A 57,671-nucleotide genomic window follows, 5' to 3' on the forward strand; every position below is an offset into this window, starting at 1 on the left:
CTGCCTTCTTGGCAGGAGCGGCCTTCTTGGCTGGTGCTGCTGCCTTCTTGGCAGGAGCGGCCTTCTTGGCTGCTGGCTTTGCAGCTACAGCCTTCTTCGCGGGAGCTGCCTTCTTTGCAGCGGGTTTTTTCGCAGTTGCCATCATGTTCTCCTTGAGTCAATTTGCAAAGAGCACTTCGTGTCTACAGTGGACATGAAGCGATCCATGGAGATGGGGCGTACCCCATCTCCATGAACACGGGAACGCCCTGCACGGCAACGCGCTTGGGCGTTGTCCGTGCAGGGCGTGGTGTGGGGATCCATGGCGTGCGTGCACCTGCGAGGCTAGTCCCAGGACAAGGCGCCACCCGACTGGTACTCGATGACGCGCGTCTCGAAGAAGTTGCGCTCCTTCTTCAGGTCGATCATCTCGCTCATCCAGGGGAATGGATTTTCTTCGTTGGGGAACAGCGTCTCCAGGCCGATCTGGGTGGCGCGGCGGTTCGCGATGTAGCGCAGATAGCCCTTGAACATCGATGCGTTCATGCCCAGCACGCCACGTGGCATGGTGTCTTCGGCGTAGCGGTACTCGAGCTCCACGGCCTTCATGAACAAAGCCTTGATTTCGGCCTTGAACTCTGCGGTCCACAGGTGCGGGTTCTCCAGCTTGAGCTGGTTGATCAGGTCGATGCCGAAATTGCAGTGCATGGACTCGTCGCGCAGGATGTACTGGTACTGCTCGGCCGCGCCGGTCATCTTGTTCTGGCGGCCCAGCGCCAGGATCTGCGTGAAGCCCACGTAGAAGAACAGGCCTTCCATCAGGCAGGCGAAGACGATCAGCGACTTGAGCAGCGTCTGGTCGGTCTCGAAGGTGCCGGTGTGGAAGTTGGGGTCCATGATCGCCTCGATGAAGGGGATCAGGAACTGGTCCTTGTCGCGGATCGAGGGCACTTCCAGGTAGGCGTTGAAGATCTCGCCTTCATCGAGGCCCAGCGACTCCACGATGTACTGGTAGGCATGCGTGTGGATCGCTTCCTCGAAGGCCTGGCGCAGCAGGAACTGGCGGCACTCGGGCGCGGTGATGTGGCGGTAGGTGCCCAGCACGATGTTGTTGGCGGCCAGCGAGTCGGCGGTCACGAAGAAGCCGAGGTTGCGCTTGATGATGCGGCGCTCGTCATCGGTCAGGCCGTTGGGGTCCTTCCACAACGCGATGTCGCGCGTCATGTTCACTTCCTGTGGCATCCAGTGGTTGGCGCAGGTGGCGAGATACTTTTCCCAGGCCCACTTGTACTTGAACGGCACCAGTTGGTTGACGTCGGTCTGGCCGTTGATGATGCGCTTGTCGGCAGCGTTCACGCGGCGGTGCGCGGGTGCTGCGGCAGGGGCCGCTTGCGGTGCTGCGGATGCAGTCATCGACGCATGCACTTCCTGAAGAGAGGGGGTCTGGAAAGACAAAGGCGACTGTTCCGCCGGGTGGCTTTTGTTCAGTCCACCGTCCAGTTGATTTTGCGATGAGGGCTTGACTTCTTCGTCCCAGGACAACATAGATTTTCCAGTGTTCGGATTATGAAAGCAGTGCTGCAAAAAGGAAAGCACCGCAGCGTTGTGCAGCAACGTTTTGTTGCTTCACAGCACCGAAGCGGCGTGCATGGGTCCTCATGCGCGCCGCTTCATGGGGCCTTACTGGCAGGCCTCGCAGGTTGGATCATCGATCGCGCAGAACTTGATGTCGGTGGCAGGCAGTGCCGCAGCCTGTGCGGCAGCCGCCGCTGCGGCCACTTCCATCGCACTGGGCTTGGCAGGTGCTGCCTGTGCCGCGCCGGCATCGCTGCCCGACGACACGGAGTTGAGCTGGCGCGTGTTCACGGTGCTCATCTCCACGTGCGTGGCGCTCTGCGTGCGCAGGTAGTAGGTGGTCTTCAGGCCGCGCAGCCAGGCCAGCTTGTAGGTGTCGTCGAGCTTCTTGCCCGATGCGCCGGCCATGTAGATGTTCAGGCTCTGCGCCTGGTCGATCCACTTCTGGCGGCGCGATGCGGCTTCCACCAGCCACTGCGAGTCGACTTCGAAGGCGGTCGAGTACAGGGCCTTGATGTCCTGCGGCACGCGGTCGATGGGGTGCAGCGAACCCTTGAAGTGCTTGAGGTCCATGATCATCACGTCGTCCCACAGGCCCAGGCGCTTGAGGTCGCGCACCAGGCCGCCGTTGATCACGGTGAACTCGCCCGAGAGGTTGGACTTGACCGACAGGTTGCCGAACGAGGGCTCGATCGATGCGTCCACGCCGATGATGTTGGAGATGGTCGCGGTGGGGGCGATGGCGACGCAGTTGGAGTTGCGCATGCCGTCCTGGGCGATCTTCTTGCGCAGCGCATCCCAGTCCAGCGTGGCCGAGCGGTCCACCTCGACATAGCCGCCGCGTGCCGTGGCCAGCATGTCCAGCGTATCCAGGGGCAGGATGCCCTGGTCCCACAGCGAACCCTTGTAGCTCGTGTACTGGCCACGTTCCTTGGCCAGCTCGGTCGAGGCCCAGTAGGCGTAGTAGCAGATGGCTTCCATCGACTTGTCGGCGAACTCCACGGCCGCTTGCGAAGCGTAGGGAATGCGCAGTTCGTACAGGCTGTCCTGGAAAGCCATCAGGCCCAGGCCCACGGGGCGGTGGCGCAGGTTGGAGTCACGCGCCTTGTTGACCGCGTAGTAGTTGATGTCGATCACGTTGTCCAGCATGCGCATGGCAACGGTGATGGTCTTGCGCAGCTTGGCGTGGTCGATCTGGCCGTCCTTCAAGTGCTGCAGCAGGTTCACGGAACCCAGGTTGCAGACCGCGGTCTCGGTGTCGCTGGTGTTCAGCGTGATCTCGGTGCACAGATTGGATGAGTGCACCACGCCGGCGTGCTGCTGGGGCGAGCGCACATTGCAGGCATCCTTGAAGGTGATCCAGGGATGGCCGGTCTCGAACAGCATGGTCAGCATCTTGCGCCACATGTCGGTGGCCTGCACCGTCTTGGAGGGCTTGATCTCGCCGCGTGCAGCCCGTGCTTCATAGGCCACGTAAGCCTTCTCGAAGGCGGTGCCGAACAGGTCGTGCAGGTCGGGCACGTCGGAGGGCGAGAACAGGGTCCAGGTGCCCTTTTCCATCACGCGGCGCATGAACAGGTCGGGGATCCAGTTGGCCGTGTTCATGTCGTGCGTGCGGCGGCGGTCATCGCCGGTGTTCTTGCGCAGCTCCAGGAACTCCTCGATATCCAGGTGCCAGGTTTCCAGGTAGGTGCAGACAGCGCCCTTGCGCTTGCCGCCCTGGTTCACGGCCACGGCCGTGTCGTTGACCACCTTGAGGAAGGGCACCACGCCCTGCGATTCGCCGTTCGTGCCCTTGATGTGCGAGCCCAGAGCACGCACGCGGGTCCAGTCGTTGCCCAGGCCGCCGGCGAACTTGGACAGCAGCGCGTTTTCCTTGATGGAGTCGTAGATGCCTTCGAGGTGGTCGGGCACGGTGGTCAGGTAGCACGAGGACAGCTGCGAACGCAGCGTGCCGCTGTTGAACAGCGTGGGCGTGCTGGACATGAAGTCGAAGCTCGAGAGGATCTCGTAGAACTCGATGGCACGGGCTTCACGGTCGGCTTCGTTGAGCGACAGACCCATGGCCACGCGCATGAAGAAGCACTGGGGCAGCTCGATGCGGGTCTTGCGCACGTGCAGGAAGTAGCGGTCGTACAGGGTCTGCAGGCCCAGGTAGTCGAACTGCAGGTCGCGGTCGGCATTGAGGGCGGCGCCCAGGCGGGCCAGGTCGAACGTCAGCAGGCGCGGGTCCAGCAGCTCGTTGTCCACGCCCTTCTGAATGAACTGCGGGAAGTACTCCACGTAGCTCTGGCCCATTTCGGCCTGGGTGACCTCGCGGCCCAGCACTTCGCGCACGATGGTGTGCAGCAGCAGGCGTGCGGTGGCGTAGGTGTAGTCGGGGTCCTTTTCGATCAGCGTGCGGGCTGCCAGGATGGAGGCCTTGTAGACCTCGTCCATGGGGACGCCGTCGTACAGGTTGCGCATGGTCTCGGCCACGATGGGCTGGGCCGACACGTCGGCGCCCAGGTTCACGCAGGCCGACTCGATCAGGCCCCGCAGGCGCACCAGGTCCAGCACCACGCGCTTGTCGCCGTCCAGCACGTGCAGTGCCGGGGCGGGAGCGGCCTGGGCTTCCTGTTCGATATGGCGGGCACGCTCCTGGGTGCGGCTTTCGCGGTACAGCACGTAGGCGCGGGCCACTTCGTGGTGGCCACCGCGCATCAGCACCAGTTCCACCTGGTCCTGCACGTCTTCAATATGGAAGGTGCCGCCGCCAGGGCGCGAGCGCGCCAGGGCGCGGGCGACGTTCTGGGTCAGCGTGTCCACCACTTCGCGCACGCTGGCCGACGCGGCACCCTGGGTGCCGTGCACTGCCAGAAACGCCTTCATCATCGCCACGGCAATCTTCTGCGGCTCGAACGGGACCACGGCGCCATTGCGGCGGATGATCTGGTAGTGGGCGAACGTGGGGTTCGTGCCCTCCGGTGCAGAAGCCGCCTCGGGTGCATCCGTGGATGCGGGGCGGGTGGTGGACGAAGGCGTGTTCAAAGCAGCTTGCATGGATGTCCTCTTTTTGGGTGCTGTCTGGGATGTGCGGGCGGCTTTCGGTGCCGCCGGGGAGAGAAGCGATGCGCCAGCTTCTCGTCTGGCGCACACTATATATGGTGTGTCTGTCGCGTTCAATACGCTACCTGTAGTGTACCGCCGCTGGCGACCCCAAATTCCGAAACAGCATGTGTCACCAGGGATAAAGCGCCTGCACGGACCTGCTGCGAACCCGCCATGCGCGCGATGGATGCCTGAAAAAACCGTGCAACCGCGCGCCATGCGGCGGGGTTTTGCGCGGCAGGCCGCGTGCGCACTGGCGCCGTGGATTTGTGCATTCGCACAAAAAAATATTTGCGGGTGTGGCGTCCCGGCACCGCCCTTGGGGGGCAAGGCGCCATGCCCGGCGGATCAATCGCCGATGGCGCTCGCCGGCCGGGTTTCGGGAGGAAAGCGCTCCGCCGGCCAGGCCAGGGACTGCTGCACGGCGGCCCAGTCGAAACCCGCGCCGGGATCGTGCTTGCGCCCTGGGGCAATGTGCTCGTGGCCGGCCAGGTGGGCGATCGGATAGCGCAGCGCGATGTCGCGGCACAGCCGGGCCAGGGTGGCGTACTGGGCGGCCTCGAAGCGCTCGCCCTCAAGGCCTTCGAGCTCGATGCCGATGGAATCGTCGTTGCATTGCGCGCGGCCGCGGTAGGCTGAGGGCCCGGCATGCCAGGCGCGCTGGTCGCAGTCCACGAACTGCCAGAGCACCCCGGTGCGCTCGATGAAGAAGTGCGCGGACACCGTGAGGCCGCGGATGCCCTGGTAATAGGGGTGCGCATCCCAGTCGAGCGTGTTGGTGAACAGCTGGCGCACGGCCGGGCCCCCGTACTCGCCCGGAGGCAGGCTGATGGAGTGCACCACGATCAGGTCGATCTGTGCCGCTGGCGGGCGCGGGCCGTAGTTGGGCGAGGGGTGGCGCACGGCCGACCGGTGCCAGCCCTGCTCCCAGGCGGAGCCGCCGGCACCGGCTGCGTCAGCCAGCGTCGTCATGGGCGTCCTGGTCATTGGGTACGGCGATGTTCAGGCGCGCGATGCGGTAGCGGATCTGGCGCAGGCTGATGCCCAGGCGCGCCGCCGTGGCCGTGCGGTTGAACCCCGCCTCGCGCAGTGCGCGCACCAGGATGTCGCGCTCCTGCTGGTCCAGCCAAGCCTGCAGGTCGCTGGGCAGGGGCGTGCTGGCGCCCGGCATCGCCGGGCTGGCGGCCAAGCCGGCGGTGGGGAGGGCCGGGGCACCGTCGGCATCGCGCGCGTCCGGCGCGGCCAATGGTGCGAAGGCCGCGGCATCCGGCGGCAGCATGTGCTCAGCGCGGTCGGGGGCTGCGCTGCCCGCCGGGGGTGCCACGCCGTCCACGTGCAGCTCGTCCCCTTCGCTCAGCGCCACGGCGCGGTGCAGCAGGTTCTCGAGCTCGCGCACGTTGCCGGTCAGCGGGTGGGCGGCAATGGCCTGGATCGCGTGCTCGGTGAGGGCCGGCACGGGCATGCCCGAGTCCTGCGCGATGCGCGCGAGCAGGGCCCGGCACAGGGCCGGCAGGTCCTCGCGCCGCTCGCGCAGCGGCGGGATCACGACCTCGATCACATTCAGGCGGTAGTACAGGTCCTGGCGGAAGCGGCCGCTCTGCACGTCGGCCGCCAGGTCGCGGTGCGTGGCGCTCACGATGCGCACGTCCACCGTCTCCTCCTGCGTGGAGCCCAGGGCGCGCACGCTGCGCTCCTGGATGGCGCGCAGCAGCTTCGATTGCATGGCCAGCGGCAGGTCGCCGATCTCGTCGAGGAACAAGGTGCCCCCGCGCGCAGCCTGGAAGTAGCCGTCCCGGTCCTGGCTGGCGCCGGTGTAGGAGCCCTTGCGCGCGCCGAAGAACTCGGCCTCGAGCAGGTTCTCGGGAATGGCGCCGCAGTTCACGGCCACCCAGGGGCCATCGGCGCGCTGGCTGCTGGCGTGCAGTGCCTGGGCGACGAGCTCCTTGCCGGTGCCCGACTCGCCGTGGATCAGCACCGGCGCCATGCCGCGTGCGACCTTGGCCACGCGCTGCTTGACATTGCGCATGGCGGCCGACTCGCCGACCAGCCGGTCCAGCGCCGAGGACGAGGCCTGGGCATCGACCGTACCGCTACCGCCACCTGCGCGCCCGCCCGGGGTGCGCGAGGCGCGCGGCGCGGGCACGCCCCCCGTGCCCTGGATGGCCGAGGCCACGACCGAGCGGAACTGCTTCAAGTCCACTGGCTTGGTCAGGTAGTCGAAGGCGCCCGAGCGCAGGGCTTCCACGGCGTTCTCGGCCGAGCCATAGGCCGTCATGACCACGCAGCGCTCCTTGCGCTGCTGGTCGCGCAGGTCCTGCAGCAGCTCCATGCCGAAGCCGTCGGGCAGGCGCATGTCGGTGATCACGGCGTCGAAGCGGTGGGCCTTGAGCTGCTCGCGCGCCTCCTGCACGCTGGCGGCCGTTTCCACGCGGTAGCCTTCGCGCAGCAGCGTGAGTTCGTAGAGCGTGCGCAGATCGGGCTCGTCGTCCACGACAAGGATGGAAGCAGCAGGGGCGTTCATGGGGGCAGAAGAAAAAGGCTTTCAGACCACGATGGTGTCGAACAGGGAGGCCGGCTCGGAAGGGCGGGTAGTGCGCCGAAAGCCTACCGTAAATGCATTGCCGCCGGTTTCGCCACGCTGGGTCAGGCGCACGACCCGCTGGTAGCCGATCGAGGCGCCATGGCGCTGGCACAGCTCGCGGCAGATGTACAGGCCCAGGCCGCTGGAGCGGCTTTCGGACGAGAAGAAGGGCTCGAACAGGTGGCGTTCCACGGACTTGTCCATGGGCGCCCCATCGCTCCAGACCTGCAGGCTGATCTGGCCGGTGATGCTGGTGCGCGTGGTGATGCACAGCGAGTCCAGTTCGGGGCCCCGGTAGCGCAGGGCATTGTCAAGCAGGTTCACCAGCACGCGGCGCAGGTGCTCGGGGTCGAACTCCACATGCGCATCGCCCGCACCCAGGGCCACCAGCCCGCGGCGCTGTGCCGGGTCCTGGCCTTGCCAGTCGTTCCAGACCTGGGACACGGCTGCGTCCAGTTGCAGGGTGGAGGCGGGCGAATGGCTGATCTGGTGCTGCACGCGGGCGATGTCCAGCACCTCCTCGGCAATGCGTGCCAGGCGTTCCGCGTTCTGCTGCACCATGTGCGCCAGGCGCTTCTGGCCGGGGTCCGTGAGGTCCTCCTCCAGCAGCGCATTGGCCTGGACGATGGCCGCCAGGGGGTTCCTGATCTCGTGCGCCACGGCGGCCGACATGCGGCCCATCGCGGCCAGCTTCTCGGTGCGCAGACGCGCCTGCATCTCGCGCAGGTCGTGCAGGAACATCACGCACAACCGCTCGCTGCCGGCCTCGCGCGCCAGGGTGCGCGAGGAGGTCAGCCAGGTGCGCACATGCAGCCCGGTGGGGCTTTCGCCGGGGTGCAGCAGGTCCGCATCGGCGGTCTGGGGCATCTCCTGGCGGAAGGTGCGGCGCGCCAGCTTCACCAGGGGATCCCAGGCGGCGGCATGCGTTAGCGAAAAGGGCAGCGGCGGCAGCGGCGGCTGGCCAAGCAATTGCAGGGCCGCGGGGTTGGCCGTGCGCACGGTGTCGTTTTCGTCCACCACGAGCACGCCGTCCGTGAGGTTCTGGATCACCAGGGCACTCACCTGCGTCTGCACACGCGCCGTCATCTGGCTTTGCAGGGCCACTTCCTGCTCGCGCGCCAGGCGCGTGGCGAGCTGGTGCACCAGGTAGGAGACGATGAAGTAGCCCGTGCCCGTGAGGGCGCTTTGCAGGTAGCGCTGCGGGTCGTCGACCCCTGCGCGCGAGCCCAGCCAGGCCAGGCCCAGCAGCATCAGGGTCACGCCCGCCGTGGTGCCCAGCGCCAGCGTCAGGGTGCCCAGCACGGCCGCCATGAGGATCGGCAGGCCAAACAGCGGGGTGTAGTTCAGGGCGCCCGAGTGCAGCAGCTGCAGGGCGCAGACCACGGCCAGGTCGACGCCGATGGACGGCAGCCAGTGCATGCCCGTGCCCGGTGGTGGCGGCCGGTGGCGTGCCAGGATGCGCATCAGGATGGTGGCGACCAGGTAGGCCATGGTGACCGCCAGCGTGGCCGGGTCCAGCGTCTGGTTGACCGCCTGGCCCAGGGTCTGCAGCAGGACCAGGGCGATGGCGACCATCACCCGGGCGGTCAGGAAGCCCTTCCACAGGCGCAGGAAAGGCGCGTCCACCGTCACCAGCAGGTTGCTGGCCGGCGGCGGGCTATCGGCCATGGGCGTCGTCGGTTCAGGGCTTGCCAAGGCGCAGGTGCTCCAGGCTGCAGTAGGTGCTCTCCCCCTGGATCTGGGCCTCGGCACGCGGCACGTGCACGCCGCAGTGCGCGCAGGCCACCATGTCCTGGGGCAGCGCCGGGGGGCGGGCCTTGCCGGGCTGGGCTTCCTTGGGCGCGGCGCGGTTGCTGCGCCAGATGCCGATGGCCACCACCAGCACCACCAGCAGAACGAGGTACTTCATGCGCTGCGGCCCAGGATGACTTCGAGCACGAAGCGCGAGCCTACATAGGCCAGCAGCAGCAGGCCCGCGCCCGCATAGAGCACGCCCACCGCGGTGCGGCCGCGCCAGCCGAAGCGCGCGCGGCCCAGCAGCAGCGTGGCAAACGTGATCCAGGCCATCAGCGAGAAGATCGCCTTGTGGTCCCAGCGCCAGGCACGGCCATAGAGGGCGTCGCCGAACAGCCAGCCGGCCAGCAGCGTGGCGGTGAGCAGCACGAAGCCGGCCGTCACGAAGCGGAAGGTCAGGCGCTCCAGGGTGAGCAGCGGAATGCCGCTGTGCGGGTCTTCTGCCTGGCGGATGTGGCGCTCGGCGCGTGTCATCAGCCAGGCATGCACCACGGCGGCGCCGAACAATCCATAGCAGGCAATGCCCAGCGCCAGGTGCAGCGGCAGCCAGGCCGAGGCCGACACATGCAGCGGCTGGCCCGGAAACACCATCGCCAGCACGATGGCCAGGGCACCCAGCACCGCCAGGACCCAGCGCGCCTGCATCTGCGGAAACAGCTGCTTTTCCACCGCGTACACCGTGAGCACCAGCCAGGCCGTCATCGACAGGGCCGGCGCAAAGCCGAAGCGTGGCGCCTCGTTCCACAGCCCCAGCACCAGCGTGGCCCCGTGCAGCAACCATGCCAGCAGCAGGGCGTTGCGCATGCCGGCCGCCCCCAGGCGCGACGCCGCGGCAGCGGGCATGGCATAGGCGGCCGCTGCGGCAAGCGCGAGCAGCCAGCCCAGGGGAGAAGCACTGGGTAAAATCATGGGCACAGTTTAGTTGCCTTTCGCTTCACCGCCAGCGCCCTGGCGGGCCCACCCGTGCCAATCGCCCGTGGGCAACACCGGAACAATCCCTATGGCCTCCGCCCTTACCGACAAACTCACGCGCCTCGTCAAGGAGATGCGTGGCCAGGCCCGCATCACCGAATCCAACGTGCAGGACATGCTGCGCGAGGTGCGCATGGCCCTGCTCGAAGCCGACGTGGCCCTGCCCGTCGTGCGGGATTTCATTGCCCGCGTCAAGGAAAAGGCCCTGGGCCAGGAAGTGCTGGGCTCACTCAAGCCGGGCCAGACCCTGGTCTCCATCGTCAACCGCGAACTCGCCGCCACCATGGGCGAGGGCATTTCCGACATCAACCTGGCGGCCCAGCCACCGGCCGTGATCCTGATGGCCGGCCTGCAGGGCGCCGGCAAGACGACCACCACGGCCAAGCTGGCCAAGCACCTGATCGAAAAGCGCAAGAAGAAGGTGCTCACCGTCTCGGGCGACGTGTACCGCCCCGCCGCCATCGAGCAGCTCAAGACCGTGACGAAGCAGGCCGGTGCAGAGTGGTTCCCGAGCACGCCCGAGCAGAAGCCGCTCGAGATCGGCCTGGCCGCGCTCGACTACGCCAAGAAGCACTACTTCGACGTGCTGCTGGTCGACACGGCCGGCCGCCTGGCCATCGACGAAGTGCTGATGAAGGAAATCAAGGACCTGCACGCCGCGCTGAACCCGGTCGAGACCCTGTTCGTGGTCGATGCCATGCAGGGCCAGGACGCGATCAACACGGCCAGGGCCTTCAAGGAAGCGCTGCCGCTCACCGGCATCGTGCTGACCAAGCTCGACGGCGACTCGCGTGGCGGTGCCGCGCTGTCGGTGCGCCAGATCACGGGCGCGCCGATCAAGTTCGCTGGTGTCTCCGAAAAGCTCGACGGCCTGGAGGTCTTCGACGCCGAGCGCCATGCGGGCCGCATCCTGGGCATGGGCGACATCGTGGCCCTGGTGGAGCAGGTCACGGCCGGTGTGGACATCGAGGCCGCTCAGAAGCTGGCCGCCAAGGTCAAGAGCGGTGACGGCTTCGACCTCAACGACTTTTTGTCGCAGCTGCAGCAGATGAAGCAGATGGGCGGCCTGTCGAGCCTCATGGACAAGCTGCCGGCCCAGTTCACCGCCAAGGCCGGCGCCGTGGACATGGACAAGGCCGAGAAGGACATCAAGCGCAAGGAAGGCATCATCCAGAGCATGACGCCGCTGGAGCGCCGCAAGCCCGAGCTGATCAAGGCCACGCGCAAGAAGCGCATCGCGGGTGGTGCCGGCGTGCATGTCCAGGAGGTCAACCGCCTGCTCAAGGAGTTCGAGCAGATGCAGGACATGATGAAGAAGATGAAGGGCGGCGGCCTGATGAAGATGATGAAGAAGATGGGCGGGATGAAGGGCCTGGGCGGCGGCGGCATGCCCAAGATGCCGTTCTGACCCCGGTCTCCGGTCATCCACAGCCCTGATGAGCGCCGGCTCCTCAGGGCTTTTTCATGGGCGGTGGCGGCAGCGGCCAGGGCAGCCAGTGCCAGGGATGGTCGCGGTTGGCCACCCATTGCGCCACCTCTTCCTCGGTGAAGGCCACCCCCAGGCTGTCGGCGCGCGAATGGGCCACCCATTGATGGCGGCCGCGTGCGCAGGCGCTGCCGAAATCCTGCCAGCTGTGGAAGCAGTCGGCCGCGCGCTGCGCGTTGTGGTGCAGGATCTGCCACTGCGTGGCCTCGTCCAGCCAGCCCAGCAGGGCGGCGGTGCGCGTCGCGAAGGCCACGCGCGCGCAGGCCAGGGCCATCGCGTCGCGCGGGACATCGTCGGGGCGCAGGGCGTCCAGGCCCATGCGGAACCAGCGCTCGCGCAGCTGCGCGGGCAGGGCGGCGCGGACCTGGTCATCGGCCATGTCGCTGCGCAGGCCCAGCAGGTGCAGCAGGGCCGGGCGCAGGGACTGCTGCAGCGAATCGGCCAGGCGCGGCATGCGCGCATCGGCGAAGCCGCCCTGGATGCGCGCGAAGGCCATGGGATCGGCCAGGGCCAGGGTCCAGCTCCAGTGCGCGTCCAGCACATACTGGCGGCGCAGGCGCGGCCGCCCGTACCAGCGCAGGAACGGCCCCAGCACCCACAGCAGCAGCCGCCAGGCCAGCCAGCCCACGAGGCAGAAGCCCAGCGCGATGAGCAGCCAGGCGATCATGGCGGGAGCTCCGTGGCCTGCGTGCCGCCGGCATCCAGTGCCGCCGCCACCGAGGCCGCCAGCGGCAGGCCCTGCAGCAGCGCGGGGTCGCGCGCCGCCACCAGCCACTGCACCAGCGGCGAGGGGGCGGGCAGCTCGCGCACCAGTGCGGGCCGGGCCTGCACCAGGCGCAGCTGGTCCTGCTCGTGCACCACGTCGCGCACGGCGCACCAGCCCTGGGCCGTGCGCACGATGCCCATCTGCAGCGCGTCGGGGGGCGCGTCCTCGCAGGTGGTCAACTGGTTGAGCAAGGCCAGCACCTCGCCCTGGTAGCGCTCGATGGGCGGGCGGTTCTGCTTGCCCTTGATCTGGTCGATGGCCAGGCGGCCATCCTCGCGCACATGGGCGCTGATCGTGATGTGTGGCACGTGGTTGGCCGTGCGGTAGGAAAACAGGCGCATGCGCCCCTCCTCGCAGGCCTTGGCGTAGTGCTCGCCGTAGCCGCCGGCCAGGCTGCGCCGGCTCGCGAACTGGCCCAGGCAGTGGCGCATCATCTGGCTCTCGTAGGCCATCTCCGCGCGCAGGTGCTCGCTGTCCGGCCGGAACTCGATGAAATGGCCCTGCTCGCCCTGCCAGGCCAGCGCCACGGCCTCGCTCAGGTGTTCGCGCCAGCCGGCAGCGGCCTTGGCTTCGTAGGCCGCATGTTCCTCTGCCCACAGGGCCAGCGCCTGCGGGGCCGTCACGCGCTGCAGCTTGCCCTGCAGCGCCGTGCCTTCGCGCGACAGCAGGAACTCCACGAGCCGGGCCTCGAGCGCCAGGACCGCGTCGGCCTCGGGGTCGAGCCACCACAGCGGAATGTCCGGCAGCTGTGCATGGCGCGCAGAGGCGTCGCCCAGCCGGGCCAGCGCCCAGGGCGGCACGGGCGCCGGCTTGAGCAGCGCCTGTGCCTGCTCGCGCTGCGTGACGGCCTGCAGCACCGGTGCCGGGGCCTGCAGGTTGCCCACCAGGTGCCGATAGAAGTGGTTGGCCAGCCAGGCGCGCACCTCCTCGGGGTCGCCACGCTCCCGGCTGCGGCGCCCGATGGCGCTCTGGATGGCCGGCGCGTTGACCACGTCGCGCGCGCCGTAGGTGCCGCGTGCGGCGGCGCCAGGCGCCATTACCAGAGTTTCCACCAGGGCTTGCCGGCGCCCATGGCCTTCTTGCAGCTGGCGATGTCGTCGCGCGCGTAGCCGGCCTGCTCGGCGTCGCTCTCGTTGTTCGGGCGCACCATCCTGAGCGACTCCTGGTAAAGCGCCATGGCCTGTTCGTAGTGCTTGGTGTTCTCGTACACGTTGCCGGCAAGGCGCCGCACTCCGGGTAGCGTATTGGCTTGCACGCGCGGCATCACGCGTTCCAGCCGCGCCAGTGCGTCTGCCGGCTGCGACCACGCCAGGTTGCGCAGCATGACCAGCAGGGCGCCGAGGTAGTCGTCCTCGTTCGCGGCCTGGTCATCGCCGTCCAGGCCGTTCCACCATTCGTCCAGGCGCTGCAGCCAGATGTCGATCTCGTTGTCGCGGTCCAGTTCGTAGAGCGCGCGGCACACGCGCTTGAAGTAGTCCGTGGGATCGTGGCGCCCGTAGCCAAAGTCCAGCGCGTAGTGCCACAGCTGGTCGGCCGCCGCGATGAGCTCGGCCTTGCGCTCCGATGCCGAGTAGCAGGACACCAGGCCGTTGTGGTGCTCTGCAAAGGGGCTGGTGGCCAGGCCCTTGTGGTGCAGTTCGATGGCCTTGTCGTACTCCTTGAGGTTCCAGCGGTAGTAGATGGCCAGGTTGTTGCACAGCATGGAGTAGACATGCACGTCGCCATCGCGGAACCAGCCTTCGCCCGTGGCGAAGAAGGCCTCGAAATGCACCACGGCCGCCTCGTAGTAGCGCGCCTTGAGGGTGTCGATGTCCTGCTCGGGCCAGTCCTCGTCGCCGCTGGCGCCGCAGGCCTGCTGCAGGTTGAAGTCCAGCCACACGCCGATGTTGTAGCACCAGCCTGCGGCGGGCGAGGCCGCAAACGGCTGTTGCAGCGCCCTGGTGACGCCATGCACCTTGATCCGGCTGACCCACAGCGCCTGCAGCAGGTCGGGCGCGGCCATGGCGGGCTCGCGCACGGCCGTCTCCAGCAGCGGCAGGGCGCGCGCATGCTCACCGGCGGCGAACAGGCGCAGTCCGTCCAGGCAGGCGAGCGCCGGATGCTCTGGCGCGGCGCGGCGCACCTGCGCGAGGTGGTGATCGATGAAGGCGGCGGGGTCTTCCGGGTCTTCCACCCACCCGGCGTCGTTCATGGCGGCGCTGGCCAGTGCCAGGTGCCAGCCGGGGTGGGGCGTGGCGCCCCGGGCCAGGTGCGCCTTCATCTGCGCAAGCGCCACCGTGCAGGCATGCTGCGTCGAGCCGGGGCGCTGGCTGCTGGCGCTCTCGAAGGCCAGCTCTGCCGCGTCGTCCAGCCGGCCGGCTTCGATCAGCAGGTCCAGCACGAAGATGCTGAAGTCGTCCTGCGGGTCATTGGTCAGGCCGAAGCGGCCCTGCCTGGCCTTGACCAGGGCTTCGTCGAGTCGGCCCTGGCGCTGCAGGGCCCGGGCCTGCAGGCGGGCGCGGCGCACCGAGACATCGCGCTGCAGCGGTCGCGTGAGGTCGGCGGGCATGCGCGCCGGTATCTGCTGCACGATGGTCTCGATGCTGGTCGGGTCCAGGGCCACGAATTGCTCGCCCAGCTTCAGCCAGTCCTCGTGGTCCACGTCCTGCCCGAGGGCGGCGTTGCGCAGCTGGTCCATGGCCTGCTGCACCAACTGCCGCGCCTGCGCCGCGTTGCCCTCGGCGGCGGCCACTTCGGCCAGGCGCGTGGCTTTTACCGCCTCGTCCCAGGCGCGGTAGGCAGAGCGCCCGGGCTGCACCACCTGCAGTGCATAGCGGGCTTCGGCGCAGCGGCGCCAGACGCCATAGTCCTGGCTGCGCTCGGCCTGGCCTGCCAGGTGCTCCCAGGCCCGGTCGGACTGCTGGTCCAGCGGCGGCTGGGCCAGCAGGCGCGCCATGGCGTCGAGCGCCTGGCGCAGCAGCGCGGCTTGCTCGGGCAGGGCGCGCAAGGCCTGGGTGCGGGCGAAGCCAGCGTGCACCTGCGCGTCGTGGCGCTCGGAGGCAGGCAGCTCATTCACCAGGGCGGCGGCATGGGTGTCGATGGCCTGCAGGGCCTGCGCCGGCTGGCCGGCCTGCATCCACAGTTCATGCACGCGGTGCAGCACGTCCAGCGATCCGGGCTGCAGCGGCTGCAGGCCCAGCATGTCGGCCAGGGCCTGCATGCGCCGTGCATGGGCGGCTTCCTCACTCTCGCCCTGGCCGTCCGCTGCGCTGTCCTCTTCGCTGGCCTCGAACAAGGCCTCGGCTTCGTCCAGGTAGGCGTCCAGCAAGGGGCCGGACAGCGGGGTGGCGTGCAGGGTTGGAGCGGTGGCAGTCAGCATGGTGTGCAGCGAAAAGAGGAAGAAGGAGAAAGCCGGGCGGTGTACCCGGCGTGCGGGCGTGCGGGCGCTTATGGCGCCTGCAGCCAGTCCTTGAGCGGCTGGTCGGCCCAGGCCTTGGCTTCGTCGCCCACGAAGACCAGGGGCTTGGAGGCCGGCAGCTTGCGGCGCTTTTCCTGCGCGGCGATGGATTTCTGGGCTTCGCCCATCCAGTCGGTGACCGACAGCTTCTCGGCCCCGGCCTGGCCGAACAGGGCTTCGGCGAACGGTGTGTGGTTGCCCGTGTACTGGCACTTGAACGAGGTGCCGCGCGCATCGGTCGCGGTCAGCACCACGCGGTTCGGGGCCTTGAGCGGCTCGATGAAGGCACCGCTGTAGCAGGCGGACAGCACCACCAGCGTGGGCACCTTGGCCAGGGGGGTCAGGGCGTCGTTGAGGATCTTGGGCGTGATGGGTTGCTGGTTCTTGCCACCCGCGTTGACGCTGAGCAGGCCGGGGTTGGCATGGGTGGAGATGAACAGCAGCACGCGGTCACGCGGGCGCGCCACCTCGGCCGTCTTGGCCATCACCAGCGCGAAGTTCTCGGCCGTGGCCTGCGGCCAGTCGGCGCTCTGGTCCTTGGCCGGGTTGGCCAGCCGCAGCATCAGGGCATTGGGGTCGATCTCGCTGACCAGCTTTTCGGCCAGCTGCACGTCGTTGCGGAAGGCCTTGGACTGCGAGTGCATCGCAAAGCCGGCAAAGATGATGCGGCCTGGCGGCTCTGCCGGCGGTGCGGGTTCGGGGGCGGCCTGGGGCGCGGGGGGCGGGGTTTCGGCTACCTGCGCGGGGGGCGCGGCGCAGCCTGCGGCGGCGAGGGCCAGTGCCAGTGCACTGGCGTGGAAGAAGCGCCGCTTGGCGGCGCAGGGAGCGAGGAGCGATGGCATCGAGGGCAGGTCCACAGGAAAGCAACAACAATCGGCAGAACCCGCCACCTTGTGCGCGGTGGGTTCCGAGGCGTGCGTATCGTAAGGGAGTGCCGTGGCCTGTCCAGCGCCTGTTTGGGTGACTGGTCAAGCCGCTGGTTCCGTTGTCATTCACGGCCAGCCAGCATCAGGTGCTATCGAATGGGTAGCGGACAAGAAAAAAGCCGGTGCATGCACCGGCTTCGTGTTTGTGTGGCATTTGTCACACTTTGATCATGCCGCCCTGAGGGCCGGCCGTGCCAGGCGGCTGGCATGCAGCCAGGCGCGGCGCAGCACCGGTGGCGACCACGACTCTTCGGGGATCAGCAGCAGGCGCTGCGCACGCATCGCCTTGCCCAGCGCGATCTGGCTGGTCAGCACCGCCAGCGGAATGGCCAGCGCCAGCGGCAGGCCCACGGGCATGAGCCACAGCAGCGCGCTGCCGTCGACAAAGGCCACGCCCAGGGCCAGCAGGGCGATCACGGCGGTCATGGGCGCGAGCTGGCGCGTGGCCTGGCCCCAGGGCACGGCATTGGCTTCGCGCGGGGGCGACTTCCACTGCAGCTCCAGACCGGTAATGGCCAGCAGCACGAACAGCGAGTGGGCCAGCATGCGCACGGGCGCCTGCAGGATGGCCAGCACGCTCTCGACCACGGCGCTCTTGACCAGGCTCCAGCCGCCGCCGTACTGCGCCTGCTCGCGGCGCATGAAGACCGCGGTCACGCCCAGGATGCGCGGCAGGAACAGCATGGACACCGTCCAGCCCCACAGGCCCAGCAGCTCGGCCGGCAGGATGTGCCAGTTGGCCACCACCGGCGCGCCCGACAACCACAGGGCCGTGCCCAGCGTCAGGAAAGCCAGCCACAGCGGGGCCGAGAGGTAGGCCATGGCGCCGGTCACGAACATCGAGCGGTGCACCGCATGGATGCCGGGCTCGGCCATCAGGCGGGCGTTCTGCAGGTTGCCCTGGCACCAGCGGCGGTCGCGCTGCAGCTCGGCCAGCAGGTCCGGCGGCTGCTGCTCGTAGCTGCCGACCAGGTCGGATACCAGCCACACATGGTAGCCGGCGCGGCGCATCAGCGCGGCCTCGACGAAGTCGTGCGACATGATGCCGCCCGACATGCCGCCCTTGCCCGCGATGGGCGCCAGCGCGCAGTGCTGCATGAACGGCTCCATGCGGATGATGGCGTTGTGGCCCCAGTAGTGCGACTCGCCCAACTGCCAGTACTGCATGCCCAGGGTGAACAGGCGGCCGGTGACGCGCGAGGCGAACTGCTGTGCGCGCGCGTGCAGCGTGACATGGCCAATGGCCTGCGTGGCGGTCTGGACGATGCCGGCGCTGGGGTTGGCTTCCATCAGCTTGGCCATGGAGACGATGCAGTCGCCGCTCATCACGCTGTCGGCATCGAGCACCACCATGTAGCGGTAGTCCTTGCCCCAGCGGCGGCAGAAGTCGGCCACGTTGCCGGCCTTGCGGTGGCTGCGGCGCGTGCGCAGGCGGTAGTACACCTGCACCTGGGGCTGCTGGGCATGCTCGGCCAGCGCGCTGCGCAGGTCTTCCCAGGCAGCGCGCTCGGCCTTGGCAATCGCGGGGTCGTAGCTGTCAGACAACACGAACACGTCGAAGGTCGTGCCGTGGCCCGTGGCCGCCACCGACTCGCAGGTGGCGCGCAGGCCGGCGAACACGGTCGCCACGTCCTCGTTGCAGATCGGCATGATGATGGCCGTGCGCGCATCGGGCGAGAGCGTGTGCGATGCCACGCTTTTCGCCGACAGCGCGTGGCGGTCGCCGCGCAGCATGACCCAGAAGCCCATCATGCCGGTCATGAAGCCGGTGACCACCCAGGCCGAGAGCAGCGCGAACAGCGCCATCTGGCCATAGCCGAGCCAGGCGTTGTCGTAGTCGGGCTGGACGCCGGCGAATAGGGTTGTGGCCAGCGTGGTGCTCAGCGCCGTGAGCAACGCGAAGGTCCAGCGGCGGCGCTGGGCAGCACCCTGCCATGCCTCGTGTTGCAGGCCGGCCGGGGTGGCCGGTGCGGCGCTGCCGGGGCGGCCGGTCAGGCGCAGCAGCAAGGCGGTGCCGATGCTGTTCCAGAAACCGCGCCAGGGCAGGGGCACCATGGAGCCGCGGTTGAGCGGCGGCGCGGTCATGGAGTTGGGGTGGCGCTCCTCGCGCAGCGTGCTGCGCTGCGTGCGATGGGCACCACGGTCTTCAGAGGCGAGGGGCTCTGACGGGCTTACTCGGGAAGAATGATGTGCGTCCATGTTTCGCTCACAGCGTTGTTGTCGTGTTGAAGGAAGGCGCGCAGCTCGATCGGGCGATCGGCCTGCTGGCGCTGTACGCGCACGGTCATGCGCCACTGCCCGGTGGCAGGGTTGCGGTAGGCCGCGTTTTCGAGAACCTTGCCGTTGGCGTCGGCGGTGACGACGGCCTTCACGGCGGCATCGGTCGGCAGGGCCGCCAGCGCCGGGCCGGTGAAATCGACCACGTACTGCACCTGCTGGCGCAGCTCCTGGGCGCTTTGCTTGGAAAAGCCCATGCCGCGGCGCGACTGCGTGACCCAGCTGCCCGGCGGGCGCTGCTGCTCGTCGCCCTGCCAGCCGAGCTCGTACAAGAACTCCAGCGGCGTGCCGGGGGCGGGCATCTTGGCCGGTACCCAGTAGGCGACGATGTTGTCGTGCGTTTCGTCGGGCGTGTTGTTCTGAACCAGCTCCACGCGGCCCGGGCCCCAGTCGTGCAGCGGGCGCACCCAGGCGCTGGGGCGGCGCTCGTAGCGGGCTTCGACGTCCTCGTAGCTGGCCCATTGGCGGTCGCGCTGCATCAGGCCGAAGCCCTTGGGGTTGGTGGTGGTGAACGAAGTCACCAGCGTGCTGCCCGGGTTCTGCAGCGGGCGCCACAGCCATTCACCTTCGCCCGTGGCGACCATCAGGCCGTCCGAGTCGTGCACCTCGGGGCGGAAGTCCTGCTTGCGTGGCTGGTTCTCGCCAAAGAAGAACATGCTGGTCAGCGGCGCCACACCCAGCGTGCCGATGGGCTTGGCGGCATTGCCGCGCACGAAGACCCGCGCGCGCACCGTGGTCAGCGTCTGCGGCCCGGGCGTGATGTCGAAGCGGTAGGCCCCGGTGGCACGGGGCGAGTCGAGCAGTGCGAACACGGTGACCTGCTTGCCCTGGGCGTCGGGCTTGGCCAGCCAGAAGTCGGTGAAGCGCGGGAACTCCTCGCCGCTGCCGCCCACCGTGTCGATGGCTAGGCCGCGGGCGGACAGGCCGTACTGCTGGCCCGCGCCCAGCGCGCGGAAGTAGCTCGCGCCCTGGAACACGGCCAGTTCGTCCTTGTACTCGGGCGCGTTGAGGTGGTTGTGCAGGCGAAAGCCCGCAAAGCCCAGGTCGCCCCAGGCCTGGGGCTGCACCGTGTTCTTGCCGTAGTCGAAGTCGGCGCGGCTGTAGGGGATGTCGCGCGTGCCGGTGGGCGTCACCTCGTGGATGCGCACCGGCTGTGTCTGGTACAGGCCCAGGTGGAAGAACATGGCCTCGAAGGGCAGTTTCTCGGCGCGCCACAAGGCGCGCTCGGGCTTGTAGCGGATGTCGCGCACCTGGTCGTAGTTGAGCTGGGCCAGGTCGGCAGGCAGCTTGTCGCTGGCAGCAACGAACGGCTTGTCGGCGCGCTCGCGTGCCAGCTTCGTCAGGCTCTCGAAATCGAACGCCTGGGCCTGCGCCACGCTGGCCGCCAGCAAGGCTGACAACCCCAGCGCGGCCGCAGCACTGCGGCGCAAGGGGCGTGAAAGGGAAGGAAAGACAGCATCCATGCCGGCATATAGGGCAAACCCTGTGCCAGCTTGAAAAAACGCTTGTGTATCAACGGCTTAGGCGCTGTGGGGCCTGTAAGCAGATGTGCGGCGCAGCAAAACAGCCCCAAAAGCCCGGTTTTTGTCGCCGGATGGCGACAAGGGGATGGCCGGTCCTGACCAATCCCTTTGAAATCAACGACTTACTCCTGTCGCTCATCGGCGACGTCATCGCCCAGGCCCTCGTCCGGCGTGGCGTCGCTCTTGAAATGGCCGGGTGTCAGCGCATGCTTTTGCAGCAGCCGGTAGAACTCCGTGCGGTTGCGCTGGGCCAAGCGCGCGGCGTCGGCCACGTTGCCATCGGTCATCTTGAGCAGGCCCACCAGGTACTCGCGTTCGAAGCGCTGGCGCGCGTCGGCAAAGCTCAGCACCTGGGCCGAGGGGATGCGCAGCGCGCGCTGCACCAGCGTGAGTGGCACCAGCGGCGTGGTGGACAGCGCGCACACCTGCTCGACCACGTTGAACAACTGGCGCACATTGCCGGGCCAGGCGGCCGTGGTCAGGGCCTTGAGCGCCTCGGGCGCGAAGCCCGACAGGCGCTTGTCGTACTTGCGCGCCAGCCGGTCCAGGAAGTGGTTGGCCAGCAGCGGGATGTCCTCGCGCCGCTCGGCCAGCGTGGGCAGCGCCAGCGTCACCACGTTGAGGCGGTAGTACAGGTCCTCGCGGAACTGGGCCGTGGCCATCGCGGCCTCCAGGTCGCGGTGCGTGGCCGAGATGATGCGCACGTCGATGGGCGTGGACTGGCTCGACCCCACCGGCCGCACGGCCCGCTCCTGCAGCACGCGCAGGAGCTTGACCTGCAGGGCCGGTGGCATGTCGCCGATCTCGTCGAGCAGCAGGGTGCCGCCCTCCGCGGCCTGGAACAGGCCCTTGTGGTTGCTGGTCGCGTCGGTAAACGCGCCCTTGACGTGGCCGAACAGCTCGGATTCGAGCAGCGCCTCGGGGATGGCGCCGCAGTTGACCGCCACGAACGGCCTGGCCGCGCGCGGGCTGGCGCGGTGGATGGCCTGGGCCAGCAGCTCCTTGCCGGCGCCGCTGTCGCCCAGCAGCAGCACGCTGGCGTCCGACTGGGCCACCATGTAGGCCTCGGCCAGCAGCTCGGTCATGCGGTTGGAGCGGCTTACGATCTCGGTGCGCCAGGCTTCGTTGGCATGCGCCTGGGCCACCACCGGCGCGCTCAGCGCCAGCGCCTGGCCGATCTTCTCGAGCAGGTCCTTGCCGTCGTAGGGCTTGGTCAGGTAGGTGAAGACGCCGCGCGAGGTGGCCTCAACCGCGTCGGGGATGGTGCCGTGCGCGGTCAGCAGGATCACGGGCAGCGAGGGGTGGCGCTCGCGCACCTCGTCGAACAGGGCCAGCCCGTCCTTGCCAGGCAGGCGCACGTCGCTGAGCACCAGCTGCGGCCGTGCCATCTCGAGCTGGGCCAGCGCGGCCTCGGCCGAGCCGACGGCGATCACCTCGTAGCCCGCGCCCTTCAGGCGCAGCGAGAGCAGGCGCAGCATGTCGGCGTCGTCATCCACCACCAGGATGCGGTGCTGGCCGCTGGCCGGGGCGCTGGATGGCTTGCTGGTTGGAGGCATGGTTCAGCGGGTCTCGCTGGCGGTGGGGGTCGGGGGCCGGGCGGTCATGCTGCGCTCGATGGCGCGCACGGCTTCCAGGCGTTCGTTGAGCTGGTCGGTGCGGCGCTGGGCATCGCGCAGCTGCTGGGCCTGCCGCTCCAGTTGCTCCTCCAGCCGGCGCTGCTGCAGCAGCCGCGCTTCCAGCAGGCGGGCCAGGGGCTGCAGGGGCTGCATGGCGGGGTCGTTGTGGCCCAGCAGGCGCTGCACCTGCGCCAGGGCGCGGGCTGTGTCCACGGGCTGGCGTGTCTGGGCCAGGGCCAAGGCCAGGTTCAGGGGGCTGGCGGCCAGCGTGTCCTCGGCCTCGCCCAGGCGGGCGATTTCGCGGCCCAGCTCGGCGGGGGGCATGCGCTGCACGCGGTCGGCATAGGCCAGCGCCTGGGTGAGCTGGGATACCTCGGGCACCGGCGCGCTGGCCTGCGAGGCGGCTGCGCGGGGCGGCTCGGCGGGCGGTGGCGCCACCGGCAGGGGGGCGGGCACCACCACGGCCACGGGGGCCGGCGGTGCCTTGTCCGCGGGCGGTGTGTGGATGCAGGCGGCCAGCAGCGCTGCGGGCGCCAGCACCAGCGCACCGATCTGGCACCGCGCTGCACGGGAAGGGGACAGGCTAGGAGGCATGGGGCAATTCGATGCGAAAGAAGGATTGGTCGCCATCTTCCACCAGTTCCACCCGGCCGCCGTGGGCGCCGATGTATTCCTGGACGATGGACAGGCCGACCCCGGTGCCGCGCACGGCATCCTCGGGCTGGCGCGCACCGCGGTAGAAGGGCTCGAAGACATGGGGCCGGTCGGCCGGGGCCACGCCCGGGCCCTGGTCGACGACGTCGATGCGCACCCGGCCCGGCACCTTGGACACCGACAGGCGCACCGTGCCCTGCTTGGGCGAGAAGCGGATGGCATTGGACAGCAGGTTGCCGATGGCCGAGGCGATCTTGTCGCCGTCGAGCGCCAGCGACACGGGCGCGCCCTGCACCAGCACGCGCAGGCCGCGGGCCTGCCACTGCAGGCGCTGCGATTCGACCTGGGCCTCCAGCAGCGCCAGCAGGTCGGTGTCGCGGCGGTGCAGTTGCCGGGCCTCGAAGGCGGCGGCGTTGAAGCGCAGCAGCGCCTCGATCTCGTTTTGCAGCACGATCGTGTTGTGGTGCAGGATCTGCGCGACCTCCTGCTGCCCGGGGTTGAGCTCGCCGGTCACGCCGTCCTGCAGCAAGGCCACGCCCTCGCGCATCGAGGCCAGGGGCGTCTTGAGCTCGTGCGACACATGGCGCAGAAAGCGCGCCTTGTCCGAGTCGAGTTCCAGGAGGCGCAGACGCAGCCATTCGAGCTGCAGGCCCACACGGCGCACGTCGGCCGGGCCGCTGATCTGGATGGGCTGCTCCAGGTCGTTCTCGCCGAGCAGTCGGATGGCCCCTTCGAGCCGCTTGAACGGCCGCGCCAGCCAGATGCCGAAGGACAGGGCCAGCACCAGCGCCAGCACGATCACGCCCACCACCTGGTGCGTGACCTCGCGGCGGCTGGCGTCGACCTTGGCCTGCAGGGCGCTGTTGCGCTCGGCATTGAGCTCCTGCACGGCCTGCACGATGGCGTTGTTCAGCGTGTCGAGCGAGGCGAACTCCTCGGCCACAGCGCGTTCGTTCTCCAGCGATACGGCGGCCGGCGCTGCCATGAGCGACTGCACCGTGGCCAGGTGCGCGCGCCACTGCGCCACATGCTTGGCCGCAAGCCCGCCCTCCTGCAGCTGCTGCAGGGTCTGCTGGGCGTCGCGCGCGATGTCGTCGAAGCCGCGGCGCAGCTGCGCATCGCCCAGCACCAGCGATTGCCGCGCCGCGCGCTCCATGGTCTGCCCGCGCTGGCCCAGGGCCTGGGCGGCGGCGCTCAGGCGCGTGGCCTGCACGGCGCCCTCGCGGCTTTGCACCATGAGCTGTTCCAGCGAGTACAGGGCCCCCAGCGAGCTGGCGCCGAGCAGCCCCGCGATCAGCAGAAAGGCCAGCAGCAGCAGTTGCTGGAACGACAGCCCGTGCAGCCGGTTTCTGCCGGGATCGGCTGCGGGGGCCGTGCTGGTGTCCGCCATCGGGGCTGCCGTGGGCTCAGGCCGCAGCGGTTTCGTGGGTCAGGACCTCGCCGCGCAGCGTGTAAGCCTTGGCTTCGGTGATGGTCACGTCCACCATCTGGCCCACCAGGCGCGGCTGGCCCACGAAGTTGACCACGCGGTTGCACTCGGTGCGGCCCATGAGCTCGGTGGCGTCGCGCTTGGAGGCGCCTTCCACCAGGATGCGCTGCACCGTGCCCACGCGGCTTTCGCTGATGGACTTGATGTTGGCGTTGATCACGGACTGCAGGTGCTGCAGGCGGCGCAGCTTCACGTCGTGCGGTGTGTCGTCGTGCAGGCCGGCGGCGGGCGTGCCGGGGCGCGGGCTGAAGATGAAGCTGAAGCTGTTGTCGAAGTGGATGTCGTCGATCAGCTTCATCATCTTGTTGAAGTCGTCCTCGGTCTCGCCGGGGAAACCGACGATGAAATCGCTGCTCATGGCCAGGTCGGGGCGGATGGCGCGCAGCTTGCGCACCGTGCTCTTGTACTCCATGGCCGTGTAGCCGCGCTTCATGGCCATCAGAATGCGGTCGCTGCCGTGCTGCACCGGCAGGTGCAGGTGGTTGACCAGCTTGGGGATGCTGGCGTAGGCCGCGATCAGGCGCGGCGTGAACTCGTTGGGGTGGCTGGTGGTGTAGCGGATGCGTTCGATCCCGGGGATCTCGGCCACATACTCCAATAGCAGCGCGAAGTCGGCGATCTCGGCTGTGCCGCCCATCTTGCCCAGGTAGGCGTTCACGTTCTGGCCGAGCAGCGTGATCTCCTTGACGCCCTGGTCGGCCAGGCCCGCGACTTCCACCAGCACGTCGTCGAAGGGGCGGCTGACCTCCTCGCCGCGCGTGTAGGGCACCACGCAGTAGCTGCAGTACTTGCTGCAGCCTTCCATGATGGAGACGAAGGCGCTCGCGCCCTCGACCCGCGCCGGAGGCAGGTGGTCGAACTTCTCGATTTCGGGAAAGCTGATGTCCACCTGCGGGCGGTCCAGGCGCTCGCGCTGGTTCAGCAGCTCGGGCAGGCGATGCAGGGTCTGGGGGCCGAAGACCACGTCCACGTAGGGCGCGCGCTTGATGATCTCGGCGCCCTCCTGGCTGGCCACGCAGCCGCCCACGCCGATCTTCACGCCGCGTGCTTTCAGGTGCTTGAAGCGGCCCAGGTCGCTGAATACCTTCTCCTGCGCCTTCTCGCGCACCGAGCAGGTGTTGAACAGGATCAGGTCGGCCTCCTCGGCGTCCTGGGTGGGCTCGTAGCCCTGTGCCGCGTGGAGCACGTCGGCCATCTTGTCCGAGTCGTACTCGTTCATCTGGCAGCCGAAGGTTTTGATGAAGACTTTTTTGGCCATGGCGTGAATCTCGTGTCCGAATGGGGATGCGGCGGCGCGCGTGGGGCGGCCGCTGGGGGCAGGGCGGGGCGGTGGGTGGCCTTGTGGGGCCGCCGGTATCCGGCTTATTTCTTGACCGGGTCCGACTCGGTGCGGAAGTTGAACTGGATGCCGTCCGCGCCCTTGCGCGGCTGGGCGGCTTCGCCCTGGGTCAGGATCCAGGCCGACAGCAGCATGCCCGTGCTGTTCTCGACCAGGTAGTTGACCTTGAAGGTCTGGCCCTGCACGGTGTGCAGCATGACCAGCGTGTTCTGCGGCGTGAACAGGCGCATGCCCGGCGCCATGCGGATGGGGTTGCCGTTGAGCGTGGCCTGCGAGCCTGCCAGCACGGTCAGGTTGCCGCGCAGGGATGCGTCGGGGAAATTGCGCATTTCGCCCATGCCGCCGGGCACCTGCTGGGCCTGTACCGGGGCGGCGGAGCACAGCAGTGCGGCCAGGCCGGCGGCGGCCAGGCTGCGCAGGGATCGGCCCTGGCGGGTGGTGGAGGTCGGGGCAGGGGTGCAGCGGTTCATGGTGTGTATCCAGAGGCTGTAGGCCAAGGTGGGGAGGCGATTTTACCGGCCGGCGCCCCGCTGAAAGCCCTTGTGAACAAGGTCTTACTTGCCGGGGCGTGCGCCGAAACAACGCTCGCACAAAGAAAAAACCCGCAACGCCTGGGCGTTACGGGTTTTCAGATTTGGTGGTGGTAGGTGGACTTGAACCACCGACATCAGCATTATGAATGCTGCGCTCTAACCAACTGAGCTATACCACCGCAAGACTGAAATTATAGAACAAAAATTATTGGTGTGTAAAGTTCGCGGGGCGCTTGTTCACGAAGGCGTCCATGCCTTCCTTCTGGTCCTGGGTGGAGAACAGGGCGTGGAACAGGCGGCGCTCGAACATCACGCCGTCCGACAGGCTGCCTTCGAAGGCGCGGTTGACCGACTCCTTGGCGGCCATCACGGCGATCTGCGAGAAGCCCGCGATGATCAGGGCGGCGCCCAGGGCCTCGTCGGCCAGCTTGTCGAAGGGCACGACGCGGCTCACCAGCCCGGCGCGCTCGGCTTCGGTGGCGTCCATCATGCGGCCGGTGAGGGCCATGTCCATGGCCTTGGACTTGCCCACCGCGCGTGGCAGGCGCTGCGTGCCGCCGGCGCCGGGGATCACGCCGAGCTTGATCTCGGGTTGGCCGAACTTGGCGTTGTCGGCCGCGATGATGAAGTCGCACATCATCGCCAGCTCGCAGCCGCCGCCCAGGGCGAAGCCGCTCACGGCCGCGATCACGGGCTTGCGGATGGAGCGGATGGTCTCCCAGTTGCGCGTGATGTAGTCGCCCTTGTAGGTGTCGGCGAAGCTGTACTTGGCCATGGCACCGATGTCGGCACCGGCGGCGAACGCGCGCTCGCTGCCGGTGACGATGACGCAACCGATCTTCTCGTCGGCGTCGAAGGCCTTGAGGGCCTCGCCCAGCTCGTTCATCAGCTGGTCGTTGAGCGCGTTGAGCTGCTTGGGGCGGTTGAGCGTGACGATGCCGACCTTCTCGGCTTCGGTGCGCACTTCAATGGTTTCGTAGGCCATGGAATCGGATCTCCTTCGGTAGTTATCAGGGGGCAGCGTGCCGGGGTCAGACGACTATACCCAAGCGACAGGCTCTTTGCGCGACCGGGCTCAACCCAGCCAGCGGCCAACGGCGGCGCTGTTGGTCACGCCCAGGCTGATGGTGTCGGGCAGGGCCGCCTTGCGGTCGGCGCCATCGGGCGGCAGCACCAGTGGCAGGTGCAGCAGGCGCCCATCGCGCGCCACCACGGCCTGCAGCTTGTGCTCGGTGCCGGCATAGAAGGCCACGTCGTCGAGCTTCTGCACGCGCCAGCCCTGTCCATCCACCAGCACGCCCAGCCACTCGTCGCCTGCGGCCAGCCCGGCCTTCTCGGCGGCGCCGCCGCGCAGCACGGTCTTGACCTGCACGCTGTGGTTCTCTGCCACGCGCAGGCCCAGGCGCTGGGCCAGCTGCGGGCGCTCGGCCTTGAGCAGCACGCCGTGCGCGCCCAGCAGCTCGGCCAGCGGCAGCTCGGCCGTGCTGTGCACCCAGGCATCGATCTCGGCGTCGAAAGAACGGTGCGCTAGCGCCTTGAGCACCGCGCGCAGGTCGGCTTCTGCCATGGGGCCGCCTTCGGTGCGCTTCCACAGCGCGCGCATCACCTCGTCCAGCGTGGTCTTGCCGTCGCGGCGCAGCGCCAGGTCCAGGCACAGGCCCACGAGCGAGCCCTTGGTGTAGTAGCTCACCGTGGAGTTGGGCGTGTTCTCGTCCTGGCGGTAGTACTTGACCCAGGCATCGAAGCTGGCCTGGGCCACCGTCTGCACGTGGCGCCCGGGGGTCTGCAGCACCTGGTTGACGGTCTTGGTGATCAGCCGCAGGTAGGTGGCGTCGTCGATCAGACCCGCGCGGCGCAGCAGCAGGTCGTCGTAGTAGCTCGTGAAGCCCTCGAAGAACCACAGCAGCTGTGTGTAGTTCTCCTGGCCGTAGTCGTAGCGGGCCAGCTCGGTGGGGCGCAGGCGCTTGACGTTCCAGGTGTGGAAATACTCGTGGCTGATCAGGCCCAGCAGCGTGGTGTAGCCGTCGCTGGCGCGGGCCTCACTCTGGCGCGGCAGGTCGCGGCGGCCACAGATCAGCGCGGTGGAGTTGATGTGCTCCAGCCCGCCATAGCTGTCGCCCACGGCGTTGAGCATGAACAGGTAGCTCTTGAACGGCGCCTTGCCCTTGTCGCCATGCCAGAAGGCGATGGCCGTCTCGCAGATCTTCTGCGTGTCGGCCAGCAGGCGCTTGCCGTCGAACGAGGGCGCTGCCCCTGCCACCACGAAGCGGTGCGCCACGCCACCGGCGGTGAAGCGGCCGCTCCAGAAGGTGCCCATTTCCACCGGGCAGTCCACCAGCTCGTCGTAGTGGGCGGCGGCATAGGTGCCGAAGCCGGCCTTGTCGGTGGACCGCGCCGTGAGTCCCGTGGCGACGGACCAGTGCGCCGTGGCGGTGGTGGCGGCCACCTCCAGCGTGTGCTCGCCGTCCTCCTGGCCGTGCACGCGCAGGCACAGGCTGGTGCCGTTGAAGAAGCCGCGCGCCGCATCGAGCCAGGCGGTGCGCACCGAGTTGTCGTAGGCGCAAACCTGGTAGCTCAGCACCAGGGGGTGGCCGGGGCGGCACTCCACTTGCCAGCGGTTCTTTTCGAGCTGGGCCAGGGGCACCGTGCGCCGGCCCTGCCGGGCCTGCAGCTGCTGCAGGTTCTTGGAAAACTCGCGCACCAGGTAGCTGCCGGGGATCCAGACCGGCAGCGACAGCTCCTGCCGCTCGGCCGGGGCCGCGACCGTGAGGGTGACCGAGAACAGATGGGCGTTGAGGTCCGCCGGCTCGATGCGATAGTGGACGGGGGCGTGGGGCGTGTCTTCGGTGCGCTGGGTGGCCATGGGCGGTGCTTTGCGTGGCGTGGGGCGGGGCACCTCGGGGAGGGGCCTGACCCGCTCGGTTCGAAATCAGGGGAGGCCGGTCACGGGGGCCGGCGCGTCCCGCAGCGGGCGGTCTAGTTCGTCGTGGGGGTCTCGGCGGCGGCTTCGGCCAGGCGCTTTTCCACGTCCGGCGCTCCAATGGCGCCCGGCACGCGGATGCCATCGGCGAAGATCAGGGTCGGCGTGCCGGTGATCTTGTGCTTCTTGCCGAAGGCCAGATTGCGCTGCAGCGCCGTGGTGTCGCAGCTGGCGGACGCCGGATTCCTGTCGCGCACCATCATGTCCTGCCAGGCGGCGACCTTGTCCTTGGCGCACCAGATGTTGCGCGACTTCTCGGCCGAATCGGGGCTCAGGATGGGGTACAGGAACAGGTAGACCGTCACGTTGTCCACCTTCTGCATGTCGCGCTCGAAGCGCTTGCAGTAGCCGCAGTTGGGGTCCTCGAACACCGCCACCTTGCGCTTGCCGTCGCCGCGCACGATGGTGAAGGCGTCCTTGATCGGCAGGGCCGAGAAGTCCACGGCCGTGATCTTGGCGATGCGGTCCTCGGTCAGGTTGCGCCGCGCCTTGGTGTCAATCAGCTCGCCCTGGATCAGGTAGTTGCCCTTGGCATCGGTGTAGAACACGTCGGTACCGATGCGCACCTCGTACAGCCCCTGCATGGCCGTGGGGCTGACCTCGTCGATCTGCTTCATCTGCGGAATGCGCTCGGCCAGGGCCTTGCGGATGGCCGCTTCCTGGGCCATGGCCGACAGGCCCAGCAGGGCCAGCGCGGTACCTGCGAGCACGGTGGAAATCAGTTTCATGGTGTTCTCGTTCGCTTGGATTCGGTGTGGCGGGCCTGCGGATGAACGCCGCCCTTGGTTGCCGGTAAGTGGGTCAGTGGATCCCCATGGCCTGGCGGGCCACGAAATGCTTGATCGGTCCGCTGTGCTCAAAACCCTTCATGCCCCAGTTGCGCAGTGCCTGCCAGGGGCCGTCCTGGCGGGCAAACAGCTGCTGCAGCCCATCGGTGGCCAGCCCCATGGGCAGCAGCGCCGTCTTGCGTTCCCGCTCGTAGCGGCGCAGCAGCTTCAGGTCGGCCACGCTGCGCCAGTAGTCGCGGCCGTGCAGCAGCCCGGCCAGGGTCTGGGCGTCGGCCAGACCCAGGTTCAGGCCCTGGCCCGCGAGCGGGTGCACGTTGTGTGCCGCATCGCCGGCCAGCACGAAACTGCGCTGCTGCCTGCCCTTGGGGGGCAGGGCGCCGCACCAGCGGTTGGCCCGGGCCTGCTGCAGCGGCCAGGCGGCACGCTCGCCGGCCAGTTGCAGGCTGCCCAGCGCGCGCTGGCTCGCTCCCTCCAGGCGCTGCGTGAATTCTTCGGGGGCCAGCGCCAGCAAACCCGGCACCTGTTCCTTCTGCACAGACCACACGACGGCCACAGAGTTCCCCTCGGGGCCGCCCAGGGGCAGAAAAGCCAGGATGCCGTCGGGCAAAAACCACTGGCGTGCCACCTGGCCGTGCGGCTGTTCGCACACCAGGCGCGTGGCAATGGCGTGCTGTTCATAGGGCGTGACCTCGAAGTCCACGCCGAATTCGGTGCGGGTCTGGCTGGCGCGGCCCTCGCAGACCACCGTCAGCGCGGCCTCGACCGGCTCGCTGAGCGTCTCGACCTGGGGCTGGTAGCGCACGGCCTCGGCCAGCCGGGCCTCCAGCGCTGGCACGTCCACGATCCAGGCCAGCGCGTCCACACCCTGCGCCTGCGCGTCGAAGCACACCGCGCCGCCCTGGTCGCCCGCCACCTGCATGGAGCGCACGGCCGTGGCATGGGTTGCGTCGGGCCAGCTGCGCAGGCCCTCGAGCAACTGGCGCGAGGCCATGTTGAGTGCATAGGCACGCACATCGGAGTGACCGCCCGACGCCGGGGCCGGGCCGGCCACCAGGGCCACCCGCAGGCGCTCGCGCGCCAGCAGCAGGGCCAGGGTGCGGCCCACGATGCCCGCGCCGCGAATACAGATATCAAAGGTTTGCGCCATGCAGGCCATTGTAGAAGCCGGGGCATGGCCTCGGGCGCAGTGCAAAATTGCGGGCATTTCCCCCGTTTGTCCTTTTCCAGGAGCCCCGCGCGTGACCTTCAGCACCGAATCCGACCTGTCGGGCACCATTGCCCGCCTGTTTGTCTACCCCATCAAGTCCTGCGCCGGCATCGAGGTGCGCGAGGCACTGCTCACCGAGACCGGCCTGGACCTGGACCGCGCCTGGATGGTGGTGGACCCCGAGGGCCAGTTCATCACCCAGCGCGAGCTGCCGCGCATGGCGCTGATCCGGCCCCAGCTCAAGACCGAGGAGATGGTGCTGCGCGCCCCCGGCATGCTGGCCCTGCACGTGGGCATCGACGTGGTGGAAGAACCCATGACCGTGACGGTCTGGCGCGACACCGTGCCCGCCTGGGACATGGGCGCCGTGGCCGCCCAGTGGTTCACCGACTTCCTGGGCACGCCCTGCCGCCTGGTGCGCTTCGACCCCGAGGTGCGCCGCCTGTCCAGCATGGACTGGACCGGCGGGGTGGAGGTGCCCAACCAGTTCGCCGACGGCTTTCCGGTGCTGGTGGCCAGCGAGGCTTCGATGGACAGCCTCAACGAGCGCCTGGCCGCGGCCGGCCACGCCCCTGTGGGCATCGAGCGCTTTCGCCCCAACGTGGTGCTCGCCGGCGTCGAGGCCCACGACGAGGACCGCGTGGACCAGATCCGCATCGACGCCGAGGGCGGCGAGCTGCAGCTCGTGCCCGTCAAGCCCTGCGCACGCTGCCCCATCCCCGACATCGACCCCGCCACGGCCGAGAGCACCCCGGTCGTGGGCGACACGCTGCGCAGCTACCGCCAGGACAAGCGCCTGGATGGCGCCATCACCTTCGGCATGAACGCCATCGTGCGCCAGGGCGCGGGCCAGGTGCTGCGCGTGGGCCAGCGCGTGGCGGCCGATCTGCGCTTCGATTGAGGGCTTGTCCGGGGTGCGTGGGGCGGGGCGCGCGGCGCGCCCGTAAAATCGGGGTTTGTCTCCCGAATTCCAGAAAGCCCTGCCATGAGCCTCCAATGCGGCATCGTGGGCCTGCCCAACGTCGGCAAGTCCACCCTCTTCAACGCGCTGACCAAGGCCGGCATCGCCGCCGAGAACTACCCGTTCTGCACCATCGAACCCAATGTGGGCGTGGTCGAGGTGCCCGATCCGCGCCTGGCCCAACTGGCCAGCATCATCACGCCCGAGCGCATCGTGCCGGCCATCGTCGAGTTCGTGGACATCGCGGGCCTGGTGGCGGGTGCCAGCCAGGGTGAAGGCCTCGGTAACCAGTTCCTGGCCCACATCCGCGAGACCGACGCCATCGTCAACGTGGTGCGCTGCTTCGAGGACGACAACGTGATCCACGTGGCTGGCCGCGTGGACCCGATCTCGGACATCGAGGTCATCCAGACCGAGCTGTGCCTGGCCGACCTGGGCACCGTGGACAAGGCGCTCAACCGCTACAGCAAGGCCGCCAAGTCGGGCAACGACAAGGACGCCGCCAAGCTGGTGGCCCTGCTCACGCGCATCCAGGCCGCCCTCAACGAAGGCAAGCCCGCGCGCTCGGTCGAGATCACCAAGGAAGAGCAGCCCCTGCTCAAGTCGCTGTGCCTGATCACGGCCAAGCCCGCGATGTTCGTGGGCAACGTGAGCGAGGACGGCTTCGAGAACAACCCCTTCCTGGACCGCCTGAAGGAATACGCCGCCAGCCAGAACGCGCCCGTGGTGGCCATCTGCGCCAAGATGGAAGCCGAGATGGCCGAGATGGGCGACGAGGACCGCGACATGTTCCTGGCCGAGATGGGCCAGAGCGAGCCGGGCCTGGCCCGCCTGATCCGCGGCGCCTTCAAGCTCCTGGGCCTGCAGACCTACTTCACCGCCGGCGTGAAGGAAGTGCGGGCCTGGACCATCCACATCGGTGACACGGCGCCCCAGGCGGCCGGCGTGATCCACGGTGACTTCGAGCGCGGCTTCATCCGCGCGCAGACCATCGCCTTCGACGACTACATCGCGCTCAAGGGCGAGCAGGGTGCCAAGGACGCAGGCAAGATGCGCGCCGAAGGCAAGGAATACGTGGTCAAGGACGGCGACGTGCTGAACTTCCTGTTCAACGTCTGACCCCTGGCAGATTGATTCCCCGGCCGGCGCTCCTGGCGCCTGCCCCGCATCCCTGCAGTGCCTTGGGCTTGCAGGGATTTTTTATGCGCCCGATCTCTCGATCTCCATGAACACCGGAATCCTCTACGCCAGCCTGGCCTATGTCGCCTGGGGCCTCTTGCCTCTGTACTTCCGCCAGGTGGCCGACGTGCCGGCACTCGAAGTGGTGGTGCACCGCACCGCCTGGGCGCTGCTGTTCCTGCTCGCCGTGCTGGGCTTGCGCCGGCAGTGGGCCTGGCTGCCGGCACTGCTGCGCCAGCCCCGGGTGGTGCTGGCCTTCGGTCTGTCGGCGCTGCTGCTCTCGTCCAACTGGCTGACCTATGTGTGGGCGGTGCAGAACCAGCATGTGGTGGACGCCAGCCTGGGCTACTTCATCCTGCCGCTGGTCAACGTGGCCATGGGCTTCTTCTTCCTGCACGAGCGGCCCCGGCGCGGGCAGTGGCTGGCGGTGGCCGTGGCGGCCGCCGGCGTGCTGTGGCTCACCGTGCAGACCGGCCGTCTGCCGTGGATTGCGCTGGTGTTGGCGCTCACTTTTGGTGTCTACGGCCTGCTGCGCAAGCTGGCACCACTGGGTGCGCTCGAAGGCCTGACCCTGGAGACGCTGATGCTCGCGCCTCTGGCCTTCGGCACCATGGCCTGGTGGGGCTGGCAAGGCCAGGGCGTGCTGGTGCAGGGCGATGCTGTGCAGATCGGCTGGCTGGCGCTGGCGGGGCCGCTCACGGCCATCCCGCTGCTGCTGTTTGCCGCCGGTGCCCGCCGGCTGCCTCTGGCCACGCTGGGCATCCTGCAGTACATCTCGCCGAGCCTGCAGTTCGCCCTGGGGGTCTGGCTGTTCCACGAACCCCTGCAGCCCTCCCGGCTGGCAGGCTTTGTGCTTATCTGGTCGGCGTTGGTCGTCTACAGCCTGGAAGGCTGGTGGCAGCTGCGTGCCGGCACGGCCACCGCGGCGCCCGGCCGCTGATCCAAGGCGCAGGGGGCCGGCGCGCGCCGTTGCTACTGGAAAACACGGGGGTGGCCGCGCAGGCCCGTACCTAAAATACCGGGTCCCTTGATCGGGGCCCCAGGACACGGTGCGTGTGCACCCTGCCTGTGCGGTCCGGGCTCCGCGAACCTGCCAGGCTGGTGTTCGCGGGCGCCGGCCCTGGTGGCTGTCCATTGACTGAAAAACGAACTGTTCCCAACAAGTAAGTGCACAGACCACCATGGGCGCCACCTCCCCCCTCACGACGCTCTTTGGGCGCAAGAAGCCGCTGTTTGCCAATACGGACGCGTTTCCCCTGACGGACGCCATTCTGGAGTTCGACGACTCCAGCAACGAGACGGCGGCGCAGCGCCACCTCTCGCGCCGCGAGATGGACCTGGCCGGCCAGCCGCGTGACCGTGCCGCAGCCCGGCGCTGGTGGGTGGCCAGCGGGCTGATCGCGCTGTACTTCCTGGCCCTGCTGGGCTTCCATGCGCTGGGCATGGTGCAGGCGCGCACGGTGTTCGTCGCGCTGGCGCTGGTGGCCGTGTGCGTGCCCGGTTTCGCGCTGGCCTTTGCGCTCGGACTGCACCACCGTGCCAAGGACAAGCAGCTCAAGCTGCCCATCGCCATGGTGGCCTGCGCGGGCCTGCTGCTGATCTGCTACCTCGACCCGATCCTGCAGATCCTGATGGCGCCGTTCGCCTTCATCGTCGTGGCCTATGCCATGTACCGGGTCTCGGGCCGCGCGCTGATGGCGCTGGCCGGCATGCTGATGGGAGGCTACGCCCTGGTGATTGCCGTGCACTATGCCGAGCAGGACAACGCTGCGCTGCTGCGGCTCGAATTGGCGCACTGGCTGGCGCTGGCGCTGGCGCTGCCGGCCTTCATCCTCCTGATCGGCAAGGTGCAGAAGCTGCACCGCGTGCTGCACCGCGCCAGCCGCAAGATCCGCAACATCCAGGAAGACGCCCAGCGCGACACCCTGGTGGGCTGCTTCAACCGGCGCTACACGGTGGCCGCGCTCGAAGAGCAAAAACAGCTCGCCGACGAGAGCGGCATCCCGCTGTGCCTGGCGGTGATCGATCTTGACCACTTCAAGCGCATCAACGACGAATTGGGCCACCTGGGTGGTGATGAGGTGCTGCGCACCTTCTCGCGCGTGGCGCAGGACAATGTGCGCGCCGGCGACATCTTCGGGCGCTACGGCGGCGAGGAGTTTCTGCTGATCTTCCCGGGCACCTCGCTGCTGCCCGCGCTCAACACCTGCGAGCGCATCCGCGCGCATGTCGAGTCGCATGCCTGGACCGGCGTGCTCAAGAGCCGGGTCTCGGTGTCCATCGGCGTCACGCAGTACATCCTGGGCGAGTCGGTGCTCGAATTCTTCTCGCGTGCCGACACCGCCATGTACATGGCCAAGGAAGGCGGGCGCAACCAGGTGGTGGTGGAGGAGCCGGTCTCCAAGGGCGATTCGTCCATCACGCCGCTGGGCTCCGAAAAGGACTTCCTGGGCACACCCGCGCCCTGACCGGTCACGTGCCCAGCTGCCCCGGCATGAAGTGCAGCAGCACGGTGGTCATCACCAGGTAGCGCATGAACTTGCCCACCGCCATGTAGGCCAGGCAGGGCCAGAACGGCAGCTTGAGCCAGCCGGCCACGGCGCACAGCGGGTCGCCCACCACGGGCAGCCAGCTGAGCAGGCAGGCGCGCGCGCCGAAGCGTTCCAGCCAGGCCAGTGCGCGCACGTTGGTGGCATGGCCGCGGGCCTTGTCCACGGCCTTGTGGGCCCCCAGGCCCATCCACCAGCTGACCCCGCCGCCCAGGGTGTTGCCCACCGTCGCCACGAGGATGGCGGGCCAGTACATCTCCGGGTTGAGCTTGATGAGGCCGAAAACCGCCGGCTCGGAGCCCAGCGGCAGCAGCGTCGCCGAAATGAACGAGACGACGAAGACCGTGCTCAGGCCGAACTGCGGCAGTGCCAGCCATTGCATCAGCTGGTGCATCCATATTTCCATGCACCGGAGTTTAGGCGCGGCCCACACGCCCGAAACCGGGTGAAGGCTCCGTCCTACATCGGTGCGCGCCATCCGCGCATGGCCCGCGGCAGGGGGCGTTTGTATCGTTCATGGACGCTACCGCTCAAGCAGGAGGCCCCATGCACACCATTCCCCGCACCCCCACCGCAACCCACCGCAGCCCCTGGCTGTCGCTGGCCGCGGCTGCGTTGCTGGCCGCATGCGTGCAAAGCCCCCAGGCCGCCGTGCCCCAACCAGCGGCCGCCGCGCCATCGGGTGCCACCAGCGTGGTGCATGAACGCGGCTGCGGTGCCACCGGCCAGCCCGCCACCCTGCGCTCCGTGGAGGATGGCCTCAAGGCCCAGGGCATGGCGCTCAAGGCGCGCTGCCATGCCCAGACCGGCGCCTGGGTGGTGCAGGTGGTCGTGGTCGACGGCCTGCGTGCCAGCAAGGTCGTGCGTGGCCCCCTGGCCGATGGCGCCGAGGTGGACATGGGCACGCCGTCCGGCGTGGTGGCTGCAGCCACCCAGAATTTCTCGCCGGACGTGCACCACAACCGCCAGTGGCTGCGCACCCTGATGGCGCGCCACCAGTTCTACAACCTGCCCGACGCCTGGTGGCACTATGCCCAGCGCGGCGTGCCCGCACAGGCCGGCGATACCGACCTCGCCGCCCGCTGACCGGGCATCCCCGGGGGCGGCGGCAGGGCTTTGCTGCAGCGCAGCATAAGTCGCCGATAAAAGTCGCGCAGATTTCATTTGCTGAAATTTTAAGCAGGTACAATCCTGCCTCCTTTTTCGGCATTCGCGGCATTCGCGCACCCCCATCCCTTCCATGCACATTGGCCACATTCCTTTGGCGAACCAGCTGTTCGTCGCCCCGATGGCGGGCGTCACGGACCGGCCCTTCCGCCAGCTGTGCAAGGCACTGGGGGCGGGCTACGCCGTGAGCGAAATGGTGACCTCGCGCAAGGACCTGTGGAACAGCCTCAAGACCTCGCGCCGGGCCAACCACGAAGGGGAGCCTGGGCCCATTGCCGTGCAGATCGCCGGCACCGAGGCGCAGATGATGGCCGAGGCCGCGGTCTACAACGTGGAGCGCGGCGCGCAGATCATCGACATCAACATGGGCTGCCCGGCCAAGAAGGTGTGCAACAAGTGGGCCGGTTCTGCCCTGATGCAGGACGAGGCCCTGGCCGTGTCCATCGCGCAGGCGGTGGTCGAGGCCTGTGCGCCGCACCGGGTGCCCGTCACGCTCAAGATGCGCACCGGCTGGTGCCAGGAGCACAAGAATGCCGTTGCGCTGGCGCGCCAGTTCGAGTCCGTGGGCATCCAGATGCTCACGGTGCACGGGCGCACGCGCGAGCAGGGCTACAAGGGCCATGCCGAGTACGACACCATCACCGCCGTGAAGGCCGCGGTGCGCGTGCCGGTGGTGGCCAACGGCGACATCACCTCGCCCGAGAAGGCGCGCGAGGTGCTGGCCGCCACCGGGGCCGACGCGATCATGATCGGTCGCGCGGCCCAGGGACGGCCGTGGATCTTCCGCGAGATCGGGCATTTCCTGGCCACAGGCGAACACCTGGCGCCACCGTTGGTGGCCGAGGTGCGACGCCTGCTGCTGGAGCATCTGCACGACCACTACCGCCTGTATGGCGAGCTGACCGGGGTGCGCAGTGCGCGCAAGCACATTGCCTGGTACCTGCGTTCCATGCCGGGCGGCGAAGCCTTTCGACAACACATCAACACCATAGAGGACTGCGCGGCCCAGTGGCAGGCGGTGGCGGACTATCTGGATGCGCTGGCGCAGCAGATGGACCGCTTTCCCGCCGCCAGCACACTGGCCGCCGACGCAGACCCCAGCGAAGAACAAGAGGGATTGGCTGCATGAGCAAGAAACATATTGAAGAATGCGTGCGTGAGAGCTTGCAGGGCTACTTTCGCGACCTGGGCGGCGAGACGCCCGATGGCATGTACGACATGCTGGTGCGTGTGGTGGAGCGCCCGCTGCTGGAGGTCGTGATGCAGCAGGCCGAGAACAACCAGTCGCGCGCCGCCGAATGGCTGGGCCTGAACCGCAACACGCTGCGCAAGAAGCTGGTCGAACACAAACTGCTCTGATCCTCGGCACCGGTGCTTGCCGGAGCCCTTTGCCACCGGTGCAGTTGCCGGCAACTGCACACCACCCGATTCCAAACTCCCTTACCGACCCGCCATGAACGCACTTCTTTCCGTCTCCGACAAAACCGGCATCGTTGAATTTGCAGAGGCGCTGCATGCGCTGGGCATCAGGCTGCTGTCCACCGGAGGCACGGCCAAGCTGCTCGCCGACAAGGGCCTGCCCGTGACCGAGGTGGCCGAGGTCACCCAGTTCCCCGAAATGCTCGACGGCCGCGTGAAGACCCTGCACCCCAAGGTGCACGGCGGCCTGCTGGCGCGCCGTGAACTGCCCGAGCACATGGCGGCGCTCAAGGAGCACGGCATCGACACCATCGACCTGCTGGTGGTCAACCTCTACCCCTTCGAGTCCACCGTGGCCAAGGCCGGCTGCACGCTGGCCGATGCCATCGAGAACATCGACATCGGCGGCCCCGCCATGGTGCGCAGCGCCGCCAAGAACTGGAAGGACTTGGGCGTGCTGACCGACGCCTCGCAGTACCCCGCCGTGCTGGCCGAGCTCAAGGCCGCGGGCAAGCTCTCCGACAAGCTGCGCTTCGCGTTGTCGGTGGCCGCCTTCAACCGCATCGCCCAGTACGACGGCGCGATCAGCGACTACCTCTCCTCCGTCACCTTCGAGGAAGAGAAGCTCTCGGAAACCTACGTGCCCACCCGTGCCCAGTTCGCGGGCCAGAGCAACGGCATCTTCACCAAGGTGCAGGACCTGCGCTACGGCGAAAACGCGCACCAGCAGGCCGCGCTGTACCGCGACCTGCACCCCGCGCCCGGCTCGCTGGTTACCGGCGTGCAACTGCAGGGCAAGGAACTGTCGTACAACAACATCGCCGACGCCGATGCCGCGTGGGAATGCGTCAAGAGCTTCGAGATCCCGGCCTGCGTCATCGTCAAGCATGCCAACCCCTGCGGCGTGGCCGTGGGCCTGGACGCGCTGGACAGCTACAGCAAGGCCTTCCAGACCGACCCCACCAGCGCCTTCGGCGGCATCATCGCCTTCAACCGCCCGGTGGACGGCAAGGCCGCGCAGCAGATCTCCAAGCAGTTCGTCGAGGTGCTGATGGCACCCGACTTCACGGCCGAGGCGCTCGAGGTCTTCAAGGCCAAGGCCAATGTGCGCCTGCTCAAGATCGCGCTGCCCGCGCATGGCGGCAGCACCGACTGGCAGCGTGGCCGCAATGCCATGGATGCCAAGCGCATCGGCTCGGGCCTGCTGCTGCAGACCGCCGACAACCATGAGCTGTCGCTGATCGACCTCAAGGTCGTGACCCAGAAGCAACCTACGCTCGAAGAGATGGAAGACCTGCTGTTCGCGTGGAAGGTGGCCAAGTACGTCAAGAGCAACGCCATCGTCTTCTGCAAGGGCGGCATGACCATGGGCGTGGGCGCCGGCCAGATGAGCCGCCTCGATTCGGCGCGCATCGCCAGCATCAAGGCCGGCCATGCCAACCTGAGCCTGCAGGGCACCGTGGTGGCCAGCGACGCCTTCTTCCCCTTCCGTGACGGCCTGGATGTCGTGGTCGATGCCGGCGCCACCTGCGTGATCCAGCCCGGCGGCTCCATGCGCGACAACGAAGTCATCGATGCCGCGAACGAGCGCGGCGTGTCCATGGTGTTCAGCGGCGTGCGCCACTTCCGGCACTGAGCCGGTGGCGATGCCATCGGCATCGCCCTCTCACCACGAGGAAAGGCGGCCGGGCCGCCTTTCCTATTTGGGTCCGCGCTGCGCGCCACCCGCAGCGCACGAGCTGGGCGCGACCTAGACCAGCGCCCCCGTGCAAGGGCCGCCAAGCCGCGTAGGCGGCGCTTCGCTTGAGTGCACTGGGGGCGCCCCCCTCCCGAATCACGTAGCGAGTCGAGAGAGGGGTGAAGACGCGAAGCGGCTCAGGGGGTGTTTATCAAGCCTGCACGATGCGTCCGCGGCCGGCGGCGCCGGCCAATACCTTGAGCGACTTGCCGGTGCTGGCGGTGTAGCCACGGCTGGTGATGGTGTTCACGTAGACCCAGTCGGCGCGGCATTCGGTGGCCGTGGCGGTGAGCAGCATGTAGCCGCGGCGCGAGGTGTCGCAGTACTTGAGCGGCTGGATCAGCTGCTGCAGAGCGCCGGCCAGCACGGCCGGGTTTTCCTTGGGCAGGTACTCCTCGAAGCCCGGCGAGGTGACGGACGAGGTGGCGAACTCCACGCCCACGGCGTTGCCGCCCATGTCGGCCAGCTCGTTGGCCCAGGCGTTGTGCGTGTCGCCCGAGAGCATCACCAGGTTCTTGTTCAGGCCGCGTGCCATGCCCAGCACGGTCTCGCGTGCGGCCTGGTAGCCGTCCCAGGCATCGAGGTTGTAGGGGATCGACGGCTGGGCCAGCACACCCTTTTCGGTGGCGGTCAGCGTGGCAGGGGCCGTCTGCGCCTTGGCGACGATCGCTGCGTACTGGGACACGCTCACGCCGGCCCCGGGCTGCATGGTGTCGATGAGGATGGGTGCGGGGATGTTCATGCGGCCCATCAGCACCTGCTGGCCCAGCACCTGCCAGGTGGCGCTCGATGCAGCCATCTGTTGCTGCAGCCACTGGGTCTGCGTGGCGCCCATGAGCTGGCGCGTGGGGGAGCCCACGGCGGCCGTGAAGCCGGCGGCGTCGAAGCCGCTGGCCGTGAAGAAGCGGGTGTAGTCGGCCTGTTCGTCGCGCCCGATCACGCGCGTATCGAGCATGTGCAGCGCCACCAGGTCGCCAAACGCGAAGCTGCGGTAGATCAGCTCGGGCTGCGAGTTGCGCGTGGGCATCCACTCGTGGTAGGCCTGCATCGCCGCCGCCTTGCGCGCCGCGAAGCTGCCTTCGGTGGCGCTCTGGTGGTTCTCGGCCCCGTTGGCCCAGGTGTCGTTGGTGATCTCGTGGTCGTCCCACACGGCGATCATGGGGGCCGCCGCGTGCAGGGCCTGCAGGTCGGGGTCGGTCTTGTACTGGGCGTGGCGCGTGCGGTAGTCGGCCAGCGACAGGATCTCGCCCGCGGGCTGTGCCAGGCGGCCCAGGGCCCCGGCGTTGGCGGAGGCATAGCCGCCACGGGCGTATTCATACAGGTAGTCGCCCAGGTGCACCGTGGCATCCAGGTCGTTGCGGCGGGCCGCGTCGGCGTAGACGTTGAAGTAGCCCGTCGGGTAGTTGGCGCACGAGAACACCGCCAGCCGCACCTGCGCCACGCCGCCCGCGGGCAGGGTGCGCGTGCGCGCCGCCGGCGAGGTGCTGGCGTAGGCCGTGAAGCGGTAGTGGTAGGTGGTGGCGGGCTTGAGGCCTGTGGCATCGACCTTGACGGTGAAGTCGCGGGCGGCCGTGGCCGATGCCGTGCCCTGGGCCACCAGGTTGGCAAAGGCGGCATCGCTGGCCACCTCCCAGCGCACGGGGATGTCCTCACCGTGGTTGGCCGGTGGGGTGACGCGCGTCCACAGCATGACGCGGTCGCCCAGGGGGTCGCCGCTGGCCACGCCGTGGTCGAAGCGCACCTCGGGCGGGCTGTCGCTGCCGCCGCAGGCAGCCAGCGGCAGGGTGCCCAGCGCCGCGGCGCCCAGGGCCAGCTGGCGCACGAAGTTGCGCCGGCTGCTCTGCGCGTCCTCTTCGGGCGTGCCGGCCTGCAGCAGGTTGGTCAGCGGGCGTCGGGGATCGTGGGGAGGGTGGCTCATGGTGGGGCGGTCCATTGGTGTCCGTTGGTATCCGCCAAGGCTCGCATGGCGGTGTGACGGACCGATGAACGGCCACCCCGCCGTCAGCGCCCGTGTGGCGTGGCGGCCCCGAAGTCCATGGGCAAGCCCACGTAGTTCTCGGCCAGCGCAGTCGATGCGGCGCGCGAATGGATCAGGTAATCGAGCTCGGCCTCCTGCATCTTCTGGCCGAACTCGCCGGTGTCCGGGAAACGGTGCATCAGAGAGGTGAACCACCACGAGAAGCGCTCGGCGCGCCAGACGCGGCGCAGGCAGCGGTCGGAGTAGGTGTCGATGCCGGCGCTCGACCGGTCGCCGTAGTAGTCGGCGAAGGCATTCCACAGGTAGCCCACGTCGCTGGCCGCCAGGTTCAGCCCCTTGGCGCCCGTAGGCGGCACGATGTGGGCCGCGTCGCCGGCCAGGAACAGGCGGCCGAAGCGCATGGGCTCGGCGACGAAGCTGCGCAGCGGGGCGATGCTCATTTCCAGCGCCGGACCGGTCACCAGGTTGTCGCGCGCCTCAGGGTCCAGCCGGTTGCCCAGTTCGGCCCAGAACTGGTCGATGCTCCAGTTCTCGACCTTGTCGGTGTCGGGCACCTGCAGATAGTAGCGGCTGCGCGTGGTGCTGCGCATGCTGCACAGCGCAAAGCCGCGCTCGGTGTTGGCATAGATCAGCTCGTGCGAGACGGGCGGCACGTCGGCCAGCACGCCCAGCCAGCCGAAGGGGTAGACACGCTCGTAGGTCTTGAGCGCATCGGCCGGCACGCTGGCGCGGCACACGCCGTGGTAGCCGTCGCAGCCGGCGATGAAGTCGCAGCTGATCTCGTGCGTCTGGCCATCCTTCTCGTAGGTCACGCGCGGCTTGCCGCCGTCGAAGTCGTGCACGCTCACGTTGCCGGCCTCGTACACGGCGGTAAGGCCCGCGGCGGCGCGCGCATCCATCAGGTCGTGCGTGACCTCGGTCTGGCCGTACACCGTGACGCGGCTGCCGCCGGACAGCGCATGCAGGTCGATGCGGTGGCGCTGGCCCTTGAACAGGAGCTCGATGCCGTCGTGCGGCAGGCCCTGGGCATGGGCGCGGGCGCTCACGCCGGCGCGGATGCGGCCGAGCACGTAGTCGGCGCTGCGCTGCTCGATGATGACGGCGTCGATGCCGGATGTGTGCAGCAACTGGCCGAGCAGCAGGCCGGCCGGGCCGGCGCCGATGATGGCAACCTGGGTACGCATGGGGGAACCTCGCAAAGCTGGGGAAAGTGAAGGCCCCGAGCACCGGCTCGAAGGCATGACCCAAGCGTAGGTTGATGCAGGTCAACGCGGGGTGCCGCCCGGCCGGTTGCGTGCGATGTGTGGACGCTTTGTGCGATCATCGCGCAATCCTTGCCGAGCCGACCGCTTTACCGACCATGACCCCCAGCGCCACCCCCATCGCCAAGGCCGACCTCATCGAGGGCATGGCCAAGGGCATGGCCGTGCTGGAGAGCTTCGACACCGAGCGCCAGCGCCTCAACGCCACACTGGCAGCGCAGCGCACGGGGCTCACGCGGGCGGCGGCGCGCCGGCATTTGCTCACACTGGCGCACCTGGGTTACCTGGAGAGCGATGGCAGCTACTTCTGGCTGGCGCCCAAGGTGCTGCGCTTTTCGGGCAGCTACCTGGCCTCGGCCCGGCTGCCGCGCGTGCTGCAGCCCACGCTCAACCGCCTGGCCGCGCAGACCCAGCAGTCCTTCTCTGCGGTGGTGCTCGATGGCAGCGAGGTGGTGATCGTGGCGCGCAGCGGCGTCTACGGGGCTCCGTCCCGGGTGCTGGCCTATGGCCTGCACCTGGGTGCGCGGCTGCCGGCGCACCCCACGTCCACCGGGCGGGTGCTGCTGGCGGCGCTGGCGGCACCTGAACTCACGGTCTGGCTCAAGGGCGCCACGCTGCAGCGGCTCACACCCCACACCCTGACCCAGGTCGGCCCGCTGCGCCAGGCCATCGCCCGCGCCCGCCGCGACGACTGGTGCCTGGCGGTGGAAGAGCACGAACTGGGCGTGCACGCCCTGGCCGTGCCCCTGCGCAACCTGCAGGGGCAGACCGTGGCGGCGCTCAATGTGGTGGCCTCGCCCAAGCAGCTGGACGAGGGCAGCCTGCAGCGCGAGATGTTGCCGTTGTTGCAGGAGGCAGCCCGCGAGCTGCGCGGCCTGCTGTAGGCGCTTACTTCGCCAATGTCTTGAACACTTCGCGCGCGGCCGCCACCGTGGCGGCGATGTCCTCTTCGCTGTGGGCCGAGCTCACGAAGCCGGCCTCGTACAGCGCCGGCGCTATATAGATACCGCGGTCCAGCAGCCCATGGAACAGCTGGTTGAAGCGGGCGCTGTCGGTGGTCAGCACCTCGGGGTAGCTCTGGGGCAGCGTGGGCAAGAGGAAGAAGCCGAACATGCCGCCCTCGCTGTCGGCGCAAAAGGGCACGCCCTCGGCCGCGGCGGCGGCCTTGAGGCCATCCACCAAGGACTGCGTGCGGGCCGACAGGGCGTCGAAGAAGCCGGGCTTGGTGATCTCGCGCAGCGTGGCCAAGCCGCAGGCCGTGGCCACCGGGTTGCCCGACAGCGTGCCCGCCTGGTACACCGCGCCGATGGGCGCCAGATGCTCCATGATGGCGCGCGGCCCGCCAAAGGCCGCCAGCGGCATGCCGCCGCCGATCACCTTGCCCAGCACGGTGAGGTCGGGCTTGAAGCCGGGGATGCTCTTCGCGTACACCCCCTGGGCGCTGGTCAGGCCCACGCGGAAACCGGTCATCACCTCGTCGAGCACCAACAGCGCACCGTATTCGGTGCACAGCTCGCGGCAGCGCTGCATGAAGGGCACGCTCGCGCGCACGAAGTTCATGTTGCCCGCGATCGGCTCGATCATCAGGCAGGCCAGTTCCTTGCCGTGCAGCGCGAAGGCCTCTTCGAGCTGGGCGATGTCGTTGTATTCGAGCACCAGGGTGTGCTGTACCACCTCGGGCGGCACGCCCGCGCTGGTGGCATTGCCGAAGGTGGCCAGGCCCGAGCCGGCCTTGACCAGCAGCGCATCGGCATGGCCGTGGTAGCAGCCGTTGAACTTGATGATCTTGCTGCGGCCCGTGGCGCCGCGCGCCAGGCGGATGGCGCTCATGCCGGCCTCGGTGCCCGAGCTGACCAAGCGGATCATCTCCATCGAGGGCACCAGGCCGATGATCTCCTCGGCCAGCTCCACCTCGCGCTCGGTTGGCGCGCCGAAGCTGAAGCCTTCCAGGGCCGCCTTCTGCACCGCCTCGAGCACGGCGGGGTGGCCGTGTCCGAGGATCATCGGGCCCCAGGAGCCGATGTAGTCGATGAAGCGCTGGTCGTTGGCGTCCCAGAAGTAGGCGCCCTGGGCGCGCTTGACGAAGCGCGGCGTGCCGCCCACGGCCTTGAAGGCCCGCACGGGCGAGTTCACGCCGCCGGGGATGAGCGCCTTGGCGCGTTCGAACAGGGGGATGTTGAGGTCAGTGCTTTGTGTCATGGGGGGGCATCACGAAACCTTCGAGGGCGTTGGTCTCGTCCAGGGTCTGTTCTTCGTCTTCTCCGTCCTCGTCCTCGGGCTGGGCCCAGAACATGCGGTCGGGCACGATGTGGCCCATGCCGGGGCGAAAGCCGGCGTCCAGGCAGCGGTCCAGGTAGCCCAGCGCCTCGCTGGTGGCCTCGCCCAGGTCGTTGCCGCTGGCCACCAGGGCCGTGAGCGCCGCCGACAGCGTGTCGCCCGCGCCCGAGAAGGTGGCGTCGAAGAGCTCGAACTTGCCGCTGCCCAGCACCGTCTGCGGCGAGGCCAGCACGTTCTCCACGAACTGCTCGGGCAGGGGGATGCCGGTGACCAGGGTGTAGGGCACGCCCATCTCCGAGGCGGCCCGGGCGATGTCGCGCGCGGTCGGGCTGCGGTCGCTTTTCCAGTCCGGCAGCAGCCAGCGCCACAGCGTGCTGTGGTTTCCAACCAACACTGAAGTCTGCGGTAACAACAACTCACGGAAGGCGTCCAGGTACTCGTCGATCTGCTCATCCGTCCACCAGGACAGGTTGGGCATGTACGCTATCACCGGCACCTCGTCATAGTCCGTAGTTATTTCGGCGATGGCGCTGATGTTCTCGGGGCTGCCCACAAAACCCACCTTGATGGCCTGCACCGGCATGTCCTCAAGCACCGCCCGGGCCTGCTCCGAAACGGCCTCGTCATCGAAGCTGAAATGGTCGAATATCTGCGCCGTATCACGTGCGTAGGCGCCTGTGACCACCGCGATGGGGTGGCCGCCGACGGACGCGATGGTGGTGATGTCGGCCGTCAGGCCGCCGGCGCCGCTGGGGTCGCTGGCGTTGAAAACCAGGACGCAGGCCGGGCTGGCTTCTTCGCCGGATGCGTCGTCGGCGTCACCGATGGCGGAGGGGGGGAGTGCAGATGAGGTCATGGGCCAGTGGCAGCATAGGGGGTGGCAAGGAAGCCGCAGCCCGGGGAGATGACTAGATACAATCGTTGCATTCTATGTGAAGGCCCTTTAAGCTGTGACCGACTCTAAAACGTGGATGTGTTTGATTTGCGGGTGGATTTATGACGAGGCAGAGGGTGCGCCCGAGCACGGCATCGCCCCCAACACTCCCTGGGACCAGGTGCCCATGAATTGGACCTGTCCGGAATGTGGCGCCCGCAAGGAAGATTTCGAGATGGTTCAGATTTGATGCGCGGCTCCTGCCGCGCTGTTTATTTTTCCATCGGGAGCATTAGCAATTGACTACAACAGGCGCATCTTTCAAAGTGCTCGTGGTGGATGACAGCAATACCATCCGCCGAAGCGCCGAGATTTTTCTCAAGCAGGGGGGGCACGAAGTCTTGTTGGCAGACGACGGCTTTGATGCTTTGGCGAAAGTGAACGATTACCAGCCTCAGCTGATTTTCTGTGACATTCTCATGCCCAAGCTCGACGGGTACCAGACCTGCGCGATCATCAAGCGCAACGCCCGTTTCGCAGATACACCGGTGGTGATGCTGTCCTCCAAGGACGGCGTATTCGACAAGGCGCGCGGGCGCATGGTCGGCTGCCAGGAATATCTCACCAAACCGTTTACCAAAGACCAGTTGCTGCAGGCTGTGCAGCAATTCGGCAATTCCCAACAAGGAGCGATGTAATGCCCATCCAGAAAGTTCTGGTCGTCGACGATTCGAAGACCGAGTTGATGTTTCTGACGGACCTGCTGCAGAAAAAAGGCATGCAGGTGCGCACGGCCGAGAACGCCGAAGAAGCCTTCCGCCGTCTGGCCGAAGACAAGCCCGACCTGATCCTCATGGACGTGGTGATGCCTGGCCAGAACGGCTTCCAGCTCACGCGTGCCATCACCCGTGATCCGCTATACGCCGACGTGCCCATCATCATGTGCACCAGCAAGAACCAGGAGACCGACCGGGTCTGGGGTATGCGCCAGGGTGCGCGCGGCTACATCACCAAGCCGGTGGATCCCGCCGAGCTGCAGGCCAAGATTGACGCGCTGAACTGAGGCAGCGGCGCGTTCATGGCCAACCGCGAAGCCCTCCGCGAGCTACAAGTCCGACTGGCCAGCCGCCTCCAGGCCGCCAGATCGGAAGGCTTGTCCGTATCGTCCTGGCTGGCTGTCGAGACAGCAGGACAGTACTACCTTCTGCCTCTCGCCCAATCGGGCGAGATTTTCCCCTGGGTCACCGTCCAGCCCGTGCCGTACACGCAAAGCTGGTTCCTCGGTGTCGCCAACCTGCGTGGCGGACTGGTCGGCGTGGCCGACCTCGCCGGCATGCTGGGCACCACGGTCACGCGCACCGAGCAAGCCCTGTCCGAGTCCAGCCTGCTGGCCTTCAACGCCGCGCTCGAAGTGAACGCCGCGCTGCTGGTGGACAAGCTGGCCGGCCTGCGTGGTACGGAGTCCTTCGTGTCGTCCGAACCCCCTGCGCCGGAATCTCCCGCATTCTTCGGCACCACCTACATCGATGCAGGTGGTGCGCGCTGGCAGGAGCTCAATCTGCAAATCCTGTCCCAACATCCCGCTTTCCTGAGCATCAGTGCTTGAGTTTTTCTGTAAGGCTGCACCATGTCCGTCGTCAATCAATTTGGAAAACTGTTCAACCGGAAGCCCGGTGCGCCGGACGCCGCAGCGGGCAACGCTGCGGCCGATGACGGCCAGGACGCACTGGGGACCGGTTCGCTCGAGGCAGCCGCGCTGCGCGAGTACCAGAGCGACGCGATGAACAGCGTGCAGGGCGATCCCGGTGGCTATGCCCCCGAGCTCTCCGAACCCGATAGCGACGACGACCTGATCTCCCTGCCGGTGCTGGGTACCTCCACCGCCGCCGGCCACCAGCGCCGCCTGCTGGCCCTGCTGGCCGTTGGTGTGGTGGTGCTGGGCGGCATTGCCTACTGGGTGCTGGTGCAGGCGGACCGCTCCGCACAGCAGCTGGCGTCTACCGGCCAGTCCCTGATGCAGTCGCAGCGCCTGGCCAAGTCGGTGTCGCAGGCCCTGGTGGGTAGCCCCCAGGCCTTCCCCGACGTGGTGGAAAGCTCTGGCGTGCTGGCGCGCAACGTGCGCGCCCTGACCGCTGGTGACGCAGAGCTGGGCGTGCAATCGCTGGGCGAGCCCTACAAGCCCGACCTGGACGCCGTGACGCCGCTGATGGAGCGCGCCGAGCGCAACGCCGGCGTGGTGATGGGCCAGCAAAAGATCCTGACCCAGGTGGGCGACGCTCTGCGCACCATCAACCGCCAGTCGTCCGACCTGCTCGAAATCGCCGAAACGGTGTCCTCGCTCAAGCTGCAGCAGAACGCTCCCGCCGCCGAGATCTCGGCCGCCGGCCAGCTCGTGATGCTGACGCAGCGCATCGGCAAGTCCGCCAACGAATTCCAGACCATGGAAGGCGTGAGCCCCGAGGCCGTGTTCCTGCTGGGCAAGGACTTGAACTCGTTCAAGGAAATCGCCCAGGGCCTGCTCGATGGCAGCCCCGAACTGCGCCTTGGCGCCACCAAGGACGCACAGACCCGCGAGCAGCTCGACGGCCTCGTGAAGCTGTACGAACAGACCCGCACGCAGGCCAGCGCCATCCTGGGCAACCTGCAAGGCCTGGTGTCCGCCCGTGAAGCACAGTCCGCCATCATTGCCGACAGCGAACCGCTGCGCCGCCAGCTCGAAGGCCTGCAGAGCAAGCTGTCCGCACAGACCGGCCTGGGTGCCGGCCAGATCGCGGCCCTGGGCCTTGCCGGCCTGTTCGTGCTGCTGTGCGGTATCGGCATTTCGCGCGTCCAGCTGCTGGACAGCCGTGGCCGCCAGACCGCTGCTGAATCGCAACAGAAGGACGCCAAGCGCCAGGAACAGGAAGCCAAGCGCGTCAACGACGCCAACCAGGCCGCCATTTTGCGTTTGATGAACGAACTGCAGTCGGTCGCTGAAGGCGATCTGACCCAGGAAGCCACCGTGACCGAGGACATCACCGGCGCCATCGCCGACTCGGTGAACTACACGGTGGAAGAACTGCGCCAGCTGGTGGGCAGCGTGCAGAACACGGCGACCCGCGTGGCCCAGACGACGGCGCAGGTGGACTCCACCTCGACCGAACTGCTGGCCGCTTCGACCGAGCAGCTGCGCGAAATTCGCGAAACCGGCCGCTCGGTGCTCGACATGGCGAGCCGAATCAACGAAGTGTCCACGCAGGCGCAAGAGTCGGCCACTGTGGCCCGCCAATCGCTGCAAGCGGCCGATTCCGGTCTGCAGGCCGTGCAGAACGCCATCGGCGGTATGAACTCCATCCGCGACCAGATCCAGGACACCTCCAAGCGCATCAAGCGCCTGGGCGAATCCTCGCAGGAGATCGGTGAAATCACCGAGCTGATTTCCGACATTACCGAACAGACGAACGTTCTGGCCCTGAACGCCGCCATCCAGGCCGCATCCGCTGGTGAAGCCGGCCGCGGCTTCTCGGTGGTGGCCGAAGAAGTGCAGCGCCTTGCTGAACGTTCTGCAGACGCCACGCGCCAGATCTCGGCGCTCGTGAAAGCCATTCAGACCGACACCCAGGATGCCGTGGCCGCTATGGAGCGCTCCACGCAGGGTGTGGTGGAAGGGGCCCGCCTGTCCGACAGCGCAGGTACCGCACTGACCGAGATTGACCGCGTGTCGCGTCGCCTTGCCGACCTGATTGAGCAGATTTCGTCTTCGACCTCGCGTGAAGCCGTTCTGGCCAACGAAGTGGCCGACAACATCCAGCACATTTTTGCCGTGACGGAGCAGACCGGAGAAGGTACCCGCACGACGGCCCAGCAGGTGCGCGAACTGTCGCACATGGCCGAAGAACTGCGCCAGTCTGTCGCCCGTTTCAAGATCGCCTGAGGCGATCCGTAGTCATCAACCAGCTGGCTCATTGCAGCCGGGGACGAACCCATGCCATCTATTGATGTCAAAAATGCACCGGCCGCAGACTGGACCCAGGGAGATCAGGACCTGGGTCCTTTGGCTTGGGTGCTCGACGAACTGCGCAAATCTCTGGGCGGTGCCGTCAAGTCCATGCGCCGCTTCGTGCGCGACGTGGAAACCGCCAACGAATCCGATCTGGCCGCGCTCGACGCCGGTGCCCTGCGCATCGCACGCCAGCAGCTGCACCAGGCCAGCGGTGCGCTCGAAATGGTGGGCATGGGCCCGCCAGCGCTCGTGCTGCGCGCCATGGAGGCTGCAGTACAGCGCTTCGTGCAGCGCCCCGAGCTGTGCACCGACGAGGCCACGAACACCATCGAGAAGGCCAGCTTCGGCCTGATCGAGTTCCTGGAAAGCGTGCTGGCCGGCAAGTCCGTCTCGGCCGTGGCCCTGTTCCCCCAATACCGCGACGCCCAGGCCCTGGCCGGCGCCGAGCGCGTGCACCCGGCCGACCTGTGGCCCGTGGAGCGGCGCTTCCGTGAGCCCGAGGTCACCATCCCCGCGGAACCCCTGCCGTACGGACCCCAGGCGCGCGGCCAGCTGGACGCGGCCGTGCTGCGCATCGTCAAGTCGGGCGACCTCAAGGCCGCCCGCGCCATGTACGAAACCTGCCTGGGCTTCGTGTCTGCCCAGCAGGACCGCCAGTCGCGTGCGTTCTGGAAGATCTGCGCCGCCTTCTTCGAGGCCTTTGCCGGCGGCCTGTTGCCGCCCGACGTGTATGTGAAGCGCGTGGCCTCGCGCGTGCTCATGCAGTACGCCACCCTGGCCAAGGGCGATCAGACCATCGCCGACCGCCTGGTGCAGGACCTGCTGTTCTTCTGCTCGCAGACCACCGTGCCAGAGGGCGCGGCAGCCAAGTTCCCCGCGCTGATGACGGTGCGCCATGCCTTCAGCCTGGACCGCTTCAAGCCCGTGGACTACGACACCGCGCGCTTCGGCCGGTTCGACCCGGCCGTGCTGGCCCAGGCCCGAAAGCGCATTGCCGCCGCCACCGAAACCTGGTCGGCCCTGGCCGGCGGTGACCGCAACAAGATCAAGCCCGCCGCCGACCAGTTCAGCCTGGTCTGCGACTCTCTGCGCAAGCTCAGCCCGGGCAGCGAGCAGCTGGCCACGGCACTCACGCAGGTGATGGACGCCACCACCAAGTCCGGAGAGCCGCCATCGGCCGCGCTGGCCATGGAAGTGGCCACCTCGGTGCTGTACCTGCAGGCCGCGTTCGAGGAGCTCGACGCCGCCGAAGACCAGATGGCCGAGCGCGCCGCCCGCCTGTCCGAGCGGCTGGCCGCCGTGGGCGCCGGTGCCGAGCCCGAGCCCCTGGAAGCCTGGATGGAAGAGCTGTACCGCCGTGTCAGCGACAACCAGACCATGGGCAGCGTGGTGGACGAACTGCGCGCCACCCTGGCCGAGGCCGAAAAGTCGCTGGACCTGTTCTTCCGCGACCCCAAGGACACCGCGGTACTGGCCCCCGTGCCGGGCCACATGGCGCAGATGCGCGGCGTGCTGTCGGTGCTGGGTCTGGACCAGGCTTCGCTGGCCGTGGTGCGCATGCGCGACACCGTCGACCGCCTGCTGATCAACGACATCCCCGAGGAAGAGCGCCAGCCCGCCTTCGAAAAGCTGGGTAGCAGCATGGGGGCCCTGGGCTTCCTGATCGACATGCTGAGCTACCAGCGTGCCATGGCACGCAAGCTCTTTGTCTACGACGAGGAGCAGGGCGAGCTGCGCATCCTCACCGGCCGCACCCGTTCGCGCGCCACCGACAACACCCAGGAAGTCACGCCCGCCAAGCTCGAAGAGCGCGCCGCGATTCCGCTGCCCGACGTGGTGCCGCGCTTCCCGGTCGAAGAACCCGAAAGCGCGCCCACCGACTTCTCGCCCCTGCCCGGCGAATTCGCAGAGCCCGCCCCCGCGCCCGCGCCCATCGAGCAACTGGCCCCCGACATCGGCTTTGGCCACTTGGGCGCGGCCCCCGTGGCGCCCCCGGCCGCACCGGTTCCCGCCGTGTCGGGACCGGTGGTGCGTCCCCCGGTCGCGGTCGAGGACGAACTGCTCGAGATCTTCCTCGAGGAAGCGCGCGAAGTCGTCGCCACCGGCCTGACCGCCATCGCCACCCTGCGCAACGAGCCGGGCGAGCTGAGCGAGCAGACCACGCTGCGCCGTGCCTTCCACACCCTGAAGGGCAGCTCGCGCATGGTCGGCCTCAACGACTTCGGCGAAGCCGCCTGGTCGATGGAGCAGGTGCTCAACGCCTGGCTGGCCGAGCAAAAGCCCATGAAGGGGCCGCTGCTGCAGCTGTCCACCGACACCCTGCATGCCTTTGGCGACTGGGCCGACAGCCTGGCCTCGGGCAGCCCCACGCACTGGCAACCCGAGGCCTTCCGCAAGGCCGCGGAAGCCATGCGCCAGGATGGCACCCTGCTGTCCCTGACCTCGGTCGCCGCCGAGCCGGCTGCTGCGCCCGCTCCTGAGCCTGCCGCCGAGGTGCCGCAGCTGATCGACGTGCCCGCCGAACTGCCCGAGGCCGTGCCCCAGGCGGTGGAAGACTTCGCGCCCGTGCCCGAGCTGATCGATGTGCCGGCCCTCTCCGAGCCCGTGCCCGAGGCCGTGGAACTGCCGCTGGAGGAAGAGGAAATCGTCCACGCCGACTTCGTCTCCACCGAGGTCCCCGAGGACGCCCTGGAGCCCGAGATCATCGCGGTCGAGGCCCCCAAGGAAGTGCCCGACACCAGCTCCACGGTCACCGAAGAGATCGACTTCGCGGTGTTTGCCGAGGCGGTCGCCCAGGTGCCAGACACCCCTGAAACGCAGCCCGCCATCGAGCTTCCCGTGGTGGCCGAGCCGGTCGCGGCAGCGCCTGCCGGGGTCGACTTCGACCTGCCGATGCTCGACACCTTCGAGATCGCGGCAGAACCCGCGCCGGCACCCGTGCCCGAGCCCGTGGTGGCGGCCGCGTCCGATGTGCCGTTTGAATTCCAGCTCGACGACCAACTGCTCGACGCCGGCGCCCCGGCCCCCGCACAGCCCGAGCCCGAAGCCCTGCTGGCCGTGGTTCCCGAGCCTGTTGCGCCCGCCGAAGAGCTGCCGCAGTCCCTGCCCGAAGTGCTGCCCGAGGTGTTGCCCGACGTCGCAGCCAGCCCCGTGGCGCCAGCGGTCGCCCCGGCGCCCGCTCCCGTGGCCGAAGAGGCCTCCTTCGACGAAGCGGTCAAGGTCATCGAGACGCTGCGCATCGGCATCCCGCTGTACAACGTCTACCTCAACGAAGCCGACGAATGGTCGCGCCGCCTGGCCACCTGCCTGCAGGAATGGTCGCTGGAACTGCACGAGCCCCTGCCGGACACGGCCGTGGCGCTGGCGCATTCGCTGGCGGGCAGTTCCGCCACCGTGGGCTTCACCGCACTGTCCGATCTGTCCCGCGTGCTCGAGCATGCGCTGCAGCATGTGCAGCTGCAGACGCGCGGCACCAAGGAGCAGGCCCAGGTCTTCCTGGACTCGGCCGAAGACATCCGCCGCCTGCTGCACCAGTTCGCTGCCGGCTTCCTCAAGGAGCCGAGCCAGGAGGTGTTGGCCGCGCTGCGCCTGATCCTCGAGACCGAGGTCGACAACACCCTCTCCCCCGAGGAAGAGGATGCCGAGGTGGGCATCGAGGCCGTGGCCGAGCCCGAACCAGAGCCCCAACCCGAGCCGGAGCCCGAGCCTGTCGTGGCGCCGGTGGTGGTGCCCACGGGCCATGTGGCGCCCGCGCTGTCGCCCGTGGTGCACGACGACCACGGCTACGAGCATGAGCAGGAGGTGGACGACGCCATCGCCCGCGCCGTGGAGCTCTCGTCCGACATCGACGACGACATCGACGCCATCGACGTGATCGACCCCGACCTCTTCCCGATCTTCGAGGAAGAGGCCCAGGAACTGCTGCCCCAGCTCGGCGGCGCCTTGCGCCAGTGGGCCTCGCGCCCCGACAACCTGGGTGCCCGCAGCGAAGTGCTGCGCGCCCTGCACACGCTCAAGGGCAGCTCGCGCCTGGCTGGCGCCATGCGCCTGGGTGAAATGGCCCACCGCCTGGAATCCGCCATCGAGCAGCTCGATGTGGAAACCGTCACCAGCGCCGAGATCGAGCCGCTGCAGGCCAACTTCGACGGCCTGCAGGCCAATTTCGCCGCCCTGAGCGCCATCGGCACCCAGGGTCCGGCAGATGCCGTCGTCGCGCTGCCCGTGCCAGCCCGTGCCGAAGCCCCTGTGGCCGAGGCACCCGCTGCTGCTGCTGCTGTCGCCCCGGTGGAGCGGCCAGCCGCCCTCGCGGCTCCGGCCGTGCGCCTGCCCGCAGCCTCGCAACTGGCCCCGCTGCGCGTGGCGGCCAACCAGTCGGTGCGCGTGCGTGCCCAGCTGCTCGACCGCCTGGTCAACCAGGCCGGCGAGGTCATGATCAGCCGCTCGCGCCTGGACGTGCGCCTGTCGCAGTTCCGCTCCTCGCTGACCGACCTGTCGGGCAACCTGGACCGCCTGCGCCTGCAACTGCGCGACATCGAAGTGCAGGCCGAATCGCAGATGCAGTCGCGCCTGGCCCTGTCCAAGGACTCGGCGGCCGGCTTCGATCCGCTGGAGTTCGACCGCTTCACCCGCGTGCAGGAACTCACGCGCATGATGGCCGAGTCGGTCAACGACGTGGCCACCGTGCAGCGCAACCTGCAGCGCACCATGGAAGGCGCCGAAGACGACCTGATCGCCCAGGGCCGCCAGGCACGCGAACTGCAGCGCGACCTGCTGCGCACCCGCATGGTGGAGTTCGAAGGCATTGCCGAGCGCCTGTACGCCGTGGTGCGCCAGGCCTCCAAGGAAACCGGCAAGCAGATCAAGCTCGATATCACCGGCGGCTCCATTGAAATGGACCGCGGCGTGCTGGACCGCATGACGCCCGCCTTCGAGCACTTGCTGCGCAATTGCGTGGCCCACGGCATCGAGAACCCCGAGGCCCGCGTGGCCGCCGGCAAGCCGGCATCGGGCACCATCACCGTGGATCTGCACCACGAAGGCAACGACGTGTCGGTCGAGTTCCGCGACGACGGTGCCGGCCTGAACCTGCCGCGCATCCGCGAGAAAGCCATCGCCCAGGGCCTGATCGAGCCCGGCCTGGAGCTCAGCGATGGCGACGCCGCCAACCTGATCTTCACGCCCGGTTTCAGTACCGCCAGCGAAGTCACCGGTCTGGCCGGTCGCGGTATCGGCATGGACGTGGTGCGCTCCGAGATCAACGCCCTGGGCGGCCGCATCGAGACCACCACCGAAACCGGCAAGGGCGCCGCCTTCCGCATGGTGCTGCCCCTGACCACGGCCGTGACGCAGGTGGTGATGCTGCGTGCCGGCGACCTGTCCATCGGCGTGCCCGCCAACCTGGTGGAAATCGTGCGCCGCACGTCGGTGGCCGACCTGCAGGAAGCCTACAAGGCCGGCCATTTCGACGACGGCCTGGAGCAATTGCCGTTCTTCTGGGCTGGTGCGTTGCTGCAGTCGTCTGCCCGCAGCCATGAATCGGTCGGCAAGACGCGCCCCGTGGTGGTCTTCCGAAGCGCCTCGCAGCGCATCGCCATGCACGTGGACGAAGTGCTGGGCAACCAGGAAGTGGTGGTGAAGAACCTCGGGCCGCAGCTGTCGCGCCTGCCCGGCCTGGCCGGCATGTCCGTGCTGGCCTCGGGTGCCGTGGTGCTGATCTACAACCCGGTGGCCCTGTCCACGGTGTACGGCGACCAGGTGCGTAGCGCCAGCGCCGAGCTGCCGATGGTCAACGACCGGGTGGACGCCAAGGGCGCGGCCGTGGCGCCGCTGCCCTCGGGCGTCAGCCAGGTGCCGTTGATCCTGGTGGTGGACGATTCCATCACCGTGCGCCGCGTCACGCAGCGCTTGCTGCAGCGCGAAGGTTATCGCGTGGCCTTGGCGGCCGATGGCCTGCAGGCGCTGGAGCGGCTGCAGGACGAGCGCCCCACGGTGGTGTTGTCGGACATCGAAATGCCGCGCATGGACGGCTTCGACCTGGCGCGCAACATCCGCGCCGACGGCGCCCTGCGCGACCTGCCCATCATCATGATCACCTCGCGGATCGCCGAAAAGCACCGCGAGCACGCCATGGAGCTCGGGGTGAACCACTACCTGGGCAAACCTTACTCGGACGAAGAGCTGCTCAGCCTGATCCAGCACTACGCCCGCATCGCCGCTGCCGCAGAGGCCTGACAAACCACCCGACGCCTGCATCCCTCACCGGTGCAGGCGTTGGTGTTTGTGGGGACCTGCGGCTTTTTCGTGTCTGTCTGCCTGACCTGAGGTACCGATGGAGTCGACTTCACCTGCCGGCGACAGCCGGCTGCTGGCCTGTCTGGCCCTTGTGGCGCGCGAAGGCGCGTCCGACCTGTTCCTGCTTGCGGGCGCCTCGCCCACGGTCAAGCGCCAGGGCCTGTACGTGCCCATCTCGCGCCAGGTCATGGGCGCCGACGACATCCGCATGATGGCCTACTCGGTGATGCGCAAGGCGCAGCGCGAGGAGTTCGAGGCCACCATGGAGTGCGACCTCTCGTACACCACGCCCGATGGCGAGCGCTTTCGTTTCAACATCCACATGCAGCGCGGGCAGGTCGGCATCGTGGTGCGGCACGTGGTGTCCAACATTCCGCAACTCGACCAGTTGGGCCTGCCGCCGGTGCTCAAGCAGCTGGCGTTCCTCAACGGTGGGCTGATCCTCACCGTGGGCGCCGCCGGCTCCGGCAAGACCACCACGCTCGCGGCCATGCTGGACCACCGCAACGAGCACGCCAACGGGCACATCCTCACCATCGAGGACCCGATCGAGTACCTGCACAACCACAAGAAATCCCTGGTGACCCAGCGCGAGGTGGGCCTCGATACCCTGTCCTACGATGAGGCCCTGCGCCGCGCCATGCGCGAGGCGCCCAGCGTGATCCTGATCGGCGAGATCCGCGACCGCGCCACCATGCAGCATGCGCTGCACTACGCGCAGTCGGGCCACCTGTGCGTGTCCACCCTGCACGCGCACAACGCCAGCCAGTCGGTGCAGCGCATCCTCAACTTCTTTCCCGAGACGGCCCACCAGCAGCTGCTGATGGACCTGTCGCTGAGCTTGAAGGCCGTGATCGCCCAGCGCCTGATCAAGAGCGTCAAGGGCACCCTGGTGCCCGCCACTGAGGTCATGTTGCTCACCCCCTTTGTCGCCGACCTGATCCAGAAGGGCCAGGTCGACGAACTCAAGACCGCCATCATCC

General features: G+C 68.2%; 44 protein-coding genes and 1 tRNA gene (1 of these 45 cut by a window edge). 17 read left to right on the plus strand and 28 right to left on the minus strand.

The annotated features are described in order from the left end of the window. Nucleotides 1–324: 324 nt before the first annotated feature. The 7 genes from AC07PA_RS12035 to AC07PA_RS12065 all read right to left on the minus strand — a co-directional run bounded on the left by AC07PA_RS12035 (nt 325) and on the right by AC07PA_RS12065 (nt 9,928). Nucleotides 325–1,524 (minus strand): ribonucleotide-diphosphate reductase subunit beta, encoded by a 1,200-nt coding sequence (locus AC07PA_RS12035; RefSeq protein ID WP_007859331.1) that lies wholly within the window; start codon nt 1,522–1,524, stop codon nt 325–327. A gap of 135 nt (nt 1,525–1,659) precedes the next feature. Next, the gene (locus tag AC07PA_RS12040; RefSeq protein ID WP_494605611.1) at nt 1,660–4,596 is read right to left on the minus strand and encodes a ribonucleoside-diphosphate reductase subunit alpha; all 2,937 of its coding nucleotides are present in this window, start codon (nt 4,594–4,596) and stop codon (nt 1,660–1,662) included. 396 nt (nt 4,597–4,992) lie between these two features. Then, nucleotides 4,993–5,616: a 1,6-anhydro-N-acetylmuramyl-L-alanine amidase AmpD gene (gene ampD / locus AC07PA_RS12045; protein ID WP_494605613.1), complete on the minus strand. Its 624-nt coding sequence runs from the start codon at nt 5,614–5,616 to the stop codon at nt 4,993–4,995. Beyond that, nucleotides 5,600–7,165, minus strand: a complete 1,566-nt coding sequence (locus AC07PA_RS12050; protein ID WP_494605615.1) for a sigma-54-dependent transcriptional regulator — start codon at nt 7,163–7,165, stop codon at nt 5,600–5,602. Before AC07PA_RS12050 ends, ampD begins: the two co-directional genes overlap by 17 nt. Nucleotides 7,166–7,186: 21 nt before the next feature. After that, the gene (locus AC07PA_RS12055) at nt 7,187–8,893 is read right to left on the minus strand and encodes a sensor histidine kinase (protein ID WP_494605617.1); all 1,707 of its coding nucleotides are present in this window, start codon (nt 8,891–8,893) and stop codon (nt 7,187–7,189) included. Nucleotides 8,894–8,906: 13 nt separating this feature from the next. Next, nucleotides 8,907–9,134: a PP0621 family protein gene (locus AC07PA_RS12060; RefSeq protein WP_145695783.1), complete on the minus strand. Its 228-nt coding sequence runs from the start codon at nt 9,132–9,134 to the stop codon at nt 8,907–8,909. Further along, the gene (locus AC07PA_RS12065) at nt 9,131–9,928 is read right to left on the minus strand and encodes a cytochrome C assembly family protein (RefSeq protein WP_007859325.1); all 798 of its coding nucleotides are present in this window, start codon (nt 9,926–9,928) and stop codon (nt 9,131–9,133) included. Before AC07PA_RS12065 ends, AC07PA_RS12060 begins: the two co-directional genes overlap by 4 nt. A gap of 91 nt (nt 9,929–10,019) precedes the next feature. Here AC07PA_RS12065 and ffh point away from each other — a divergent pair, with 91 nt between their 5' ends. Continuing rightward, nucleotides 10,020–11,399 carry a signal recognition particle protein gene (gene ffh, locus AC07PA_RS12070; protein ID WP_494605620.1) on the plus strand — a complete coding sequence of 460 codons (1,380 nt, stop codon included), beginning with the start codon at nt 10,020–10,022 and terminating at the stop codon, nt 11,397–11,399. Nucleotides 11,400–11,442: 43 nt separating this feature from the next. Here ffh and AC07PA_RS12075 read toward each other — a convergent pair whose 3' ends face one another. From AC07PA_RS12075 to AC07PA_RS12150, 16 genes are all read right to left on the minus strand, one after another. Beyond that, complete coding sequence (locus AC07PA_RS12075; RefSeq protein WP_494605622.1) at nt 11,443–12,144, minus strand: DUF1266 domain-containing protein; 702 nt, start codon at nt 12,142–12,144, stop codon at nt 11,443–11,445. Continuing rightward, nucleotides 12,141–13,280 carry a hypothetical protein gene (locus AC07PA_RS12080; protein ID WP_494605624.1) on the minus strand — a complete coding sequence of 380 codons (1,140 nt, stop codon included), beginning with the start codon at nt 13,278–13,280 and terminating at the stop codon, nt 12,141–12,143. The genes AC07PA_RS12075 and AC07PA_RS12080 overlap by 4 nt, the downstream gene beginning before the upstream one ends. After that, nucleotides 13,280–15,601 (minus strand): hypothetical protein, encoded by a 2,322-nt coding sequence (locus tag AC07PA_RS12085; protein WP_494605627.1) that lies wholly within the window; start codon nt 15,599–15,601, stop codon nt 13,280–13,282. Before AC07PA_RS12085 ends, AC07PA_RS12080 begins: the two co-directional genes overlap by 1 nt. A 68-nt stretch (nt 15,602–15,669) precedes the next feature. Then, the gene (locus tag AC07PA_RS12090; RefSeq protein WP_494605629.1) at nt 15,670–16,521 is read right to left on the minus strand and encodes a C13 family peptidase; all 852 of its coding nucleotides are present in this window, start codon (nt 16,519–16,521) and stop codon (nt 15,670–15,672) included. A gap of 252 nt (nt 16,522–16,773) precedes the next feature. Continuing rightward, entirely contained in the window at nt 16,774–18,804 is a 2,031-nt protein-coding gene (gene mdoH / locus AC07PA_RS12095) for a glucans biosynthesis glucosyltransferase MdoH (RefSeq protein WP_494605631.1), read from the minus strand. Further along, nucleotides 18,777–20,345, minus strand: coding sequence for a glucan biosynthesis protein G (locus AC07PA_RS12100; protein WP_494605633.1), 1,569 nt, complete (start codon nt 20,343–20,345; stop codon nt 18,777–18,779). Before AC07PA_RS12100 ends, mdoH begins: the two co-directional genes overlap by 28 nt. A gap of 182 nt (nt 20,346–20,527) precedes the next feature. After that, nucleotides 20,528–21,961, minus strand: a complete 1,434-nt coding sequence (locus AC07PA_RS12105) for a sigma 54-interacting transcriptional regulator (protein WP_494605635.1) — start codon at nt 21,959–21,961, stop codon at nt 20,528–20,530. A 3-nt stretch (nt 21,962–21,964) separates the two neighbouring features. Then, nucleotides 21,965–22,615, minus strand: coding sequence for a hypothetical protein (locus AC07PA_RS12110; protein WP_145695774.1), 651 nt, complete (start codon nt 22,613–22,615; stop codon nt 21,965–21,967). Next, complete coding sequence (locus tag AC07PA_RS12115; RefSeq protein ID WP_494605637.1) at nt 22,605–24,065, minus strand: sensor histidine kinase; 1,461 nt, start codon at nt 24,063–24,065, stop codon at nt 22,605–22,607. Before AC07PA_RS12115 ends, AC07PA_RS12110 begins: the two co-directional genes overlap by 11 nt. 16 nt (nt 24,066–24,081) lie before the next feature. Then, nucleotides 24,082–25,422, minus strand: a complete 1,341-nt coding sequence (gene miaB / locus AC07PA_RS12120; protein WP_494605639.1) for a tRNA (N6-isopentenyl adenosine(37)-C2)-methylthiotransferase MiaB — start codon at nt 25,420–25,422, stop codon at nt 24,082–24,084. Nucleotides 25,423–25,526: 104 nt separating this feature from the next. After that, nucleotides 25,527–25,973, minus strand: coding sequence for a hypothetical protein (locus AC07PA_RS12125; RefSeq protein ID WP_007853211.1), 447 nt, complete (start codon nt 25,971–25,973; stop codon nt 25,527–25,529). 165 nt (nt 25,974–26,138) lie between these two features. Next, a tRNA-Met gene (locus tag AC07PA_RS12130) sits at nt 26,139–26,215 on the minus strand. 26 nt (nt 26,216–26,241) lie between these two features. Further along, entirely contained in the window at nt 26,242–27,021 is a 780-nt protein-coding gene (locus AC07PA_RS12135) for an enoyl-CoA hydratase (protein WP_494605641.1), read from the minus strand. Nucleotides 27,022–27,111: 90 nt separating this feature from the next. After that, complete coding sequence (locus tag AC07PA_RS12140; protein ID WP_494605643.1) at nt 27,112–28,899, minus strand: M61 family metallopeptidase; 1,788 nt, start codon at nt 28,897–28,899, stop codon at nt 27,112–27,114. Between the two features lie 113 nt (nt 28,900–29,012). Then, nucleotides 29,013–29,744: a DsbC family protein gene (locus AC07PA_RS12145; protein WP_007853206.1), complete on the minus strand. Its 732-nt coding sequence runs from the start codon at nt 29,742–29,744 to the stop codon at nt 29,013–29,015. A gap of 73 nt (nt 29,745–29,817) precedes the next feature. Beyond that, nucleotides 29,818–30,951 carry an FAD-dependent monooxygenase gene (locus tag AC07PA_RS12150; RefSeq protein WP_494605645.1) on the minus strand — a complete coding sequence of 378 codons (1,134 nt, stop codon included), beginning with the start codon at nt 30,949–30,951 and terminating at the stop codon, nt 29,818–29,820. A gap of 91 nt (nt 30,952–31,042) precedes the next feature. On the opposite strand from AC07PA_RS12150, the gene AC07PA_RS12155 reads away from it, so the two are divergent. The 4 genes from AC07PA_RS12155 (at nt 31,043) to AC07PA_RS12170 (ending at nt 35,619) form a co-directional block, all read left to right on the plus strand. Continuing rightward, complete coding sequence (locus AC07PA_RS12155; protein ID WP_007853204.1) at nt 31,043–31,912, plus strand: MOSC domain-containing protein; 870 nt, start codon at nt 31,043–31,045, stop codon at nt 31,910–31,912. Between the two features lie 84 nt (nt 31,913–31,996). Next, nucleotides 31,997–33,091, plus strand: a complete 1,095-nt coding sequence (gene ychF, locus AC07PA_RS12160) for a redox-regulated ATPase YchF (RefSeq protein WP_007853201.1) — start codon at nt 31,997–31,999, stop codon at nt 33,089–33,091. A gap of 106 nt (nt 33,092–33,197) precedes the next feature. Continuing rightward, on the plus strand, nt 33,198–34,091 hold the full coding sequence (rarD, locus tag AC07PA_RS12165; RefSeq protein ID WP_494605648.1) for an EamA family transporter RarD: 894 nt from the start codon (nt 33,198–33,200) through the stop codon (nt 34,089–34,091). A 241-nt stretch (nt 34,092–34,332) separates the two neighbouring features. Next, the gene (locus tag AC07PA_RS12170; RefSeq protein ID WP_494605650.1) at nt 34,333–35,619 is read left to right on the plus strand and encodes a GGDEF domain-containing protein; all 1,287 of its coding nucleotides are present in this window, start codon (nt 34,333–34,335) and stop codon (nt 35,617–35,619) included. Nucleotides 35,620–35,623: 4 nt separating this feature from the next. Here AC07PA_RS12170 and AC07PA_RS12175 read toward each other — a convergent pair whose 3' ends face one another. Further along, nucleotides 35,624–36,094 carry a YqaA family protein gene (locus tag AC07PA_RS12175; RefSeq protein WP_007853195.1) on the minus strand — a complete coding sequence of 157 codons (471 nt, stop codon included), beginning with the start codon at nt 36,092–36,094 and terminating at the stop codon, nt 35,624–35,626. A 152-nt stretch (nt 36,095–36,246) separates the two neighbouring features. On the opposite strand from AC07PA_RS12175, the gene AC07PA_RS12180 reads away from it, so the two are divergent. From AC07PA_RS12180 to purH, 4 genes are all read left to right on the plus strand, one after another. After that, nucleotides 36,247–36,786, plus strand: coding sequence for a D-Ala-D-Ala dipeptidase (locus tag AC07PA_RS12180; protein ID WP_494605652.1), 540 nt, complete (start codon nt 36,247–36,249; stop codon nt 36,784–36,786). A gap of 154 nt (nt 36,787–36,940) precedes the next feature. Further along, nucleotides 36,941–37,996 (plus strand): tRNA dihydrouridine synthase DusB, encoded by a 1,056-nt coding sequence (dusB, locus tag AC07PA_RS12185; RefSeq protein WP_007853191.1) that lies wholly within the window; start codon nt 36,941–36,943, stop codon nt 37,994–37,996. Then, nucleotides 37,993–38,226, plus strand: a complete 234-nt coding sequence (locus AC07PA_RS12190; RefSeq protein ID WP_007853190.1) for a Fis family transcriptional regulator — start codon at nt 37,993–37,995, stop codon at nt 38,224–38,226. The genes dusB and AC07PA_RS12190 overlap by 4 nt, the downstream gene beginning before the upstream one ends. A gap of 94 nt (nt 38,227–38,320) precedes the next feature. Next, complete coding sequence (purH, locus tag AC07PA_RS12195; RefSeq protein WP_494605654.1) at nt 38,321–39,922, plus strand: bifunctional phosphoribosylaminoimidazolecarboxamide formyltransferase/IMP cyclohydrolase; 1,602 nt, start codon at nt 38,321–38,323, stop codon at nt 39,920–39,922. A gap of 253 nt (nt 39,923–40,175) precedes the next feature. On the opposite strand, the gene AC07PA_RS12200 is transcribed toward purH, so the two are convergent. Next, the gene (locus tag AC07PA_RS12200; protein WP_494605656.1) at nt 40,176–41,942 is read right to left on the minus strand and encodes an alkaline phosphatase D family protein; all 1,767 of its coding nucleotides are present in this window, start codon (nt 41,940–41,942) and stop codon (nt 40,176–40,178) included. Nucleotides 41,943–42,025: 83 nt separating this feature from the next. Then, nucleotides 42,026–43,186: a 4-hydroxybenzoate 3-monooxygenase gene (gene pobA / locus AC07PA_RS12205; RefSeq protein ID WP_494655376.1), complete on the minus strand. Its 1,161-nt coding sequence runs from the start codon at nt 43,184–43,186 to the stop codon at nt 42,026–42,028. Between the two features lie 176 nt (nt 43,187–43,362). Between pobA and AC07PA_RS12210 the strand changes: the two genes are divergently transcribed. Next, complete coding sequence (locus AC07PA_RS12210) at nt 43,363–44,148, plus strand: IclR family transcriptional regulator domain-containing protein (protein WP_494605660.1); 786 nt, start codon at nt 43,363–43,365, stop codon at nt 44,146–44,148. A gap of 4 nt (nt 44,149–44,152) precedes the next feature. Here the strand turns inward: AC07PA_RS12210 and hemL are convergent, their stop codons facing one another. Continuing rightward, nucleotides 44,153–45,463 (minus strand): glutamate-1-semialdehyde 2,1-aminomutase, encoded by a 1,311-nt coding sequence (gene hemL / locus AC07PA_RS12215; protein WP_007853171.1) that lies wholly within the window; start codon nt 45,461–45,463, stop codon nt 44,153–44,155. Next, nucleotides 45,447–46,397, minus strand: coding sequence for a bifunctional hydroxymethylpyrimidine kinase/phosphomethylpyrimidine kinase (gene thiD / locus AC07PA_RS12220; protein ID WP_494605663.1), 951 nt, complete (start codon nt 46,395–46,397; stop codon nt 45,447–45,449). Before thiD ends, hemL begins: the two co-directional genes overlap by 17 nt. 94 nt (nt 46,398–46,491) lie before the next feature. Here thiD and AC07PA_RS12225 point away from each other — a divergent pair, with 94 nt between their 5' ends. The 7 genes from AC07PA_RS12225 to AC07PA_RS12255 all read left to right on the plus strand — a co-directional run. Further along, complete coding sequence (locus tag AC07PA_RS12225) at nt 46,492–46,665, plus strand: rubredoxin (protein ID WP_007853166.1); 174 nt, start codon at nt 46,492–46,494, stop codon at nt 46,663–46,665. 49 nt (nt 46,666–46,714) lie between these two features. After that, on the plus strand, nt 46,715–47,113 hold the full coding sequence (locus AC07PA_RS12230; protein ID WP_005796099.1) for a response regulator: 399 nt from the start codon (nt 46,715–46,717) through the stop codon (nt 47,111–47,113). Then, nucleotides 47,113–47,478 carry a response regulator gene (locus tag AC07PA_RS12235; protein ID WP_007853160.1) on the plus strand — a complete coding sequence of 122 codons (366 nt, stop codon included), beginning with the start codon at nt 47,113–47,115 and terminating at the stop codon, nt 47,476–47,478. Before AC07PA_RS12230 ends, AC07PA_RS12235 begins: the two co-directional genes overlap by 1 nt. A 15-nt stretch (nt 47,479–47,493) precedes the next feature. Beyond that, nucleotides 47,494–48,021, plus strand: a complete 528-nt coding sequence (locus AC07PA_RS12240) for a chemotaxis protein CheW (RefSeq protein WP_007853159.1) — start codon at nt 47,494–47,496, stop codon at nt 48,019–48,021. A 21-nt stretch (nt 48,022–48,042) separates the two neighbouring features. Further along, nucleotides 48,043–50,328, plus strand: coding sequence for a methyl-accepting chemotaxis protein (locus tag AC07PA_RS12245; RefSeq protein WP_145695759.1), 2,286 nt, complete (start codon nt 48,043–48,045; stop codon nt 50,326–50,328). Nucleotides 50,329–50,379: 51 nt separating this feature from the next. After that, a complete protein-coding gene (locus AC07PA_RS12250; RefSeq protein WP_145695758.1) occupies nt 50,380–56,628 on the plus strand; it encodes an Hpt domain-containing protein in 6,249 nt (2,082 codons plus the stop codon). A gap of 97 nt (nt 56,629–56,725) precedes the next feature. Next, nucleotides 56,726–57,671 carry the 5' portion of a PilT/PilU family type 4a pilus ATPase gene (locus AC07PA_RS12255; protein WP_007853153.1) on the plus strand. Its footprint extends 212 nt past the window's final position, so only the first 946 of its 1,158 coding nucleotides appear in the window; the start codon lies at nt 56,726–56,728; its stop codon lies beyond the right edge, outside the window.

It is taken from the genome of Acidovorax sp. GW821-FHT09B03 (assembly GCF_059418305.1).

Excerpts from the sequence above, each read along its gene's own strand:
- AC07PA_RS12050 (WP_494605615.1), bottom strand. The coding sequence starts at position 7,165 with ATGAACGCCCCTGCTGCTTCCATCCTTGTCGTGGACGACGAGCCCGAT.
- AC07PA_RS12060 (WP_145695783.1), bottom strand. The coding sequence starts at position 9,134 with ATGAAGTACCTCGTTCTGCTGGTGGTGCTGGTGGTGGCCATCGGCATC.
- AC07PA_RS12145 (WP_007853206.1), bottom strand. The coding sequence starts at position 29,744 with ATGAAACTGATTTCCACCGTGCTCGCAGGTACCGCGCTGGCCCTGCTG.
- pobA (WP_494655376.1), bottom strand. The coding sequence starts at position 43,186 with ATGCGTACCCAGGTTGCCATCATCGGCGCCGGCCCGGCCGGCCTGCTG.
- AC07PA_RS12180 (WP_494605652.1), top strand. The coding sequence starts at position 36,247 with ATGCACACCATTCCCCGCACCCCCACCGCAACCCACCGCAGCCCCTGG.
- AC07PA_RS12090 (WP_494605629.1), bottom strand. The coding sequence starts at position 16,521 with ATGCCATCGCTCCTCGCTCCCTGCGCCGCCAAGCGGCGCTTCTTCCAC.
- AC07PA_RS12245 (WP_145695759.1), top strand. The coding sequence starts at position 48,043 with ATGTCCGTCGTCAATCAATTTGGAAAACTGTTCAACCGGAAGCCCGGT.
- AC07PA_RS12105 (WP_494605635.1), bottom strand. The coding sequence starts at position 21,961 with ATGCCTCCAACCAGCAAGCCATCCAGCGCCCCGGCCAGCGGCCAGCAC.
- AC07PA_RS12100 (WP_494605633.1), bottom strand. The coding sequence starts at position 20,345 with ATGGATGCTGTCTTTCCTTCCCTTTCACGCCCCTTGCGCCGCAGTGCT.
- AC07PA_RS12055 (WP_494605617.1), bottom strand. The coding sequence starts at position 8,893 with ATGGCCGATAGCCCGCCGCCGGCCAGCAACCTGCTGGTGACGGTGGAC.
- purH (WP_494605654.1), top strand. The coding sequence starts at position 38,321 with ATGAACGCACTTCTTTCCGTCTCCGACAAAACCGGCATCGTTGAATTT.
- AC07PA_RS12080 (WP_494605624.1), bottom strand. The coding sequence starts at position 13,280 with ATGGCGCCTGGCGCCGCCGCACGCGGCACCTACGGCGCGCGCGACGTG.
- ampD (WP_494605613.1), bottom strand. The coding sequence starts at position 5,616 with ATGACGACGCTGGCTGACGCAGCCGGTGCCGGCGGCTCCGCCTGGGAG.
- AC07PA_RS12110 (WP_145695774.1), bottom strand. The coding sequence starts at position 22,615 with ATGCCTCCTAGCCTGTCCCCTTCCCGTGCAGCGCGGTGCCAGATCGGT.
- AC07PA_RS12170 (WP_494605650.1), top strand. The coding sequence starts at position 34,333 with ATGGGCGCCACCTCCCCCCTCACGACGCTCTTTGGGCGCAAGAAGCCG.
- AC07PA_RS12175 (WP_007853195.1), bottom strand. The coding sequence starts at position 36,094 with ATGCACCAGCTGATGCAATGGCTGGCACTGCCGCAGTTCGGCCTGAGC.
- AC07PA_RS12240 (WP_007853159.1), top strand. The coding sequence starts at position 47,494 with ATGGCCAACCGCGAAGCCCTCCGCGAGCTACAAGTCCGACTGGCCAGC.
- AC07PA_RS12235 (WP_007853160.1), top strand. The coding sequence starts at position 47,113 with ATGCCCATCCAGAAAGTTCTGGTCGTCGACGATTCGAAGACCGAGTTG.
- dusB (WP_007853191.1), top strand. The coding sequence starts at position 36,941 with ATGCACATTGGCCACATTCCTTTGGCGAACCAGCTGTTCGTCGCCCCG.
- AC07PA_RS12210 (WP_494605660.1), top strand. The coding sequence starts at position 43,363 with ATGACCCCCAGCGCCACCCCCATCGCCAAGGCCGACCTCATCGAGGGC.
- AC07PA_RS12075 (WP_494605622.1), bottom strand. The coding sequence starts at position 12,144 with ATGATCGCCTGGCTGCTCATCGCGCTGGGCTTCTGCCTCGTGGGCTGG.
- AC07PA_RS12150 (WP_494605645.1), bottom strand. The coding sequence starts at position 30,951 with ATGGCGCAAACCTTTGATATCTGTATTCGCGGCGCGGGCATCGTGGGC.
- AC07PA_RS12115 (WP_494605637.1), bottom strand. The coding sequence starts at position 24,065 with ATGGCGGACACCAGCACGGCCCCCGCAGCCGATCCCGGCAGAAACCGG.
- ffh (WP_494605620.1), top strand. The coding sequence starts at position 10,020 with ATGGCCTCCGCCCTTACCGACAAACTCACGCGCCTCGTCAAGGAGATG.
- AC07PA_RS12140 (WP_494605643.1), bottom strand. The coding sequence starts at position 28,899 with ATGGCCACCCAGCGCACCGAAGACACGCCCCACGCCCCCGTCCACTAT.
- AC07PA_RS12190 (WP_007853190.1), top strand. The coding sequence starts at position 37,993 with ATGAGCAAGAAACATATTGAAGAATGCGTGCGTGAGAGCTTGCAGGGC.
- AC07PA_RS12040 (WP_494605611.1), bottom strand. The coding sequence starts at position 4,596 with ATGCAAGCTGCTTTGAACACGCCTTCGTCCACCACCCGCCCCGCATCC.
- AC07PA_RS12250 (WP_145695758.1), top strand. The coding sequence starts at position 50,380 with ATGCCATCTATTGATGTCAAAAATGCACCGGCCGCAGACTGGACCCAG.
- AC07PA_RS12200 (WP_494605656.1), bottom strand. The coding sequence starts at position 41,942 with ATGAGCCACCCTCCCCACGATCCCCGACGCCCGCTGACCAACCTGCTG.
- miaB (WP_494605639.1), bottom strand. The coding sequence starts at position 25,422 with ATGGCCAAAAAAGTCTTCATCAAAACCTTCGGCTGCCAGATGAACGAG.
- AC07PA_RS12135 (WP_494605641.1), bottom strand. The coding sequence starts at position 27,021 with ATGGCCTACGAAACCATTGAAGTGCGCACCGAAGCCGAGAAGGTCGGC.
- ychF (WP_007853201.1), top strand. The coding sequence starts at position 31,997 with ATGAGCCTCCAATGCGGCATCGTGGGCCTGCCCAACGTCGGCAAGTCC.
- AC07PA_RS12065 (WP_007859325.1), bottom strand. The coding sequence starts at position 9,928 with ATGATTTTACCCAGTGCTTCTCCCCTGGGCTGGCTGCTCGCGCTTGCC.
- thiD (WP_494605663.1), bottom strand. The coding sequence starts at position 46,397 with ATGACCTCATCTGCACTCCCCCCCTCCGCCATCGGTGACGCCGACGAC.
- AC07PA_RS12085 (WP_494605627.1), bottom strand. The coding sequence starts at position 15,601 with ATGCTGACTGCCACCGCTCCAACCCTGCACGCCACCCCGCTGTCCGGC.
- rarD (WP_494605648.1), top strand. The coding sequence starts at position 33,198 with ATGAACACCGGAATCCTCTACGCCAGCCTGGCCTATGTCGCCTGGGGC.
- mdoH (WP_494605631.1), bottom strand. The coding sequence starts at position 18,804 with ATGGACGCACATCATTCTTCCCGAGTAAGCCCGTCAGAGCCCCTCGCC.
- AC07PA_RS12125 (WP_007853211.1), bottom strand. The coding sequence starts at position 25,973 with ATGAACCGCTGCACCCCTGCCCCGACCTCCACCACCCGCCAGGGCCGA.
- AC07PA_RS12035 (WP_007859331.1), bottom strand. The coding sequence starts at position 1,524 with ATGTTGTCCTGGGACGAAGAAGTCAAGCCCTCATCGCAAAATCAACTG.
- hemL (WP_007853171.1), bottom strand. The coding sequence starts at position 45,463 with ATGACACAAAGCACTGACCTCAACATCCCCCTGTTCGAACGCGCCAAG.